Here is a 54,335-nt window from a genome sequence, read left to right on the forward strand (position 1 = left end):
TACCACCACCGACACACCCAACCGACCACCAGGTTCCACAACACCCTCTCAGGGAATCTGATTCCGTCAGGGTTCCCCTCACGACCCTCCACCAGCTGCGAGGGGGCTTCGCGTGCTTGCGCTCAGGGAGTCTTTTACGGACCACCGCCGCCTGTGCGGCTACTTGGCCGCCTTCGCGACCGGCAAGTCGATCCCGGCGCGGAAACGCGGGCACTCGTCCAGGGCGCCTTCGTGTCGGCACGTCATGAGGTGGTGCAGGTACGCCTGCGCGTCGAGCAGCCGCGTCACCTGCTCCTGGATCGCCTCGATCCGAGAGGCGACCGTGCTCCGCCAGTCGCCGGGCTGGCCGTGGGCCCCGAGCAGCGCCGCGATCTCGTCGAGGCTCAGGTGGCCGGTTTCGCGCCAGGTGCGGATCAGCGCGATCCGGTAGAGCTGGTCCCGGTCGTAGAACCGCCATCCGGAGCGGCGGTGCGGCTCGATCAGGCCGCAGTTCTCCCAGTAGTGCAGCGTCGACACCGGCACGTCGAAGCGCGCCGACACCTCGCCGATCGAGTACAGGTCCACGCCCCATTGCACCGCATCTCGGCCACCATAAGCAAGGTTAGCCTAACTAAACATACCGCTGGCGTACCAGTCGGCCTGGTCGCGGACGCCCGGCAGCGCGAAGAAGTAGCCGCCGCCGAACGGCTGGACGTAGTCCACCAGCGGTTCGCCGGCCAGCCGCTGCTGCACCGTCTCGAACTGCCGCCGCACGTCCTCCTGGTAGCAGACGAACACGTGCCCGGCCTGGAGTTCCCCGTTCGCGTCCACGCCGAGGTCGTAGTTGTAGGAGCGGCGGACCAGGCGCTGGTCGCCGGTGGCGGGCGTGCGCGGGTTGGCCTTGCGGATGTGCGCGGTCAGCGGGATCACCGCGCCCTTCGGGTCGGCGGCGTAGTCCGGGTTGTCGGTCTCGGCGTTGCCGTCGAGCGGGGCACCCGAATCGCGGCGGCGGCCGAACATCTTCTCCTGTTCGTTGATCGACACCCGGTCCCAGAACTCGACCAGCATCCGGATCAGCCGCACCACCTGGTAGCTGCCGCCGCGCGCCCACGCGGGCTCGGCCGGATCATCGACCCACACCAGCCCGCCCGCCTCGCCGCCGACCGGATTCGCCGTGCTGTCCTTGAACCCCAGCAGGTTCCGTCCCGCGCCGGACGGTCGCGGCGGCGGGTTGTAGCCGTGCATCTTCCACCGCAGCTGCATCGCGCCGCGGGTGTGCCGGGTGAGGTCGCGGAGCGCGTGGTGCACGGTGTCCGGGTTGTTGGCGCACAGCTGGATCAGCAGGTCCCCGTGCATCCAGGCGGCTTCCGGCGTGTCGTCCGGGAAGATCTTCATCGGGGTCAGCTTTTTCGGTTTCCGCGCAGCGAGGCCGACGCGATCGAAGAGGCTCGCGCCGAACGAAACCGTGACAGTGAGGCCGACCGCCAGGAACGCGGTGAGCGCAAGCGCACCCGCGCCGATCGCCACCGCGCGTTCGACCTCGCCGCGCAATTGCGCGGAAAGCCCCATCGCGGTCCGCCGCATCCAAAACACCATGCCGGTGACGAGGAATACCGCGAGCACGCTCAACGAGCCGCCGACGATCTGCTGTGCCCGGGAAGAAAGGACATCGGTGGAAAAGGTGAGAATTGCGGCTAAACTGCCCGCCACGGTCACTGCGCCCAGCCATACCGGAGCGGTGGAAACCGCTTCTGCCGCACTGTCTTGGGGTCGCCGCATCTTGCGCAGCGCGGCCAGCAGGATGCTCACCACGAGGCCTGCTTCCAGCCCTTCGCGCAAGCCGATCATCAGGTTCGGAACCGCGTCTGCCCACTGCACGCAGATTACGATAGGCAAACCTAAATTGCCGGTCGGGAGCGGGCCGGGAACCGGTTCCCTTTCTCCCGGATAGCCCCTATTCGGGGCCGATGATCCGTTCGACCGCCTCGGTGATCAATTGCTCCCGTTCCGCTTCGGAGAAAACGTCCGGCAATGTCAGCTGTTCGACGATCAACCAGTTCAACGCGAGAATCAGCAGCTTGACCGCGGTGGCGTCGCCGGGAAGCCCGGACGCCACGTGGTAGGCGACGTTCCCCTCGACATCGGCCCGGACCCGCTCCGTCAGCACCCTCCGCAGCTCCGGCCGCCGAGTGGCCTCGAGCCTGAGCTCCAGCAACGCCAGATATCCGGTGCGAAACGCCGCGATCCGGCTGACCAGCTCGCGCATCAGCCGCGCATACGACTTCCGGTCCCCGAGCCCAGGCGGCAGCGAGTCGTCCTCCGGCTGCAGCCGCTCATACACCCGAGCCCCGGCCTGCGTGAACAGCTCGTCGCGGTTGGCGAAGTAGTTCGACGCGGTACCCGCGGGCACGCCGGCCTCCCCGTCGACCGCCCGGAATGTCAGGCCGCGCGCACCCTCGCGCGCCAGAACCTCGATCGCCGCGTCGACGAGCGCAGCCCGCCGCTGGTCGTTCCTCCGCACCATTTGACACCACTCCAGTTGTAGTTGTACGGTTCAAACCACTTCATTCATAGTACTACAAACGGAGTTACCAGATGCGAAAGCTCGTGTACTACATCGCAGTCACCCTCGACGGCCGCATCGCCGGCCCCGCGGGCGAGTTCGACTTCTTCCCGCAGGGCGACGCCCAGCAGACCGCCGCCTATATGGGATTCATGAGCACGCTGTACCCGGAAACCGTCCCGACCGCCTTCCGCGCCGTCGCCGGTGTCGAGGACGCCCCGAACCGCCGGTTCGACACCGTCCTGATGGGCCGCGCGACCCATCAACTCGATCCGAGCGTCCCCAGTCCCTATGCGCACCTGCGCCAGTACGTCGTGTCGAGCACCCTGAAACCGGACCTCGACCCGGCGGTGACCGTCGTCCCCGGCGATCCGGTCGGCCTGGTGAGAGAGCTGAAGAAGGAGGAAACCGGAAAGGACGTCTGGCTGTGCGGCGGCGGCACACTGGCCGGGGCGCTGCTGCCGGAGATCGACGAGATCGTGCTGAAGAGCTATCCGGTGATGGCCGGTGCGGGCATCCCGATGGTGGACGGCGGGTTCGACCCGGCGGTGTTTTCGGTGGCGGAACGGACGGCATTTCCGAACGGGGTCACGGCGACCCGGCTTGTGCGGAACTAGGCGGACTGGCGGTGGCCGCGGCTTTCCGGGGCGGATCGGCCAGGCCGGCCCGCGCTCGGCCGACACAGCGGCCAGGTCCAGCTGCCGCACATCTCCGCCTCGACCGACACAGCGACCACACCCACCTGCCCCGCATCTCCACCTCGGCCGACACGGCGGCCCAGGCCCAGCTGCCGCACATCTCCACCTCGGCCGACACAGCGACCACACCCAACTGCCCCGCATCTCCACCTCAGCCTGGACCGAGCCGCGCCCGGAGGGTCAATCGCCGCATCGAGTGCCTGGCGTGCATCTGATGCGGCGTCGAGGAAGCGGTTTTCCGTTGCCTCGCGGCGATCCGTCAGGTGAACTGATCCGGGTCCGGCCCGGTGCGCAGGCCGCGGTCGGCGGCGGCGATGGCGGCGAGGTCGCTGTCGGTGAGTTCGAAGTCGAAGACGTCGAGGTTCTGCCGGATCCGGGCGGGCGTCACGGACTTCGGGATCACGATGTTGCCCAGCTGCAGGTGCCAGCGCAGCACCACCTGCGCGGCGGATTTCCCGGTGCGCACGGCGATTTCGGTGATCGCCGGGTCGGTCAGGACCGCGCCCTGGGCGAGCGGGCTCCACGCTTCGGTCGCGATGCCGTGCTCGGCGTGGAAAGCGCGCAGTTCGGCCTGCTGCAGACCGGGGTGCAGCTCGATCTGGTTGACCGCGGGCACGAGGCCGCTGTCGTCGAGCAGGCGGCGCAGGTGGGCGGGCTGGAAGTTGGACACGCCCGCGGCGCGGATGCGGCCGTTCTTGGCGAGGTGTTCCAGGGCGCGCCAGGTGTCGAGGTAGCGGTCGCGGGCGGGTGCCGGCCAGTGGATCAGGTAGAGGTCGACGTAGTCGAGACCGAGTTTCGCGAGGCTGGCGTCGAAGGCGCGCAGGGTGGAGTCGTAGCCCTGGTCTTCGTTCCACAGCTTGGTGGTGACGAAGAGGTCGTCGCGCGAGATCCCGGACTCGGCGATGGCGCGGCCGACTCCTGCCTCGTTGCCGTAGATCGCGGCGGTGTCGATGCTGCGGTAGCCGGCCTCAAGCGCGCTGGCCACCGCGGCGGTGGTCTCGTCGTCCGGGACTTGGAAGACGCCGAAGCCGAGCTGCGGGATTTCGACGCCGTTGTTGAGGCGGATCTTCATGGGAGTTGCCTTTCTCAGTGCTGGACGAGGGGTTCGGTCGCCGCGACGCGCGGACGGCGTTCGAGAGCGGCCGACAGGAAGGCGAGGCCGAGCGCGGAACCGGCGAGCGCGACCCCGACCCAGTTCGGTGCGGTGTAGCCGAATCCGGCGGAAATCACGACGCCGCCGAGCCACGCGGACAGCGCGTTGCCGAGGTTGAACGCGCCGATGTTGACGACGGACGCCAGCGTCGGCGCGCCGTGTGCCTGGTCGAGAACGCGCTTCTGCAGCGGCGGCACAGTGGCGAAGCCGAGCGCACCGATCAGCAGAATCGTTGCCGCGGCGAGGATTTTGCTGTGCGCGGTGACGGTGAACAGAGCCAGGACGATCGCGAGCCCGCCGAGGCTGACGTAGAGCATCGGCATGAGCTTGCGGTCGGCGAACCGGCCGCCGGTCAGGTTGCCGAGGAACATGCCGATGCCGAACAGCACCAGCAGCCAGGTCACCGCGCCCGCCGAGTATCCGGCGATCTCGGTCATCATCGGGGCGATGTAGGTGATCGCGGCGAAGACCCCGCCGAAGCCGAGGACCGTCATGGCCATCGCGAGCACCACCTGGACGTTCCGGAACGCGGCCAGTTCCTTGCGCAAATGCGCCCCTTCGGGCCGGGGAAGGTCCGGCACCAGCTTCGCGACCCCGGCGAGCCCGACGACGCCGAGCGCCGCCACGATCCCGAAGGTGACCCGCCACCCAACCGCCTGCCCGACGAACGTGCCGAGCGGCACGCCGACGATGTTGGCGACCGTGAGCCCGGTGAACATGATCGCGATCGCCCCGGCCCGCTTGTCCGGCGCGACGAGCTCCGCCGCGACGACCGAGCCGATCCCGAAAAACGCCCCGTGCGCAAGCGAGGCGACAATCCGCCCGGCGAGCATGACCCCGAACACGGGCGCGACCGCCGACAGCAGGTTCCCGGCGATGAACAGGCCCATGAGCAGCATGAGCATGGTCTTGCGATTGATCTTCGTGCCGAGCATGGTCATCACCGGCGCTCCGGCGACGACTCCGAGCGCGTACCCGGTCACCAGAAGCCCCGCGGCCGGGATGGACACTCCGAAGTCGGCGGCGATCTCGGGGAGAAGGCCCATGATCACGAATTCGGTGGTGCCGATCCCGAACGCCCCGATGGCCAGCGCTACCAGTGCCAGTGGCATGAGCCCGCGTCTCCTTGGTCTACGTGTTGGTGCCGCTTGTCGGCCTTGGCAATAGTTGCATACGCGGCATGTTGTTGGCGCTTGTTGTTGATGAGAGTCACAGTTGCTGGCGGCCCGGGGAGGCACGAGGAGAGGACGCGGCCCGGGCGGCGAACTCAGGGCAACGGAGACTCCTACGGCGCAAGCCGCAGCGGCGACAGAATCGGAGCAGTTCTCGGCGCGAATCTCCGGCACACCCATCCAGCGGCATAACCCGCGGCCGCGCCGGCCAGACCGAACGGCAGGCCGTAGCTCACACCGTATTCCAGAGCGTTCATGCCGAGACCGCGTTCGGCGATCCCGGGCACGTGCGGAGTCCTGAGCAGCTGTGGGATGAGCACGGAACTGTTGGCGGTGGTGACGAAAATGGCGGTGCCCGACACAAGCAGCAGTACCACCGAAAGCGCCACTGCGTAACCGAGATACGCCTTCTCGACCAGGCCGAGCACGAGCACTGCCATCCCGCCGCCGAGCAGCGGACCGCCGAACGCGACGACGAAAGCGGACTGGAGCACACGTCCGGTAAGGAAAAGCCAGTACCCCGGGCCAGCGAGCCGGCGAGTTTCCCGGCGATCGGGAGGAACACGAGCGACGCGACGAGGACGACGGTCATCACCAGCGCCACCTGGCCGGTCCCGAAGGCGGCGGCGATGTCGGGCAGGCCCACCCGGACGAAAGAAGTTGGCGTTCTCGGTCAGGAGCGCGATCGCCACGACGATCGCGACGTAATACCCCCTCGACCGCTCTGCGACCGAGGTAACCGGCGGTCCGTCCGGATCGAGCGGGTCAGTCCCGCTGTCCGGGACTCACTCCGCCAACCGGTCCAGCGCTTGCTTGAGCTGCGGAATCCAGGCCTCGTGCTCGGGTTTCATCAGCACCGAGCGGAGAATGGTGACGGTCTCGGCGTCCCGTTCGACGTCCGGATGCAGCGCGGCGAACGCATCCGCGTCAACGCGCAAAGTGGACAGGTACAGCGGGTTGTCCTTGTCCGCCATGCCGTTCCGCAGGATGGCGTTGGCGGCTTCGGTGATCTCGCTCATCCGGGCCCGGCGCGGCCAGTAGGCGACGATGTCCAAGCTGGGCTCAAGGTGCAACGCGAAACGGTCGGATTCCCTGAGCAGTCCGGCGAAGTCGCTCGCCGCTCGGCGGCAAGCGGCCAGCAACCGGCCGAGGCCATGGTCGCGTTCCAGTGGGAAGGCTTGCAGGGTAAGCCAAAGTGCGCCCGCGGCAGCGCCCGCACGGGAGCATTCCAGGGAGATCTCCCCGAGGTGCAACTCGTCGGAAGTGAAGTAGGTATAAGGAGAATCGTGTTGGTAGAACCGGCCGACCGCCGGGTCGGCGAACAACACCGCCCCGCATCCGTACGGCTGAAGCCCATGCTTGTGCGGGTCGACGACGACGGAATCGCACGAGCCGATCGCACGGTAGGCCTCGTACTCGCCCAGCAAGGTGTAGAACCCGCCGTACGCGCCGTCGACATGCAGGCGGACTCCGTACTGTTCCTTCAGCGCAAGGGCCTGCTGGATGTCGTCGACCGCCCCGAGCCCGGTCGTTCCCGGGGTCAGCACCACCGTGCCGACCCCGCCGCCGCGGACCTCCGCTTCGACGGCGGACAGATCAACGCGCCCGTCGGGAAGCGCTGGCACCGCTCGGGATTCCACGCCGAGCACCTGGCACATGCGGCCGTGCGTGTAGTGCGCGTCCCGCGAGTGGACGACTGCCTTGCCGGGAGCCAGTTCCCGGGCGACCCAAAGGGCTTCGAGGTTCGCGATCGTCCCGCTGGAGGTGAGGTGGCCGAGCGACGGCTGCGCGAACCCGAACATCCGGGCCAGGTCCGCGATCACCTCGACCTCCATCGGCGAGGTGGCCTGCGAGGCGTCGAGCGCGTGGTTGTTCGGGTTGACCACCATCGCGGCGAGATAGGCGGCGACCGCGACCGGATGCGGCGGTTTGAGCATCTGGCCCGCGTAACGGGGGTGGAAGAAGGGGAAGGACGCGTCCATCCGGGCGGCGTAGTCGTCGAGCAGCGCGGGGAGATCGACGTCCGGTTCGCTCGCCGGGGACAGGGTGAACGGACCCCACTTGCGTTCCCATGCCTCGACCCCGCGGAGAGCCTGGTCGATCAGTTCGCGCCGGTCCATGCGTCACCTCGTCGGTCGCGGGTCGCTTCCTCGGGCACCCTACCGACTGACGGGAAGCGGATTGGGCTTCGCGCGCCCGCGCTCTAAGGTGTGACGACGTTTCTTTCGCGCGGTGAGGAGCTTTCCGATGCCTGACGAACCCCGTCCGCAGGGAATGCCGCCGGCCGGACCCGCACACCCACCGGCGCAGTGGACCGGGCAGCCGCAGCCATGGCCGGTTCAGCCGAACGCCCAGCAGTACCCCGGCTACTCCCCCTATCCGCCTGCCCTGCCCGCTCCGGCGAACGGTGTCTGGCTGGGCGTGCTGTCGCTGGTGCTGGGCGTCCTCGGCTGCGTGGTCCCGCTGCTGCCGATCGACCTGACCGGCGTCCGGGCGTACCTCGCGCTCCCGTTCGGGCTGGCCGGGCTGGCCTGCGGACTCGCCGGCGTCGTCGGACGGCGCACGGGCAAGCCGGTGTCGGGAGTGGGCATCGGGGTGTCGGCGATCGCGCTGGTGCTCGGCGTGATCATGCTCGGCAATCAAGTCGCGGGCTGACGTTCTGCCCAGAGCGGAACCGCTGTCGCCGAAGGCCGCGCGGATGCCAGGCTGGGCCTATGGCGGACATCCTTCCTTTCCACCAGCGCCGCGCCCCCGCCCGGGACGACGAGGCGGAACCCCTGTGGCGCGAGGTGCTCGGCCGCAGTCTCCGCGCCGCTCGGGAAAACCAGGGCGAGCGGCTCGTCGACGTCGCCGAGCGCGCCGGGATCTCGCCGCAGTACCTGTCCGAGATCGAACGCGGCCGGAAGGAACCGTCGAGCGAGATGATCGCCGCGGTGACCGGTGCGCTCGGGGTCGGCCTGGCCGGTCTGCTGAGCGGGATCGCCGGAGACCTGCGGCGGATCAGCGTGGCCGGACCGCGGCCTGCGCGACGTCCGGCCGGGCCGGTGCTCATGGCCGCCTGAGCCGACCCGCCACCGGGCCAGTGCCCACGACGGCCGGAGCCGAGGCGTGAAGCCACGGGCCGGACCCCCAGACCGGCCCGCGCCCCGCCTCACGGACGAGCTTCGATCACCTGGTCCGCCAGCCCGTACTCCACTGCCCCGGCCGCGTCGAACACACGGTCGCGGTCGGTGTCGTGCCGGAGTTCCGCCACGTCGTGGCCGGTGTGCCGGGACGTGATCTCCTCCAGCTGCGTCCGGACCCGGATCACCTCGTCCGCTTGCAGGATCAGGTCCGGGATCGTCCCGCGCCCCTGTGCGGCGGGCTGGTGCAGCACCACCCGAGCGTGCGGCAGCACCGATCGGCGGCCGGCGGCGCCGGCGGCCAGCAGTACCGCGCCCGTCGCCACTGCCTGGCCGACGCAGGTCGTCGCCACCGGGGCCTTGATGAAGCGCATCGTGTCGTACAGCGCCAGCATCGCGGCGGGGTCGCCGCCCTCGGAGTTGATGTACAGGTTGATTTCCTGCTCCGGGTTGTCCGACTCCAGGAACAGCAGCTGCGCGATCAGCGCGTTCGCGACGCCGGAGTCGATCGCCGTGCCCAGGTACACGATCCGTTCCGACAGCAGGTGCGAGTAGACGTCCATGATCCGCTCGCCACCGGGGCTGCGGGTCACGACGTTCGGGATGGTGTAGGTGCTCATGCGCGTACCCCCAGGCCCATCGCGTGCGTGCGCACCGGCACGACCTGCTCCAGGCGGTCGACGATCTGGTCGATGAAGCCGTAGTCCCGCGCCTCCGCGGCGGTGTACCACCGGTCGTGCAGGGAATCGGCGAAGATGCGGTCGAACGGCTGTCCGGTGTCCTGTGCGGTGAGGCCGAGCACGGTGTCCCGCGTGTAGCGCAGGTCGTCGGCCTGTACCTCGACCTCCACGGCCGAGCCGCCGATTCCCGCCGATCCCTGGTGCATCAGGATTCGCGCGTGCGGCAGGGCGAAGCGCTTCCCGGGAGTGCCCGCGGACAGCAGGAACTGCCCGGCGCTGCACGCCAATCCGAGTGCGAGCGTCGAAACGTCGCACGGCACCAGCCGCATCACGTCGCGGATCGCGAGCATCGACGGGACCGAACCGCCGGGCGAGTGGATCCACAGCGCGATGTCCTTGACCGGGTCTTCGCCTGCCAGGGACAGCATCTGGGTCGCGAGGACCGTCCCGTTGTCGTCGTCGAGCACGCCGTCCAGTACGAGGACCCGCTGGCTCAGGAATCGTTCCCGGAGCCGCTGGTCGAACATCGGCGGAGTCGATTCGTTGGTCATGCCTCGACCTTGCCGCCGCGGCGCCCGTCGCGTCCGCTTTCTCTGCCGACGGCAGATCTGCTGTGAGCAGCGCGGAAAGTCAGGCGGTTTTGCGCACCAGGTTCGTGTACCCGGCCAGCGCCAGCGTCGCCAGTCCCCACACCGCGACCTGCACTCCCCAGATCGCCGCGGTGAACACCTGCCCGGCGGCGCTGGCCGTGTCGAGGTCGCAGCGGCTCCGCAAGCCGGTCGGCGCGATCGGCAAGCCTCGGTCGAGCCCCAGCCCGATCAGCTCCACCGGGGAACACGCCGCACCGGTCGCGACCCGTTGCGCCGCATGATGTCCAGGCTGGGTTTCGGTCGCCCCAGCCCACAGTCCGAGCGCTCCGGCCGCGACGAGCGCGAGCAGCAACGCCGCCGCCGTGCGCCGGGCGCGGTAGCCGTATCCGGCCAGCGCACCCCAGATCCAGTGGAACAGCCGCGACATCCGTCCGCCGAGCGCTTCCGGCGAACGGCGGCGCAGGTCGTCCTGCTGCGCGATCAGGATGGTGCGCGCGTTGCCGTCGTGGCCCGCGGTCCGTTCGACGGCTGCCAGCTTCTGGTAACCGGTGGCGTCGTAGTACTCGGTGTGACAGCGAAGCAGGTGCAGCCACCGCCGCCAGCCGAACGACGGATCGATGGCGGCGTAGGTGAACCCGTCCAGCCAGGCCAGCTCGGAATGGCCGCATTCGGCGCTCGTGCTGCCGTCGGGGCACACGAGTTCGTCCGGCATGAACACCGTGGTCGCTTTCGCGTCGGAGAGCCCGAGCAGCCGTCCTTCCGGCGACGTGACGCGCGTGGTCGCGGAAAACTCGAGCTGCCCGCCGATCTGCGCGCCCTGCAACCGCACCGCGCCGATCTCGCCCTTGCCGCTCAGCTCCGAATCGCGGATCAGCATGCTGCGGCCGACTGTCAGGGTGTCCGCCTCGACGGCCGGTCCGAGGTCGTTGGAAACCTTGATGCTCTGACACTCCAGCGGACCGCCGACGCACGCGCCGTTGAGGTGGATCGCGCCGTCGGCCGACGAGCCGGTGATCCGGGTTCCCCGGTGCAGATACAGCCCGCTGCCCAGCTCCGCCGAACTCGCCTCCAGCGCCAGCCCGGCCGGGTTCGTGATGTCGGCGTCCCGGCACAGCAGGCTCCCGCCGATGTGCGCGCCGATCAGCCGGATCGCCCCGTCCGTACTGTCCCCGGTGATCCGCACGCCGTCGGACAGGTGCAGGTCCCCCTCGATCCGCACCCGCGACGCGTGCAGGCCCGGCATCCGCCCGCCGATCAGGTACAGGTGCGGCAGCCTCGCCTGGCGCGCGAGCACTGGCTGGTCGAACACGCAGGCGAGCAGCATCAGCCCGGCGGCCGCGGTGACGCCGTCGAGGTTGAGCAGCCCGGTGATGCGGGCCCTGGCCAGCATGATCCCGCGCGGATCGAGGTCGCCGTGCCTGCCGAGCAGCAGGTCGCGGAGGACCTGCGCCCGCAGGATATGGTCCGGGTTTTCGGTTTCGGCGAGGTCGGCGACGTCGATCTGGGCGGCGCCGAGCAGTTCGCCTTCGCGAGCCGATTCGACCAGACGTTGTTCGAAGTCGCTGAGCTCGGTCGTCCGGGGCGCGGTCACGCCTCAGATCATGCCCGGTCCGGGGCTCAGTCGCGACCGTGTTCGAGCTGATCGGCGAGGTCCGCGAGTCCGCAGGCGTGGAAGTCGAACCGATCGGCCGGCCCCGGCGGGTCGCCGACCGGGCGGCTGACGTACGCGGTCCGGAACCCGGCTTCCCGCGCCCCGCGCAGGTCCCAAGCGTGCGCCGCGACCATCAGCAACCGCTCGGGCGCGCGGCCGGCGACGTCAATGGCGAGGCGATAGACGTCCGGAGCGGGCTTGTAGGTGCGGGCGTCCTCGGCGGACAGCACGGTGTGCCACCGCAGTCCGGCGTTCGCGCACAGATCGAGCAGTACGGTCCGGCTCGCGTTGGACAGCCCGGCCAGCGGGAATCGTTCGCCAAGACGGGCGAGGCCATCCACCGTGTCCGGCCACGGCGGCAGCCGCCGGGCCGCCAGCGCCAATTCGGCGGCGTCCCCAGTACCGGCTGCGTCGGCGACGGCCTGCGCGGCTTCCCGGTCGATGACATCACTCGCGACGTACGGCCGTTCCCCGGCGACAATGCGGACCTGCTCCTGCTCGACGTGCTTCTGCCACACCGAAAGCAGCTCTTCGACCTCCGCGGCGGCGAGCGACGGCGCGAACTTCCGGATCCCCGCGCGGATTCCGGCCGGTTCGTCGACGAGCGTGCCGAGCACGTCGAACACGAGCACCTCGATATCCATGATCGCAACCTATCCGGACGTTCCGCACCGGGCAACCAGCGCCCGTGTTCCGCCGCGGCCCAACCGTGGACCCGACGCGGCTGCGCCATCCTGTCCACGGTGTTCGCGAGCTGTTCAATGTCCACAGTGGACATGAGCAGGCCAGCGCGTCCGCGCGAGCCGGTCTGGCCCAGCCCGCGTCAGTCCACCGTGGAGGTTCTCCGCAGCGTGAAGAACGCCGCGACCACCACCGCGAGCCCGATCACGTACGCGAGCACCAGCAACCCGACGCGTCCGCTGAAGTTGCCGCCCACCGGCGGAAGCACGACGGAAAACACCGCGACGAGTGTGCTCACCACGGACCGCACGCGGCCGGCGGGCAGCGACGCGGCCAGTGGGATGACCGCCCACAGCAGATACCACGGCTGGACAACCGGCCCGAAGATCACGACCGCGCTCAGCATCAGCCCGAGCGAGCGGACCGCGTCGATCCGGCCGGTCCACTGCCGCCGCAGCGCCACGACGATCCCGGCCGCGGTGAGCACGTACCCGATGATCTTGCCGACACCGATCATCGTCTGCGTGATGTGCGCGCCGAACAGCGAACCGACGCCGCCGACGAGGAAGCCGAACCAGTTCGTCGGCGCCATCCAGCTGTTGACCTCCCCCGAGGTCGTCAGCGCCGGCACCCAGCTGAACCCGATCCCCGACGCCAGCGAAACCGCCGCGGACACCGCCGCGAAGACGAGGACCATCGCCGCGCCGGCGAGCAGGAATTCGCCGATCCGCCCGCGGCGGCGGGCAATCGCCGTTCCGACCGCGGCCAGTGCGACCAGCGCGGGCACCTTCACCTCCGCGCCGAGCGCGATGAGCAGCACCCCGCCCGCGAGCGGCCACCAGCGAATCCGATCGCCCAGCGCTTCCAGCGCGACCGCCACGCCCGCGACCATCAGGCCGAGCATCAGCGAGTCGTTGTGCGTCCCGGCGACCAGGTGCCACAGAACCAGCGGGTTCAGCACGCCCAGCCACAACGCGACTCGCGGTGCCGCTCCCGCCGCGGCCGCCAGCCGCGGCACCGCCCAGGCGATCAGGACGAGCCCAGCCACCTCGATCAGCCGATGCAGTGCGACGCCGACGATCGGATTCCCGCCGGACGCCTGCGCGATGACCCGCTCGACCGCACCGAACAACGGCCCGTACGGCGACGGTGTCTCGCGCCAGTAAACGCTGACCCGGCCGACGATGTCCGACGCTGAGCCCAGTGCTTGCCGCGGCCCGACGACGTTGAGATCGAACCCGTGCGCGGCCACCGCACCCTGCGCGAGATAGCTGAAGACGTCCCCGCTGAACAGCGGCGGCACGACGAGCAACGGCCCGCACCACAACGCGAGCGTCCACTTCAGCCAGCCCGCGCCGGGGAGGTCCGAGGCAAGGACACGCCCGCCGAGCAATGCCCACGCGAGCACCACCAGCCCGACGCCGGCGATCCCGCCCGCGAACGGCAGGACCCCGGACATCCCGGCGGCCCCGGCGTACACCGCGACGGCCAGCAGCAGCACCCCGCCGAAGCCAGTCCAGCGCAGACTCGCCGCGGACGCGAAACTGAAGAACCGCACGGGCCGCGAGAGCGTGACCGCCTTACTAGACATGCGTCGATCGTAGTAGCCGCCGCCTCCGCGACCCCGGCTACCGGTCGGTGAAGGCTCCTTGCGGGAATCTGATTCCCGCAAGGAGCCTTCACCGACCACCCTGAGCTTAAGTCCACAAAGGACTAACTTAGTTCTGGTCGCGGGTGATCACACCGCAGGCGAACCGGGAGCCCGCGTCGCCGGTCGCCGTGGTTTTCTCGTCCGGCACCGGCGCGTTGGGGTCGCCCCGGACGCTGTAGCGGTCGGCGGGAATGTTCGCGAAATTGTCGGGCTTCGAGTGCACGATGATCGCGGTCCCGGCAGGACCGAAGAGCTGATCCAGGGTGAAGGTGTCCAGCACGAACTTGATATACCCGCGGCCGTTCGACCGCACCTGGACCGGCGGCAGCTGCCCGATCGGCAGTCCGGTGTGGTGGTCCATCGGCATCAGGTGCCCGCCCGCCGCGGTGAACGGGTTCGTCGGATCGCCGACGGTGCAGTTTCCCTTTTCGTGAACGTGCATGCCATGGAACCCGGGCGGGAAATGACCGGTGAGGTACACCTCGACCCAGACGGAGTGCGCACGGCTGTCGGTGGTGAACCACGCGGAGCCGACCTCGTTGCCCTTGGCGTCCTTCAGCGTGGCGGAGGCGGCATCGCCGCCTCGGTAAGCCGCCCCGGCGGGCTGCCGGGCGGTGTCGGGCAACTGCTCGCCGACGTAACCGCTGGCCGCTGGCGCCACGCCCATGACCAGTGCGCAGGCACCCAACGCGCCTGCCACAAACTTCTTTCTGCGCACGGTATCTCCCTGAAGGCACTGGTGATCTCTGACCGATCCAGAATCGGGCCTCGCCTTCCCCGTGGCCAGGGGCCAGATGGCACTAACCGGGTCCTGCGCGCGGCGGAATGTCCATCTTTCGCGAATCTCCGGTCAGGAAGAATATTCGGCGATCAGCCGCTTCACCGTCTCGTACACCGGTTTCGCGGAATAGTCGTCCCGCAGCAGCCCGAACCGGTTTTCCCGTGGACCGCCCGACAATCCGTCGCGCAGCCCGAAAATCTCGTACGTGGTCACGCCGACCTCGGAAGCCAGCCCGAACACTGTGCGCGCCACGGATTCCATCACGCGAACCTGTTGCTCCTCCGAATTCTCCGGTCCCGTCGGCCACCCGGTCTCGGTGATATGAATCGGCACACTCGCCGGGATTCCGATCGCCGACGCGGATTCCCGGAACGACCGCACGACGTGGGTCACCGCACCGGCCAACGCGTCGGCAGGCACCGGGCGGAAGACGTCCGGGAAGAAGTCCAGGCCAAGGAAATCGACCCGAGCCAGCACCTGCGGAGCCACCGCCGAGCGGACCGCGGCCCAGAACGGATCACCGGGCAGTGCGACCGCGGCGTTGAATCCGATCGCCACGTCGACCCCCAACCGCGCCCGCTCGTCCAGCGCCGCCGCGAGCCCGGCACCGAGCGCTTCGTAGCAACCAGGACTGCCGCCGTCCAGCGGCGCGGCCACGTTGACCTCCTCGCAGACCTGCAGTTTCCCGCCGCCCAACTCGGCGACCTCGCGAACCGCGGCACGCACCGCGGCGGCGAACCCGGCCGGATCGGCCTCCGAACTGCCGTAGCCGAGCACGTAGTCGACCGCCCGCCCGTCGCCGAGATACGGCACCGGGTTGGGCGGCGTCGGCCCGTGCGGCCCCCGGTAGTTGCGGTAGCACCGCACATAGAACCGTTCCGTGCCCTTCGCGAGGTCCCGCAACGCTTCCGCGGTCCGTTCGACGTCCTCCGGCGGCGCGTCGATGAAGGTTTCCAGCCGCACCAGATCGGTGCTGACCACGCCGGGCCACACGCCAAAAGCGATCATGAACATCTCCTCCAGTAGTCGTATACGAGCAACATACTCGTATACGACCAAGGTGCGCTACCCTGGACCGGTGCCGACGAACGCTCTCGACAACCCGCTCGTGCTGCCGATGCTGGGCTTGCTCGTGGAAACCCCGCGCCACCAGTACGCGCTCCTGCGCGAGCTCCGCACGCGCTATCCGTTCCTGAACCCGAAGACGTCGACCGTGTACACGCTGGTCGGCACGCTGACCAGGAACGGGCTTGTCGAACCGGACGGCGAGGGCGATCCGCGACCGGTCCGGCTGACCGAGGCGGGCCTCGCCGATTTCCGCGAACGGATCGAACGGCAGCTGCGCGACGCCGACCCGAACCTCGATTCCCGGTTCCTGATCGCGCTGGCCTACCTCGGCGCGCTGCCGCCCGCCCGCGCGGTGACCCTGCTGCGCGACCGGGCGGAGCGAGTCGGCGGCCAGCGGCGAGAACTGTCCGCGACGCTCGATAACGCCGATTTGCCGGAGATGCAGATGATCGAGGCGCATTTCCTCGTTTCCCGGCTCCGGCACGACGCTGACTGGCTCGCCCGCACCGCGGCCCGGATCGAGCGCGGAGACCTCGTCCCGCCCCGGTGATCACAGCTTTCATCGTGATTTCATCGCCGCCCCTTACTGTGCGCGAGTGCCTGGCGACAGCCGGCCGGGCAGAGGCGAAGGTGGGGGTATGACCGGCGAATCCGGATCTGTGGCCGACGCCGCGTCGGCCGGGGTGGAGAACCTGGCGGACTCGGCGCTCGCGGGACTCGGCAAGGCGGGGCCGGTCGGCGACCTGGCCAAACCGGTGGTGTCCGCGCTGCGCAACGTGTGGGAGGGTTACTTCGGGGCCCCGGTCCCGCCCGGCAGCACCAACTGGAACGCCTACACGCACCAGCAGCTGTACCAGATGCTGTGGGAGAAGGCCGACGTCGGCGACGTCAGCACGGTCGCCGCGGAGTGGCAGCGGCACGGTTCGGAAATGCGCTCGCACGCCGATTCGCTCAAGTCGCAGCAGGGGACGCTGCACGAGAACTGGAGCGGACAGGCCGCCGAACGCGCTTCCGGACGGCTGGGTTCGCTCGGCGAGCGCGCGTCCGGGATCGGCGACCGCGCCGGGACCGTCGGCAGCGCGGCCCAGAACGCGGGCGATTCGCTCGCCGTCGCGCGCAACACCATGCCGAAGCCGCCGGGCGACCCGACTGGGGGCGCAGTCGCCGCCGCGGCGGCCGGAGCGGGTGCGGGCGCGGTCATCGGCGGGATCCTCGGCGCCGGAGCGGGCGGGATCGGCGCCGGTCCGGGTGCGTTGATGGGCGCGGCGATCGGCGCGGTCGCGGGCGGCGGGGCCAGCCTGTTCGCCGCGAATGTCGCGGCGGCCGAGCAGAAAGCCGAAGCGGTGCACGTGATGCAGCGCTACGAAGCCAGCCTGCACAAGAGCTCGCGCGCCATCAATCCGCCTCCCGCCGGGTCGACGACAGCGGATTCCTACGGCGCGGACGAGTCGACCAGTGCGTCGAGCTACGCCGGTCCGCTCGGCGGAGCCGGGACCGGCGCGGGCAGCGGCATGCCGTGGGGCGCGCTGACCGCCGCGGCCCCGGTCGAATCGGGGCTGTCCGCCGGTATTCGCTCCGCGCTCGGCATGGAGGGCGCGCTGCTCGCCCGCAACGCCGCGATGGCGGAGATGGCCGCCGCGCGCGCGGCCAACGGCAACGGCATGATGCCCGGACGCGGCGCGGGAGCCGCGCAGGAGGAGGAAGAGGAGCACAAGAACAAGATGCCGGTGCTCGACCAGCCGCTCCTGCACCCCGAGGACAAGACCATCAGCCCGGTGATCGGGCTGTGAAAGACAGGAGCTTGCGATGACCGGCCACGAGGTCGTCCCGAACGCACTGGACCGGCAGGTCGCCGCGCTCGGCAGACTCGGCGAGCAGACCGGGGAACTCGTCGGTTCGGCGGGGCGGCTCGCCGACCGGCTCCCGCAGCTCGGCACCGCGCCGCCCGCACTGCACCTGGCACAGCGGCTGCGCGAGGCCGCCGGGCACGCCGGGCACGCCGGGCTCGCCGGCGAACTGGGTGCGGCGGACACCGAGCTGACCGGGTTCCACGAGGCACTGCGGGCGGGTATCCGGCGCTACCAGGACCACGAATCCGGCGTGCGGGAAGCGTTCCAGCGACTCGAACGGCAAGCCGAATGACCGCCGTGGCGCCGCGCACCGGCGACGAGACCGTCCACATCGGACTTGTCGAGGCCGGCCTGCTGGCCGCGCACGCCGGGGCGAGCTGGCCGTTTCCGTTGCAGGTGCCGTCTTACGGGCGGATCGAGGGCGAGCGCGAGATTCTGTTCGCCACCGCGGGACAGGCACTGCGAGCGCGCGGTCTCGCGGACGAATCCGGGCCGGACGGCCTCGCCGCGGAAGCCGTGGCCGCGCTGCGCGAACGCCGCGGCATCGTCGATTTGGTGGTGGCGGACGCCGAGGGGGCGACCGCCGTCACCGCACTCGTCTATCGGTCCTCAGCGCTGATCTGCCGTCAGCGGCTCGCGGCCGGCACGCTGTCGGTGCGCCGGGTGGAGGAGACCGCGCTGGTGGACGCCGTGCTCGCGGAGATCCCGAAGGTCGAGGCGGCCCGCACGATGCCGGTCACGCTGCCCGCGCACGCGGTCAAGGAGGCGATGGCACTCACCGACGACGAGGACGACGCCTCCCGCGCGCACCGGCTGCGCGACCTCGTCCACGACAGCGGCGGAGACCCGACGACGCTGGACAGTCTCGTCGGCCTGGTCGTCCCGCTGACCGGCCGCGGCCAGCTCGGCGCGACCCGCGACGGGCGCACCAGGGCAGGCCGCGAACTGTCCTGGATGGACGGACCGCGCGGCCGCGTCCGGATCAACCCCGCGCGCGACGGCTGGCTCAGCGTGAACTCGCTGCGCCGGGCCGACCTGCGCTTCGCCCTCGGCGAGCTGGCCACCGCCGCGCGGCGGCCGTGATGACCGCACCGAAACCGACCGGAGGATCTTCCGTGCCGATCCAAGACTCGGCGGCCTGGCTCGCCGACTACGAGAAAAACCTGTCCCGGATGCGGGCCGGCGCCGAGGCCGCGAGCGCGAGCCTCAGCCGCGTCGCCGGCCGGGCCGCGTCCCCACGCGGCGAGGTCGAGGTCGAAGTGGGCCCGAGCGGCGCACTGACCGACCTGCGGCTGAGCCCCGCCGCCCGCGCGCTGGAAGCCGACGCGCTCGCCCGGCTCATCCTGGCGACCGTGCACGACGCGCACCGCCAGGCCGGGGCGCGAGTCGTGGACATCATGACCGACTACGTCGGCGACGGCCCCGCACTCCAGCTCGTCCGCGACAACCTGCCGGTCGAGGCCGCTCCCGCCGCTCCGCGCGAGGACGACTACTTCGCGAACCCGGGGATCATCTCGTGACCGCCGGCTTCGAGGTCGACCCCGCGCAACTGCGCCGGCACGCGGCCGCCGTCGGCGACCTGGCCGACCGGCTCGGCAATGTCGCCCGCAGCGCCCCGTCCGGGCTCGGCGACCAGACGCTCGGCGTCTTCGTGCAGTTCCTCACCGCGGGCCTGCAGTCAGCGGCCGGCCAGACCAACGACGCCGTCGCGCATGCATCGTCCACTGTGCACAAAGTGAGCGCGAACCTCACGCAAGCCGCGGAAAGCTACGAGCGTCGCGACCAGGGCAACGCGGCCTCGCTGCCCGGAAAGGACCTGCCGTGACCGACTCCGGCCAGCTCCTGGCAGACCTNCCTCGCTGCCCGGAAAGGCCCTGCCGTGACCGACTCCGGCCAGCTCCTGGCAGACCTGAAGACCACCACGCAGGCGGTCGAGAACCACGATTGGGTCTCCGCCGGACTCGGCGGCGCGACCACCGCGCTCGACCTGCTCGGCGCGTCGCAGGACCCGCTCGCCGCGTTGACTTCCGCAGGCTTCGGCATGATCACCGAACTGGTGCGGTTCCTGGAAGAACCGCTGAAACAGTTGCAGGGCAACCCGGATTCGGTGTCGTCGCACTCGCAGGGCATGGAGGGCGGCGGCCAGCAGGTGTCGTCTGTCGCGGATGACTACCGGCAGTCGAGCGGTCCGGAAACGTCGGGGTGGAGCGGTTCTTCGGCTTCGAGCTACCGCGACAACAGCTCGCAGCACGCGGACTGCGTCGAGGCCGTCGGCCAGGCAGGCATCGCGATGGCCAAGGCGGCTACCGGGGCGGGGAAGGTCGTCGCGAAGGCGCAGCAGGAGGTCGGCGGGCTCATTTCGGAGGCTGCCGGGCAGATCATCCAGCTGATGACGCAGGCCTTCGCCGCCGCGCAGGCGACCTTCGGCGCGAGCATCGCGGCGGCGATCCCGCAGGCAGTGGCGATCGCGACGCAGTACGGCGGGCAGATCGCGCAGAAGCTCGGGGTTTTGCTGTCGGATTCGGACAATCTGCTGCAGCTGATCACTTCGGTGACCCAGGGGCTGGAGGCCGCCACGCAGCTCATGACGAAGCTCAGCGAGGCTTCGAAGAGCAGCTCCGGGGAGGAGCCGGGGACGGGTTCTTCTTCGGATTCGCAGTATCCGGCGTCGCGGTATCCGGCGGATTCGCGCTACTCGGACGACTCGGCCGATTCCCAGTACTCAGATCAGCACCGCCCGCGCACTCCGGTCAGCTCGGCCCGGCAGAGCTGACGAGTTCGACCTCGAAGCCGTCGTCGTTCTGCAGGCAGGCGGCATAGTGCTCGGCGCCGCCGGCATGGGGATGTTTCTCCGGAAACATCAGCTGCCACCCGTGCCGGGCGGCGTCGGCGGTCAACCGCTCGACCGTCGCCGCGTCCTCGACGTGAAACGCCAGGTGGTTCAGCCCCGGCCGGCAGCGGTCGTGCCGGTCCGCGGTCAGCGCCGGGGATTGCTCGACCACGAGATACGTCGGCCCGAGCCGCCAGCTGCGCCCGGCGTCCCAGTCCTGGAACCGCCGATATCCCAGCTCTTCCAGCAGCCATCCCAGCGACGCGACCGCGCGGCCGAGGTCCGGCACCCACAACTCGACATGGTGCAGGGTCCCGTGCGCGCTCACGCGGGACCCCGATCCGAGCTGAGCACCACTCGCAGTTCCCGGTCCAGCTCCGCCCCCGGTTCGACCTCCAGGTCCGCCCGCAGCCGTTCCCGCATCCGCCGGTGCACCGCCAACGCGTCCGCCCGCCGTCCGCCGCCGTGGAGCGCCCGCATCAGCAGCACCGCCAGCGGTTCCCGATGCGGATACACCGCCAGCAACGCCGACAGCTCGTGCACCACGTCGTCGGTTCGCCCCAGTTTCAGCTGCAGCACGGCCTTCTCCTGCACCAATGTCAGCCGCCGCTCGGTCAGGCGTACGCGTTCCCCCTCGACGAACGGGCCGGGCAACCCGGCCAGCGGCTCGCCGTGGAACAGGGCCAACGCGCCGTCGTAGGCGTCGACCGCGGCTGCCGGGTCGCTGCCGCGGGCGGCGATCGCGGCTTCCGCGATCCGGTCGGTCAGCTCGGTGACGTCCAGTCGTGCTCGCTCCCCGGCGAAGCGGTATCCGCCGCGGTCGCTGCCGATGACCGAGTCTTCCCTTCGTTCGCCAGCCCCGCGCAGGCATTTCCGCAGGCGATGCACGTAGACCGGGACCACCCGGCCACCGGTGCCGGGCGGCTCCAGGCCCCACACGCCGTCGAGCAACTCCCCTGGACTGACTGTCTCGCCGGCGCGCAGGACCAGCGCCGCGAGCAGCGCTTGTTGCCGCACCGGGCCCAGGTCCAGCAGGTTCGGTCCCCGCCAAGCCCGCAACGGGCCGAGCACGCTGAAGCGCAACGAGTCCGGGCCGATCGGAGCGGGGGCGGTGCCGGGGGCGACCAGGCCGTGGTCGAAGGCGTAGACGATGGCCGCCGCCCGGTCGCGGAGGCGGAGTTTCGCACACACCCGCTCGAAATGCGCCTCGACCGTGCTCGCGGAAATCCCCAGCGTTCCGGCGATTTCCGCGTCCGTCAAGCCGCGCGCCACCGCCGTCAGCACGTCCATTTCGCGCGGCGTCAGCACTCCGGAAGGCAGCGCCGGGCGATCGGCGGCCGCCTCGCGGTAGGTCGTGAGCACGCGGCCGGTGACCGCCGGATCGAGCCACGCCTCGCCCATCGCGACCGCTCGCACCGCGCGGATCAGGTCCTCCGCGGGGGAATCCTTCAGCACGTATCCGACCGCGCCCGCGCGCAGCACCCCGGCGAGCAGTTCGTCGTCGTCGAACGTGGTCAGCGCGAGCACTGGCGGGCGCGGGCCGGACGCGCGCAGCCGTCGCGTCGCTTCGATGCCGTCGACGCGCTTCATCCGCAGGTCCATCACCACGACATCGACCCCGCCGGCCGCTTCGAGCGCGGCCGGGACCTCGTCGCCGTCCGAGCACTCGCCTACCACGAAGAACCCGTCCCGACGCCGAAGGATCAACCGCAACCCGGACCGCACCAGCTCCTGATCGTCGACGAGCAAGACCCGCATCTCATCCAACGCAACGGTCACGACGCGGCCCCGCGCGCCAACGGCACCGTCACCTCGACGACCCACTCGCCGCCCTCAGCTCCGGCAGCCAGCCGCGCGCCGAGCTGATCCGCACGCGCCGTCATGCCCGCCAACCCCGAGCCGCCCTGGTCGCGGGCCGCGCCGTTGTGTCCATTGCGGACTGTCAACCGCGCGTCCGCCGCAGCAATCTCCAGCCGTACCAACGCCTTCTCCCCCGGCGCGTGTTTGACCGCGTTCGCCAGCGACTCCTGGACGATCCGGTAGAGCCCCAGCCCCACCGTGCTGTCGACCGCGGTCACGTCGCCCTCCAGTTCGTAGTCCGCGACCAGCCCGGCCGCGCACGTTTCGGCCACCAGGTCCGCGATGTCGCCCGCACCGGGCAACGGCCGCGTCCCCGCCGGCTCCCGCGCGAGCAATCCAACCGTGCGGCGGATATCGGCCATCGCCGCCCGCCCGATCCGCTCCGCCTCGGCAAGCGCCGCGACGGTTTCGTCGATGTCGCGATCCGTGCGCAACCCATGCCGCGCGCCCGTGACGTGCAGCAACGTGATGCTCAGCGAATGCGCGACGACGTCGTGCACCTCGCGCGCGATCCGCTGCCGTTCGCCGAGCATCGCCTGTTCGCGCACGGCTTCCTGTTTGCCGCGCTCGGCGTCCAGCGCGCGCACGTACCACCGCAACATGAACCCGGCGGCCATCCCGACCACCACCGCGAGCAGGTACACCGGAAACCCGACCAGCCCGACGGTCGACGCGGCCGCCCCGAGCACCGCGATCGCCCCGCCGGTCGCCGCGAACGCGACCCGCGCCGAAGCGATGGACCCCAGTTCGCCGGCGAGCACGATCAACGGCATCGGCGCGAAGTCCGGCACCACCGGATACGTCAGCAGCAGCCCGATCCCGGCGAGCATCCCGAGCGCCTTCATCCACGACGGCGCGAGCCGCCCGGTGCACACCCACAGCAGCGTCGACGCCGTGGCCAGCAGAAACCCCGCGATCGCGACCGGAAGCGCGGTCCCGGCCCGCTGCCCGACCGCGACCACCAGCCCGATCACCGTGAAGGCGGTCGTCCCCATCGGAACCCACCAGGGCAGCGTGAGCCCGGACCGGGCCAAGCCGTCGGCCAGCCTGCCCCGCAACCGGTCCCGCGCTGTCTCCCACACGAGGTCCAGCCTAGAAAACCGCGTCGGAAGCCGCCCGGTGTACCGGCGATACCATGCCGCGTGCGCCTCGCCCGTCTCTTCCTCCTGCTGGCCCTGCTCCCCCTCGCCGCGTGCGCGACCGGGAAGGACGCGGTCAGCCAATCAGACACCTTCGAATTCGTCTCGCCGGACGGGCAGACGACCATCCACTATCCCGTGGAGCAACGCAAAAAGGTAGCGAACCTCAAGGGCCAGAGCCTGCGCGAACCCGGCCGGGACCTCTCGCTGGCCGATTACTCCGGCAAAGTCGTCCTGCTCAACCTCTGGGGCGCCTGGTGCGGGCCGTGCCGCGCCGAAGCGCGTACTCTTCAGGCCATCGTCGGCTCCGGGCGCAGCCGCGGGATCCGGGTGCTCGGCATCAACGTCCGCGACAACCCGAAGTACGCCGCGGACTTCGTCAAGGATCTCGGACTGGACTACGAATCGATCTTCGATCCGTCCGGCCGGGTCGCGCTGCAATTGCGCGGCCTCCCGCTGAGCGCGGTGCCGATCTCGCTGATCGTTGACAAACGGCAGCGGGTCGCGGCCGTCTACCTCGGCGCGGTCCTGCGAACCGACGTCCAGCCCACCCTGGACAGCGTGCTCGCCGAGTAGGCCGGCCAAGGTCCAGACCGTTCGGGCGGCGTGCGCCTACCATGGGCGGATGACCGCGAGTGGCTACAACCGCCGGGAACGTCCCGCCAAGCCCGCGCTGAGCCGCGAAGGCATCGTCGCGGCCGCTCTCGACGTCGTGCGCCGCGAAGGGGCCGAGCGCGTCACCATGCGGCGGCTCGCGAAGGAACTGGACACCGGCCCGGCCTCGCTCTACGTCTACGTCCGCGACACCGACGAACTCCACGCCGCGGTGCTGGACGAACTCCTCGGCGAAGTCCCCACCACCGCCAGCGCCGCCGAAGGAGACTGGCGGAGTCGTTTGTGGACAGTCATGTCCACCTACCGCGACGTCCTGTACGCCCACCCTGGCCTCGCCCGCGTCGCGCTCGTGACCCCGTTGAACGGGCCGAACTACCTCGCCGTTGTCGACACCGTGCTCGGCTTGCTCGCCGAGGCCGGGGTTCCGTCCGGCCCGGCCGCGTGGACGGTCGACCTGCTGCTGCTCGTCGCCACCGCCAGCGCGGTCGAGCACAGCACCCGCAAGGACCGCCCGGACGCGCAACGGCAGCACGACGCGCTCGCCGAAACCGTCCGCGGACTCTCGCCCGAAACGTATCCGAACATCGCCGCGGCGAGCGAGAACCTGTTCTCCGGCAACGCGGACACGCGTTCCCGGTGGGCGATCGACGCCCTGCTCAACGGCGCGCGCACGACCCCGCTGCCCGACTGAGTGGTCCGTGAGGGGAACCCTGCGGGAATCAGATTCCCGCAGGGTTCCCCTCACGAACGTCCGCGGCAGCGGAGAACCCGGCTGAATGGTTCAAACCACTGCCGGGGCAAGGGTGTGCCCCGAGTCCATCATGGACCGGTACGCCGGAATAGCGGCGATAACGGGTGAAATGTCCGCTTGATCGATCCGCTTCAATTCGACAGTTGATGCGATCCCTCCTTTCGTAGGTTCCCGGAAAATTTCCGACGATCTACCTTTGCTGTGTTCGGATCCACTATCCCCACCCTTTCCGATTTCTTTTTCTGCATGCCCACAAGGAGTCTGAGAATGCAGATCAGAAAAACGTCCGCACTCGTTTCCCTGCTCGCCGCGGCCGGTCTGGCCGCGACGATGGGCGCGACCCCTGCCACCGCGGCCGCCGCCCAGCACCACCCCGCGCACCAGAAGCACGGCCTCGGGCTGAACATCGCCGGACTGAAAGCCGCGAAGGCGGCCAAGCACGCCCACGCGAACTCCGCGCTGCCGGTGCACCCGCTCGGCACGGCCAAGGCCCCCTCCAGCGGCGACCTCACCCAGTACGCCAACACCCCCGGCGACCAGGGCCAGGTCGGCTCGTGCGTCACCTGGGCCACCGGCTACACCGGCTACGGCGTGCTGATGAACGAGCAGGGCATCGACGGCGGACCGATGGCACCGATGTTCATCTACAGCCAGATCGCCAAGGGCAACGACCAGGGCACCTGGGCGAGCGTCGCGCTGCCGATGGAACAGAAGCAAGGCATCGACACCAAGTCCGACTACTGGCAGGGCGATTTCGACTACACGACTCAGCCCGACCAGAACGAAAAGGCGAATGCGGCGCACTACAAGCTGTCCGGCTACACCGAATTGTCGACCAGCGGCAACGCGGCGAAAACCGACATCGAGAACGCCATTTCCCAGGGCGAGCCGGTCGCGATCGGATTCACCGTGCACCAGAGCTTCATGGATCTGAACTCCTCGACCGCGAGCGACTACTCGTACCTGCCCGGCGACTCGAACAGCGACCCGGTCGTCGGCGGGCACGAGGTCACCATCGTGGCCTACAACGAGCAGGGCGTGAAGATCGAGAACAGCTGGGGATCCAGCTGGGGTGACAGCGGTTTCGTGACCGTGCCGTGGTCGTTCTTCAACACCGGCGACGTCGACGAGGTCAACGCGATGGGCAAGCTCGTCCAGAGCTGACCCCCGCACCCGCCCGAAAAGCCGGGAAGGGCCCCTTGAGGGAATCAGATTCCCTCAAGGGGCCCTTCCCGGACCTAGGCGTTCAGGCGGAACTCAGACCAGGTCGTACCGGTCGTTGTTCATCACCTTGTGCCACGCGGCGACGAAGTCGCGGACGAACTTCTCCTTGGCGTCGTCGCTGCCGTAGACCTCGGCGACGGCGCGCAGCTCGGAGTTCGAACCGAACACCAGGTCGTTGCGGGTGCCGGTCCACTTGACCTCGCCGGTGGCGAGATCGCGGGCCTCGAAGGACTCCGCGTGCGGGCCCTCGCCGTCGGCGGGCTTCCACTCGGCGCCCATGTCGAGCAGGTTGACGAAGAAGTCGTTCGTCAGCGTGCCCGGCCGGTCGGTCAGCACGCCTGCCGCCGAGTTCTGGTAGTTCGCGCCCAGCACTCGCAGGCCGCCGACCAGCACGGCCATCTCCGGCGCGCTCAAGTTGAGCAGGTTCGCCTTGTCCACCAGCAGGTACTCCGACGGCAGCGGGTTGGCCTTGCCGCGGTAGTTGCGGAACCCGTCGGCCTTCGGCTCAAGCGGCGCGAACGAGTCCGCGTCGGTCTGCTCCTGCGTCGCGTCGGTGCGGCCCGGCGTGAACGGAACGGTGAGGTCGACCCCGCCGTCCTTCGCCGCCTTCTCCACGCCCGCCGCGCCGGCCAGCACGATCAGGTCGGCGAGCGAGATCTTCTTCCCGCCGGTCTGCGCGCTGTTGAACGCTTCCTGGACGCCCTCAAGCGTGCGCAGCACCTGAGCCAGCTCGTCGGGCTCGTTGACCTCCCAGCCGCGCTGCGGTTCGAGGCGGATGCGGGCGCCGTTCGCGCCGCCGCGCTTGTCGCTGTGCCGGTAGGTCGAGGCCGACGCCCACGCGGTGGACACCAGCTGCGAGACCGACAGGCCGGACTCGAGGATCTTCGCCTTCAGGTCCGCGACGTCCGCTTCGCTGACCAGCTCGTGGTCGACGGCCGGGACCGGGTCCTGCCAGATCAGCTCTTCCCGCGGCACCAGCGGGCCGAGGTAGCGCTGGATCGGGCCCATGTCGCGGTGGGTGAGCTTGTACCAGGCGCGGGCGAAGGCGTCCGCGAACTCCTCCGGGTTCTCGTAGAACCGGCGCGAAATCGGCTCGTAGATCGGGTCGAAGCGCAGCGCCAGGTCCGAGGTCAGCATGCTCGGCGCGCGGTTGAGTTCACCGGTCTCCGGGTCCGGCACGGTGCCCTGCGCGGCGTTGTTCTTCGGCTTCCACTGGTGCGCGCCGGCGGGGCTCTTGGTCAGCTCCCACTCGTAGGTGAACAGGTTGTGGAAGAACCAGTTGCTCCACCGGGTCGGGGTCGGGGTCCAGGTGACCTCGAGCCCGCTGCCGATCTGGTCGCGGCCCTTGCCGCTGCCGAAGCTGTTCTTCCAGCCGAGGCCCATCTGCTCGATCGGCGCGGCCTCGGGCACCGGGCCGACGTTCGCGTCCGCGTCGCCCGCGCCGTGCGTCTTGCCGAAGGTGTGGCCGCCGGCGATGAGGGCGACGGTCTCCTCGTCGTTCATCGCCATCCGGGCGAACGTCTCGCGGATGTCGCGCGCCGAGGCGATCGGGTCCGGGTTGCCGTTCGGGCCTTCCGGGTTCACGTAGATGAGGCCCATCTGGACCGCGGCGAGCGGGTTGTCCAGCTCGCGGTCGCCCCGGTAGCGCTCGTCGCCGAGCCAGGTGCGCTCCGGGCCCCAGTAGATGTCCTCGTCCGGCTCCCACACGTCGGCGCGGCCGCCGGCGAAGCCGAAGGTCTTGAAGCCCATGGTTTCAAGCGCGCGGTTGCCCGCGAAGACCATCAGGTCCGCCCACGAGATCTTCTTGCCGTACTTCTTCTTGACCGGCCACAGCAGACGGCGCGCCTTGTCCAGGCCGACGTTGTCCGGCCAGCTGTTCAGCGGCGCGAACCGCTGCTGGCCGCCGCCCGCCCCGCCGCGGCCGTCGTCGATCCGGTAGGTGCCGGCGCTGTGCCAGGCCATCCGGATGAACAGCGGGCCGTAGTTGCCGAAGTCGGCAGGCCAGAACTCCTGCGAAGTGGTGAGCAGCGCGTCGACGTCGCGGGCAAGCGCGTCGAGGTCGAGGCTCTTGAATTCCTTGGCGTAGTCGAACTCCCCGCCCATCGGGTCCGCCGCGGGAGCGTGCTTCCGGAGGATCTTCAGGTTGAGCTGGTTCGGCCACCAGTCACGGTTCGCGGCACCTTCGGTCGGGTAGCCCATGCGCCCGGTGACCGGGCACCCCGCCGTGTGGTCGTCGGCAACGGAGTCAAGCGATTCGGACAACTGAAATCCTTCCGGGAATCTTGGTCTTGCTCAGGAACTCAAAGCGGCGGAGCAGTCGGGGCAGCGGCCCCAGTAGACGACCTCGGCCTCTTCGATGACGAAGCCGTGCGTCTGCGAAGCGGTCAGGCAGGGCGCCTCTCCGACCGCGCAGTCGACGTCTTCGATGGCACCGCACGAGCGGCACACGACGTGGTGGTGGTTGTCCCCTACCCGGGCCTCGTACCGTGCGACCGAACCGGGCGGCTGAATGCGCCGCAGCAGCCCCGCGTCGGTCAGCGCGCGCAGCACGTCGTAAACGGCCTGGTGGGAAACCTCGCCGAGATCCGCGCGCACCATGCCGATGACGGACTCGGTGTCCGCGTGCGCGTTGGCGTGCACGGCGGAGAGCACGGCCAGCCGAGGGCGCGTGATCCGCAACTGCACTCCGCGCAGCAGCTGCTCGAAGTCCGTGGTCGTCGGCATGCCCCGGAGTCTGCCGCATTTTCTGGAATGAATCAAGAATCTGTCACCCGCTCCGGCAGTCCTCCTCCTGGCGGTCGCTTGACAGCCCGGGAGGTCTACGGTGAGTAGGCCAAAGAGACGTCCGACACATCCGAGGTGACGCCAGAAATGACCGAGGCCGTCGAATCGCCCAGTTCGCACCCGGTCGGGGTCGATATCACGCGAGCGAGCATTGCCCGGGTGTACGACGCCGCGCTGAACGGCACGAACAACTACGAGATCGACCGCAGGGTGCTCGACCAGGTGCGGACCGTGGCCCCGGAGGTCAACGACCTCGCCTGGGCCAACCGCAACTTCCTCATCCGCGCCTGCCGGTTCCTCGCCACCCAGGGCAGGGTCGCCCAGTACCTCGACTGCGGTTCCGGCCTGCCCACCGCGGAAAACACGCACCAGGTCGTGCAGCGGATCATCCCGGACGCCCGCGTCCTGTACGTGGACAACGACCCGGTGGTTCTCGCGCACGGGCGCGCGCTGCTCGAAGAGAACGACAACACCCGGTTCGTCGAAGCGGACATCTTCAAGCCCGAGCAGATCCTGCGGAACGAGACCGCGCGCGAGTTCCTCGACTGGACGAAGCCGATCGCGTTGCTGCACAACGGAACCCTGCACCACTACCTCGGCGACGACTACGAGGAGATGATGCGGACCTACGTGGACGCGCTGCCGTCCGGGTCGTTCGTGGTGGTCGCGCACTTCCTCGACCCGCAGACGCCCGAGCACAGCGAGATCGCCCGGCGGATGGAGGAGAAGTTCACGCACAGCCCGATGGGCAGCGGCCTCTTCCGCACGTGGGACGAGATCGGCCGGATGTTCGGCGGCACCGAACTGGTCGACCCGGGCCTGGTGCTGTGCGAGGACTGGTGGCCGGACGGCCCGCGGTACCAGCCGCTGAACCAGGTCCAGGAGTGCATCGCGGGCGGAGTCGGCCGGAAGGCCTGACGCTCGCGCCCCGCTGAACGTCGGTGAAGGGCCCCTTGCGGGAATCTGATTCCCGCGAGGGGCCCTTCACGGGCGTTCGAGGACGCGATAGTCCAGATCGGACAGCGGCGAATCCGGGTTGAGGACGACGCCGACCGTGCGCAGCGTGTCGTCGAGGATCGACCAGACCCAGCGGGCGAGCAGCTGGCGCAGATCGTCGCGGTCGATGCCGCGCGGGGTGTCCAGCCAGTGCGCCGTACTGGACTCGACCAACCCCACCAGCCCGTACGCGATCGTCTCGCCGACGCGCTGGTCCGCGCCGAAGAGGCCGAGGTAGTACTCGAACAGCACAGTCAACTGGCGGGCGATCGCGGTTTTCACGTCCGCGACGACGTCGCGCGGCCCGGTCACCGACTGCCGCATCAGGTACTGATACAGCGCGCGATGCTCGGAAAGCCATTCGATGTGCGCGCCGATCGTCGCGTGCACCATTTCGCGCGGAGTACCGGAAACTCCCCACAGCGGAGAGAATTGCGCGCCGATCATTTCCGCCGCGCGCAACGCGATAGCACGCTGCAGATCCGCGGTGTCGGCGAAATGCTTGTAAATGCGCGTGCGAGCGACGCCGGCCTCGTCGGCGATCTGCTCGGTGGACACCTCCGGCCCGAACCGGGCGATCGCGCGCATTCCGGCCTCCACGAATTCCCGGCGCCGGCGTTCGCGCTGCCCTGCCCACCGGGTGGCCCGCCCGTCGGGCGGAGTACCTGAGGACGTCATCCGCGCGAGTGTATCGCCGGGTCACATACCAGATACGGTGCTGTACCTGTTACTTTTTGTACCGAGGGATAACGGTCTGTGGTCGGGTTGCCTCGATGTGGCCCAGATCATGGGCCGGGAGTGCGTCATCGGCACGCGGGGAGCGAGTCGCGTCGATGAAGCGAGCGTCGCCCGCCTGGGCGACGTGCAGGGAGGAACACATGGACGGCGAACAGCACCGGCCCGAACTGTCCACCGGCCACCGGGTCACCTACCTGGTCGGCCAGCGCACCGGCAGGCGCCAGCTGTGCCGGCGCGGGGTGGTCACCGGAACCCCGGTCACCGACGACGCCACCGCGGTCACCTGGGTCCCGGTCCAGGTCGACGGCCAGGCGAGAGACGCGGATCCGCAGTGGATCGCGGCCGACGCGATCATCGACGTGGTGAGCGCGTCGTGAGCGCCGAGCAGGCCGTGGCCACCCCGATTTTCGACGGCGTGGTCGCCGAGGCCGGGCTCGACTGGTCCGAAGAGGACGTGCCCAAGGGCGCGGCGGACGAGAAGCCCGGCTCGGGCACGTAGCTCGTCCCGGCTGACAGCAGCACCGGTCCCGCTCCGGTGCGGTCTTCGCACGTCCGCACCCGGGTGGGCTCAGACCAGTTCGGGGTCACCGGTTTGTGCCGTCGAGACTGCACTCGTCCGGGTGAACTGCGCCTGGCCGAATGCCGGTGAACGCTGCCCGCTTCGCCCTCGCCGGAAGACCGGCAGCACCTTGCCGTCAAGCCTTCACCGATTCATCCAGGAGCACGCAAAGGATCAACGACGGGCTTCTTCCACATAACGCAGCACCGCGGTAACCTGCCGATCCGCGCTGTCATCCGGCGCTAACTCCAGTTTTGCGAAAAATGCTGCGAATATGTTTGTGCACCGCGCCGTCCGTTACCATGAGTCGTTCGGCGATGGCACCATTCCCCCATCCTTCCGCCATCAACGCCAGCACATCCCGTTCGCGCGGGCTGAGCCGTTCCAGCCCGGAATCCGCACGCGTCCGGGTCAGCAACTGCGCCACCACTTCCGGATCGATCGCCGTCCCGCCGTCGGCCGTCCGATTCGGCGCCGCCATGAACTCGGTGACCCGCCCGACGCGTTCCTTCAGCAGATACCCGAGCCGCGCGCTGCCCAGCAGATCAGTCGCGAATGCCTGCTCGACATACGCCGACAGCACCAGCACCGGCAAGCCCCGGACGTCGTCGACGATGCCCTCATCGGTGTGCGTCGGCGGCATCCGGACGTCCACGATCGCTTGTGTTTGTCCACTGCAGCAAGGAAATCGGCCGGGTTGCCGGTGGTCGCGACGACGTCGAGGCCCCTCGGCGCGCACAACAGCAGCGCGAGTCCTTCGCTCAGCAACGGGTCGTCCTCGGCGATCACAATCCGCATGGCAGGCTCACCGTCAGAGTGGGCGGTCCGTCGGCGGAACTCGCCAGCGCGAAGGCTCCGTCGAGCGCCTCGATCCGGCGGCGCATCCCGCCGAGTCCCGAGCCGCCGGACCCGAAACTCGCCGAGCACCTGCCGCTGATCGTGCTCGCCTGGACCAAGGGCCGCCTCGGCTATCCGATCTCGGAACGACGGCGCGAACTCCAGGTCGTTCAGTAGTAAATCTGCCCCGGAACGCCACCGCCGGCCGCGATGGCGTCTCCGTTGATCGCCGCGCTGCGCGGAGACGCGAGGAACGCCACCACGTCCGCCACCTCGGCCGCCGTCACCAGCCGCCCGATGCTCACCCCGGCCGCGATGCTGTTTTCCAGCTCTGCCACGGAAATCCCCCGCGCCGCGGCGATCTCGGCGAACTTCTCCGGCGTCCGCTCGGTCACCGTGTAGCCCGGATGCACGACCGTCACGGCGATTCCCCGCGGCCCCAGCTCGTCGGCGAGATTCTTGGTCATCGCCGCGACCGCGACATTGCGAATCGACCCGAACGTCGAACTGGCCAGCCGCGCGTTGAGCCCGCTGACGTTCACGATCCGGCCCCAGCCGCGCTCCCGCATCCCCGGCGCGAGCGCACGAGCGCACCGCAGGTAGCCGAGCACCTTGGTCTCGATCTCGAGGCGGAGGTCTTCGTCCCGCAGATCGTCGAGCGGCGTGCGAACCCCGCTGGAGGCCGGAGCCGCACAGTTGACCAGGACGTCCGCCGCCCCGAACTCCGCCTTGACCCGCTCCGCCATCGCCGCGACCGCAGCGTCGTCGGTGGTGTCCGCCGGAACCGCGATGACCTTCGTGCCGTGCCTGCCGAGGCTTTCCCTCGCAGCGGCAAGCGCTTCGCCGTCCCGGGCGACAAGCGCGAGGTCAGCCCCCTCCGCCGCGAGCACCTCGGCAACCGCCAGCCCGATCCCGCGGTTAGCCCCCGTGACGACCGCGCACTTGCCCTTCAACCCGAGATCCACGACTGCCCCCTGAGCGTCAACGCCGACGGCGAGGCTTACCGCGCCCGCCAGACTTGGGCACGCTCCGGCGACGGTCCGGTTCGCGCTGCTTTTTCTTGGCCGGTGCCGCCTTGCCCGTCTTCGCCCGCGTTTCCTGCTGTCCGCGAGTGCTGTTCACCGTGCGCCCGCGAACGATGCCGATGAACTGCTCCACGAGATCGCTGGTCTCGCCCTCCGGCCAGGACAACGCGACGCGCGACTGCGGTGCGTCCTCGACCGGCCGGTAGGTGAGATCACGCCGATGGTGCAACCGGGCAAGCGACTGCGGCACCATCAGCACGCCGACGCCCGCCGCCACCAGCTCGATCGCGTCGCCAGTCGTCTCCGGCCGCTCCAGCGCGGGCTTGCCCGGCAGTTCGTCCCACCCGAGCGAGTCGTCGAGCGGATGCAGCACGAGCTCGTCCGCGAGGTCCGCAATGGACACCTCGTCGGCCGCCGCGACCAGGTGGTCCCTGGGCACGACGACCACAGTGGTCTCGGTGTAGAGCGGAATCGCGTGCAGCCCGTCGCGGTCCTCGGACAGCCGCAGCAGCGCCGCGTCCACCCCGCCCTCGCGAACGGCGCCTGCGGCCTCGGCAGCAGCGACCGCGACCAGGTCAAGCGGCACTTCGGGATTGCGTTCGCCCCAGATCCGGACCCACTTCGCGGGGGTCGCACCCGGAACGTAGGCGAGCCGGAACGCCGAGGCCTGGTCGGCTCCTGTCACGTGGCAAGGCTACCGGCGCGGGGTCGCCGGTTACGCTGGTGGGCATGACGGCGCAGAAGACCCCCCAGACCATGAAGCCGGCGACGGCAGCGAAGAAGCTGGGCGTCTACCTCGAAGCGACCCCCGTAGAGTTCCGCGCGGGCGCCGTCTCGCGCGAGGAGCTGAACGCCCTGCAGACCGACCCGCCGGAATGGCTCCGCGACCTGCGCCGCAACGGCCCGCACCCGCGCCCGGTGGTAGCGGCGAAACTCGGAGTCTCCATCGGCGGCCTGGCCAGGGGCGGCGTCACCGAAGCCCTGACGACGGACCAGATCGAGACCCTGAAGTCCGACAACCCCACCTGGCTGCAACGCGAACGCGAAACCCAAGCCGAAGTCCGCCGCGAAGCCGCCCGGCTGAACGCGGAGAAGAACGACTAGTCCGTCCACTTCGGACCTTCCGGCGCGCCGCACGAGTCGGTGAGGGTTCCCCTCACGACCACCCCACCGCCCCGACGCACCCAGTGCGGCATCGGGGCGCTATCCCGGCACCCGCGAACCCCACCGCGACCAGGTACCCCACACCCGCTACAAACCCGCCGCGCGCGACGAACTCACCAAGCGCCCAACCCGCGGCCAGCGCACCCCACGAACGAGGCATCCACACCATCCCGCACCCCGATACGAAGCCCACCTGCACAATCAAGCTTCGGGGCACCCCGCCGCAACCCCAAAGCAATGTCGCCCCCAGGCGACGAGCCGTCACAACCACCCCCGCTCCTCAGCAACCCGAACCGCCCCCATCCGATTCCGGGCCCCGGTCTTGGCAATAGCCCCAGACAAATAATTCCGGACCGTCCCCTCAGACAAATACAAACTCCCGGCAATCTCCGCCACCGACCCCCCGCCCCGAGCCGCGATCAACACATCCCTCTCCCGGGCAGTCAACGGCGATTCCCCCGCGGCCAAGGTAGCCACCGCCAATGCCGGATCCACCACCCGCTCCCCTCGCATCACCCGCCGAATGGCATCCCCCAATGCCTCGGCAGGCGCATCCTTGACCACAAAACCGACCGCCCCAGCCTCCATAGCCCGCCGCAAATACCCGGCCCGCCCGAACGTCGTCAGAACAACCACCCGGCACGCAGGCGCCTGTTCAGCCAAAACCGCGGCCGCGGCCAACCCGTCCAACCCCGGCATCTCGATATCCAGCAACGCAACATCCGGTCGGTGCTCAAGCGCGGCCCCCGCCACCTCATCCCCCCGCCCCACCTGCGCAACCACCACAAAATCGTCCTCAAGATCAAGCAAGGTCCCCAACGCCTGCCGCACCAAGGCCTGATCGTCGGCGAGCAACAACCGGATAGTCACGCCACAGTCACCCGCAACCGCCACCCCCGAGGCCGAATCGGCCCCGCCTCCATCCGCCCGCCGGCCGCCACGACCCGATCCCGCAATCCGGACAACCCATTCCCCGAATCCGCGGAAGCGCCGGCACCGTCGTCACGGATCTCCACGGAAGAACCCGAAACAGTCACCGCACAAGCGGTAGCCCGAGAATGCCGGACCACGTTAGTCAACCCCTCCCGAACCACCCACCCGAACAACTCCTGATGCGGCCCGTCGACAGCGGCGGGAAGATCCGCACTAATCCCCGCGGCCCGCAACAATTCCCGTCCCCGCGCGAGCTCCCCGGCCAGCGTCACATCCCGGTACCCGGAAACTGCCGCCCGAACATCCGCCAGCGCCTGCCGGGACAACTGCTCAACCTCGCCGATCTCCTCGACCACCCGCTCGTCCCCCTTCTCCGCGAGCCGCCGGGCAAGATTGCTCTTCACGGTGATCGCGGTAAGCGAATGTCCCAAGAGATCATGCAAATCCCGCGAGATCCGCGACCGTTCCGCATCCGCGGCCAACCGCTGCACCTCCGCCCGCGCCTGCACTAACGCCCGGTTCGCCCGCAACGCCTCCGCGAACGCGACGACCACCAACACGGTGAACACCAACGCCGCGGCCTGCGCCCACCCCGGGTCCGCACGCCAAACCGCCCACGGCACCACCACAGTCGCTGCCGCCGCGACCGGCACGATGACCGCACCCCAGCGCGGCAACCGCGGAACCGCGAGCGAAACCACCACGGCAAGCAGGTAAAAGGCATTCGCCCGGGCGATCGGCAGCACGACGGCGAACAGCACCGTCAACACCCCGGTCAGGATCCAGAAAAGCCGGCTCCGGAACCGGTAAGCGGCGACGGCCGCCCCGATGTAGCACACGCAGAACGCCAGCAGCGCCACCACCGCCGCCGGCCGCTCTCCCGTCTGGGCGAGGACGATCAGCGGGTACACCAGGAGGCCGGCGTCCAGCACGAGCCGACGCCAGCCCAGTACCCAGCGTTGCGCGTCGGAATCGGGGCCGCGGTCCACGTCCGGCACGCTACTCGGAGACCAGCGAACGCACGTGCCCTCCGTTGACCAGGACGACCACCGCCAGCAGCAGCACCCCGCAGACGCCCTGCTCAAGCCGGACCCACAGCGGCAGGAAGCCCGGAATCGACACGATGACGACGATCGCGACCGTCATCACCGCTGACACGATCCGGAGCCGCAGCAGCCCTCGTTTCGACCCGCGAGCCGCGCTTCTCGCGAACAGGAACGTCAGCAGCGCGCTCGCCGCCACAATCGTGGCCCGGACCCAGACGACGTCGGTGACCATCGACGGGTCGTCGCGGAGGAGGAAGATCGCGCCGAGGGTGAGCACGCTCAGCGCCAGGTAGGCCCCGGTGAGGACGCGGACCGCCCTGATCCGGGGATGTTCGGAAACCGTTGCGGGGCGGGAGGTCATGACTGTCCTTTCCAGACCGTGAATCGGCCCGGAGGTCCGGCGCCGCGTGCCCGTCCCATGGTGGTGCGGACGGGCAAGCGAGCCGTAGTGTCACCGCGCACCGGTGCGCGATGACATTTGTCAGAACCCGGTCATCCGCGACGTCAGCGGGCAGCCGTGAGCTTCGGCCCGATCGCCGCGCCGACGATCACGAGCACCCCGCCGAGGAGGAGCAGATACGCGCCGAGCCCGATCTTCGACAGATCCTCGTAGAACATCGCGATGATCCCCGCGATGTGGAAGAGCAGCATGACCGTCGCCCGCCCCGCGAAGACGGTGCGGTACCACCAGAAGTTCGGCGGAGTGAGTTCCCGGCGGCGGATCCCGCTGAACCAGTACGCGGACCTCTTCGTGCGCAACGCGCCGAGCGTCCACGGGAGAGTGGACAACAACGTCCCGGCGATCAGGATGAAGGCGAGGAACCGCACGTACATCGCGGCGAAGCTGTCCATGCCGGACGTCATCTTGCTGAAGGCGTCGAGGAAGGTGACCGAGGCGGTTTGGGAGCCCAGGGTGAACGTGACCCAGGGGATGAAGAGGGCGACGACCTCGAGGATGCCGCCGAGCGCCACCGGAATCGCGCCGAGCCCCGCGGTGGTGAGCGGCTGGTTTTGGGGCAGGAAGCCCTGGCCGGGTTGCGGTGCGTAGCCGGTGCCCGGCTGCTGGGGCGGGTAGCCCGGCTGTTGTGCTGGATAACCCGGCTGGCCGGGGTAGGCAGCTTGGCCAGGGTAGGGCTGGCCCGGCTGGAACTGACCGGGTTGCGGCTGGCCCGGTTGCCCGGGGTGCTGTCCCGGCTGCGGTTGCCCAGCCTGCCCCGGCTGCGGTTGCCCGGCCTGCCCCGGCTGCGGTTGCCCAGCCTGCCCAGCCTGCCCCGGCTGCGGCTGCCCAGCCTGCCCCGGCTGCGGCTGCCCAGCCTGCCCCGGCTGCGGCTGCCCAGGCTGCCCCGGCTGCGGTTGCCCGGCCTGGCCCGGGTAGGACCCCGGCGCGGGCTGGCCCGGGTACTGCTGCGCGGGCTGCCCGTACTGCGGAGGCTGCCCAGGCTGCTGCGGATAACCCGGCTGAACTCCGGGCTGCTGCGGATAACCGGCGCCCGGCGGAGGCGGCTGCCATCCCGGCGGGACCGCGCCCGGCTCCTGCGGCGTGCCCGGCTGCTCCTGTGGACCCCCTGAGGTACTCATGGCCGCCGATGGTAACTGCCGCGCCGACGCGGCGATCGGCGAAAGTCCGGCTCGGCCATGACGAGTCCGCACAACGGGACCGATCGGCTCCCCGAACGCCGCACAACGGGCCCGATGAGCAGGCCCATCGCCGAAACCACGCCCGGAGAGCCACCCACCGGAACCACTGAGCCAGCCGCCTGGCCGAGTGCTTCCCAGCCCGGCCAGCGCCGCGCATCCAGGCGCGGCGCGGACCGGTCTCACCCGGCAAAGTCACCGGGCAGCGCGCAGGATCAGTTCCGCCACCGCCTCCGGCCGCGAAACCAGCACCGCGTGCGAAGCGCCCTCCACCTCGACGACCTCCGCCTCCGCGCGTTCCGCCATGAAACGCTGCGCCGCGGCCGGGATGTTCTTGTCCGCGGTCGGGATCAGGCTGTACACCGGCAAGTCCTTCCACGCCGGTGCGGGCGAGGCCTCGTCAAGGGCCGCCGCGGCGATCGGGCGTTGGCCTGCTGCCATCTGGCTGGCCGGTGCGGCCGGGAACTGCTGGCGGGAACAGGTCCTGCCGGACATAAAGGTCTACGCCGTTCGACAGGGCGACCTGCTCCAACGTCTCTCCGAGGGTGCCGCCGGGGAACTTTCCGGCCAGTTCGCCCGCGCTTTCGCCCTCGTCCGGGAGGAATCCCGCGATGGAGACCAGCGCCCGCACCCCGTCGCGGCGGCCGAGATCACCGAGCCGCCGTAAGAGTGGCCGGCCAGGACGATCGGGCCCTCGATGCGGTCCAGCAAAGACCGCACGTAGGCGGCGTCCTCGGCGACTCCGCGCAGCGGGTTCGCTGCCGCGATCACCCGATGCCCGGCGGCTCGCAACCGCTCGATCTCCCCGTTCCAGCTGGACGAATCCGCAAACGCGCCGTGCACCAGAACGACAGTGGCAGTCAGGAGGTCCTCCGCGGAGAAAGTTCCGAACGGGACCAACAGTACAACTAAGTTGTGCACAATCACGTTGCACTCAATGAGACCTGGGTCACGGCTCCCGGTAGGCGCGCGGCGGGGTGCCGAGCAGGCGGCTGAACATCGTCGTGAAGGCGGCCGGGCTTTCGTATCCGAGGGTGACCGCGACGTCGGCGACCGGAAGGTCCGCGGCCAGCAGCGGGAGCGCGTACAGCACACAGGCCCGCTCGCGCCAGCGCGCGAAGCTCAGGCCCGTTTCGGCGCGGAACAACCGGTGCAGCGTCCGTTCGCTGACGTGCAGTGCCTCCGCCCAGCGAGACGGCGGATCGTGCACATCGGGAGCGTCCGAAAAGGACCGGCACAGTGCGCGCAAGCCCTCGTGCCGCGGCCACGGGAGTTCCAGCGGCAACGGAACACAGCGGGAAATTTCTTGCAGCAGAAGGGAAATCAGCGTGGCATCGCGACCGCGGCGAGGGTACTCCGGTGCGACGTCCACGGCTTCCCGGAGCAATTCCCGCAGCAAGGGCGAGACGTCGACGGCCTGGCAGCGGCGCGGGAACCACGGCACCGCGGAGGGTTCCAGATACAGGCTGCGCGTGGTCACGTTCATCATCACGACGCTGTGGTCGGTTTCCGGCGGGATCAGCACCGCGCGCCGCGTCGGGACGGTCCAGGTTCCGTCGGCCGTTCCGACCCGCATGGCGCCGGTGGCTCCGTAGAGGAACTGCGCGCGGCGATGGCGGTGCGGCGGCAGGAAGTGGTCCGGCGGATAGTCCGTGCTGATCGCGAGCACGGCCCGCGGCAGGGCGTCGACCTCGGACAACGGAACGTTGCGCATGCCTACAGAGTAGGTGTCCGATCCTCGAAAGAATCTGGCGAATCTTCGGATGCGCGCCGCACCCGGCACGGCCTACCTTGAAGCCAGTGTCGACCTCGATCCTGATTCTTCTGCTCTTCGGCTGCCTCAGCGGCGTCACAACCGTGCTGTTCGGTTTCGGCGGCGGATTCGTCACCGTGCCGGTGGTCGCGGCGGTCACGAGCCGCGGCGACGCGATGCATGTCGCAGTCGCCACGTCTACCGCGGTGATGGTGGTGAACGCGGTCAGCGCGACCGTCGTGCAAGCCCGGGCCGGACGTCTCCGTCGCGACTACATCTGGCCGCTCGCCGCGTTCGTCGCGATCGGCGCCGGCATAGGTTCGGTGGCCGCCACCTACGCGGGGGACGGACTGTTGCGCGTCCTGTTCATCGGCTACCTGGCAGTGACCATTGTGGACAGCCTGGCGCGCGGCGGATTCCTTAAACCGCAAGGGGAACCTAAGCCGCTGAGCACCTTCACGACTACCGCGGGCGGGGTCGGCATCGGTGCGGTGGCGAGTTTTCTCGGGGTGGGCGGCAGCGTCATGACGGTGCCGTTGCTGCGCCGCAAGGGACTGCCGATGGCGGACGCGGCGGCGATGGCGAACCCGCTCAGCGTGCCGGTCGCGGTGGTGGCGACCGCGGTTTACGCGACAGCGGGCAGCGGGCCGTCGGGGTACCTCGATCCGATCTCGGGTGCGGCGCTGCTGGCCGGTTCACTGCCGACGATCGCGCTCGTCCGCCGGGTCGCCGACCGGTTGCCGGACAAGGTGCACGCCGTCGCCTACGTGGTGCTGCTGGCGGCGGCGCTGATCGCGGTCGCGGTCAGCTGAGCACCGACCGGACGGTGTCCTCGTCGCGCGCGACGACCGTGGTGCCGTCGTCGGCGGTGATGATCGGACGCTGGATCAGCTCCGGGTGCCCGGCGAGCGCGGCGATCCACCGTGGACGGTCCCGCGGGGTCCGGGACCAGGATTTCAGCTCGAGTTCGCCGGCGATTTTCTCGCCGGTGCGGGTGATGTCCCACGGGTCGAGGCCGAGCCGGTCGAGCACCGCGACGAGTTCCGCCTCGGTCGGCGGGTCCTCCAGGTAGCGGCGCACGGTGTACTCCGCGCCCGCCTCGTCGAGCAGCGACACCGCCGAGCGGCACTTGGCGCACCGCGGGTTCACCCAGATCTCCACCCGCGCAGTTTACCCCGCGTGGTGTTGCGGGCGGAGTCCTTGGCAGGCAAGAGTTCTTCGGTGCGTCCTGGATCACTTGCCCGGACCGGGTGGAACGGGCGTACCGTTCGTACATGACCCTGCCGATTACCACCGACCGTCTCGTGATCCGGGACTGGACGACTGAGGACGCCGAAGCCGCGTATCAGATCTACGGCTCTTCCGACGTGACGCATTGGCTCACTCCCGCGATGGACCGGGTGTCCGATGCCGCCGCGATGCGGTCGGTGTTGCAGGCCTGGCAGGAGGCACAGCCCAATCTGATTCCGCCTCGGGGGCGGTGGGCGGTGGAGCTGCGTTCCGACGGCCGGGTCATCGGGGGGCTGGGGATTCGGTTGCTGCCTCCCTATCGGGAGGATTTGGAGTTGAGCTGGCAGTTGCGGCCCGAGGAGTGGGGGCACGGGTACGCGACCGAGGCCGGGCGGGCGTTGGTGGAGTGGGCGTTTTCCCAGGACGGGACGGATGAGTTGTTCGCGGTTGCCCGGCCTAGCAATTCGCGGGCGATCGCCACTGCGGAGCGGATCGGGATGCAGTGGGTGGGGGAGACCACCAAGTACTACGAGTTGAGGTTGCAGGTTTACCGGGTTCGGCGGGGGGATGTTGTCTGAGGCCTCGCGGGGGTTGCCTCGGTTGCGGTGTCGTGAGGGGAACCCTGGGGGAATCTGAGTCTCTGCGGGTTCCCCTCACGACCGGCTCGCTGCCTCCGGGAGGGCGTTGGATCGTCAGCGGGTGGCGGCGGCGGGAGTCCAGAGGGCGTCGATTTCTCGTTCCGCGGCGGCGAGGCTTTCTTCGGCATGCTGGCGGAATTCCGCCAGCGCCGGGTTGACGCCTGCCATGGTGAATTCCGCGGTGATGAAGCGCGGTTCCAGACCGGTCAAGGAAAGACCGTGGGGCAGCCAGCCTTCTGCGTGGTCCCAGCCGTGGCGAGGGGCGCCTTCACCGTAGCCGCCGCCGCGGCTTGCCAGTACCAGGAGTTCCCGGCCGGAGCCCAGGACGGACGGGTCGTCGCCCGCGGCGGCGATCAGACGGTCCACCCAGGCTTTCACCGAACTGGGGGCGCCGTAGTTGTAGAGCGGCAGTCCTAGCAGCACGGTGTCCGCGGCCAGCACTTCCGCGGCCAGTTCTTCGCCGATTCGGGCGGCTTCGCGGTGGTCTTCGGTGTGCTCGGACGCGGGCGTGATGCGGGCTTCCCAGGCCAGGGGGTCCAGGTGCGGGATGGGGTTCGCGCCCAGATCTCGGTAGGTCACCGTCCCGTCCGGATGAGCCGCGAGCCAGGCTTGTGCGGCGCGAGCGCTGAGTTTGCGGCTCACCGAGCGGTCGCCGTTGATGCTGGAGTCAAGGTGCAGCAGGTGTGCCATGTCGATGACCGTCCGTAGATAGTTTGCGTAAGACAAACCATTTATAGCACGGCAGCCACCCGGACTGTCTCGTAGACTGGACACATGGTTCCGCTGCCGCTCGTCGCCCAGGCTCCGCGCAGGTCTGGTGCGTTGCTCGAGCACTTCGCGCGCCGGATCCGGCTGCGCGCGGAGAGCGTGCTCGCCCCGTTCGGGCTGCGGCCCCGGCATCTGATCGCCCTGACCGTCCTCCAGACCCGCGGTTCCAGCACCCAGCAGTCCCTCGCGCAGATCCTCGAGATGGACAGCACCAACGTCGTCGGCCTGCTCAACGATCTCGAAGCCGACCAGCTGATCGAGCGGCGCCGTTCGCCGGAGGACCGCAGGCGGCACGTCGTCGTGCTGACCGAGCGTGGCGCGAAGGAGCTGGCCCGGGCCGAGGCGGCGCTCGCGGCGGTCGAGGACGAGGTCTTCGCGGCGCTCGATCCGGATCAGCGCGAGCAGCTCTACAACTTGCTGTTGCAAGCGGCTTCCGGAACGGTCGACAGCAGCTCCTGCACCGAGGAGCCTCCGCCGACCCGCTGACGGGAGGGGCAGCGCATGGACGGTGCCGCCGAGCGGCTGGCGAAGTACCGCGCCATGCGCAACTTCGCGAAGACCGACGAGCCCTCTGGTGCGAATACCCCGAAGGAACCTGGTTACCGGTTCGTCGTGCAGCGGCATCGGGCGCGGCGGAAGCATTACGATTTCCGGCTCGAACTGGGTGGCGTGCTGGTCAGCTGGGCGGTGCCGAAGGGGCCGACACTCGATCCGAAGGCGCGGCGGATGGCCGTGCACGTCGAGGACCATCCGCTGGAGTACGCCGATTTCGAGGGTGTCATCCCGCGCGGCGAGTACGGCGGCGGCGACGTGATCGTGTGGGATCGCGGACGCTGGGAGCCGGTCGGCACCGACGATCCCGAGCAGGCGCTCGCGGACGGGAACCTGCACTTCGACCTCTACGGCGAGAAGCTGGCCGGGCGCTTCGTGCTGATCCGCCCCCAGAAGGACGATGACGGAAAGCAGTGGTTTCTGCTGCACAAGCGGGATGACCACGCCACCTCGGGCTGGGACGCCGAGGATCATCCGAAGTCGGTGAAAAGCGGGCTCACCAATGACGAGATCGCGGCCGCTCCGCCTGCGTTGTGGCGGAGCGATCTGCCCGCGACCGAGGCGGAAGTACCGTTGCACGCGGTGTTCGAGCCAGCGTCGGAGGACGAACTCAAAGCGCTGAGCGAACTGGGCAAGCAAGGCACGTGGACGGTCGCCGGGCGGCAGTTGAAGCTCACCAATCTCGACAAGACGTTGATCCCCGGCCGCGACGGCGAAGCGCCGATCACCAAACGGGAACTGATCGAGTACTACACCCGGATCGCGCCGACGATGCTCCCCTACCTCGCCGGCCGCGCGCTCAACACCAACCGGTTCCCCGGCGGTGCCGGCAGACCCGGGTTCTGGCACAAGGAGGTCCCCGGCCACGCGCCGGAGTGGCTGCACCGGTGGCATTACGAGGCAGCCGGCCCCGGCGACGTGCAGCAGTACCTCGTGCCCTCCGGCGTCGCGGATCTGGCCTGGCTGGCCAATTTCGCCGCGCTGGAACTGCACGCCTGGACGTCGCGCACGTCCGACGTGGAGCATCCGACCTGGCTGCTGTTCGACATCGACCCCGGTTCGGAAACTTCGTTCGACGACGTGCTCGCGCTCGCCCGGCTGCACCGCACCGCGCTCGATCACTTCGGGCTCATCGGGCGGCCGAAGACGACCGGGCAACGCGGGATCCAGATCTGGGTGCCGATCGAGCCGCGGTACACCTACGCCGAGACCCGGGCATGGGCGGAAACCGTGTCGAAATCGATCGGCAGAACCGTGCCGGACCTGGTGAGCTGGGCGTGGCAGAAGGACCGTCGCGGCGGGCTGGCGCGGCTCGACTACACGCAGAACGTGCTGAACAAAACCCTCGTCGCGCCGTACAGCGTGCGGCCGAAGCCGGGGGCGCCGGTGTCCGTCCCGCTGGAGTGGGACGAACTCGACGACCCCGGCCTCACTCCGGATCGGTGGACGATCCAGACGGTGCTCGATCGCGTGGCGAAGGCGGGAGATCCGTTCGCGCAGCTGCTTGACGTGCGCCAACGCCTGCCGCGGCTGTCGTGAAAATCCCCGCCGCGGCCACGACTGCGAAGCCGATCAGCAGATAGCGCGCGGACGTCACCATCGACGGTGCGCCCAAGTTCACCAGCAGACCGGCGATCGAGGCACCGAACGCCGTCGCCATCGTCAGCACGGTCGCGATCGCGGCGGCCGCTTGCTGACCGCTGGCCATCGCGGCGACCGACAGGTGCGGCATGGCGATGCCGATCCCCGTGCCCCCGGCGAGAAGGACGACCAGCCACGCCAGTACCGAGGCGTTTTCCTTCTGCAGCAAGGCAAGTACGACGAACGCGGCCGCCAGCAGCGTCGGTCCGGCCAGGCAGAGCAGCCGGACGCGGCGAGCCGAGGAGTTGACGATCTGGCCGGCGGACCAGCCGAAGGACAACGCGGCGGAGAAGAAACCCGCTGCGGCAGGCGGCAATCCGCCGAGATGCTGACCGAACAGCGGCAGGAACGCCTCGACCGAGACTCCCGCGGCGAGGCACATGATGGTCAGGTAGATCCACCGCAGCGGCGAGCCCGGCTCGTAGGCCTCAGCGGGCAGGACCCGCACCGCGGCCCGCTTCTCGACGAGCAGAAAAGCCGCGACGAAACCGAATCCCAGCACGATGCACGCGGCCATCGCGACGACGTTGGCCAAGATTCCGGCGATGCTCACCGCTCCGACCGCGCCCACGACGGCCACCAGCGCGAACGTCGGCACCGGGGTCGGCTCGCCGCTTCGCGCACTGCGCGGGAGCGCCCGCGGCACCAGCGCCGCAATCACGACCGCTGCGCCAGCCAGCACGACGAACGCCGCCCGCCACGAACCGAATTGCGCGAACAACCCGCCGAGCGCCGGGCCGACGAGGTTGCCGACGCCGAACATCGCCGAGATCAACGCACTCCCCCGCGTCCACAGATGCCGCGGCAGCGCCGAATGGATCACCGCGAACCCAAGTCCGGTCAGCAATCCGGCGCCCAAGCCTTGCACTCCGCGACCGGCCAGCAGCACCGGCATCGCCGGGCTCACCGCGCACACCACCGAGCCCGCCGCGAAAACGCCGAACCCGAGGTAGTACGCCGCCGCGTTGCCGAGGCGGGCGAGCGCCCGGCTGACGAACATCGTCGCGACGACCTGCGCGACCAGGAACGCTGTCATGTTCCACGCGTAGAGCCGCTCCCCTCCGATGTCGGCGACCGCGGTCGGCAAAAGGCTGGCCGCCACATAAATGTTGACCGCGCCGACCAGTACACCGCCGGCCAGCACGGCCGCGGTGCTGAAATGCGCTCCCAATTCGCGCCACGAACCCACTTGTTTCTCCTCCCGGATGCTTCCGCGGTCGCATCATGTCCGGGCGGGAGACCCCGGTAATCAGACAAATCAGGCGTGAACTGGGTCACATTTTGGTGAGTACCACCAGATAGCGGCACGCCTCGGCACCGGGATTCTCGTACGCGCAGTCGGCCGGGCGGCCCAGCTGGAGGCAGTCGCCCTCGCCGAGTTCGTGCACGACTTCGCCTTCGTGGAACCGCAACTGGCCGGACAGCACCCAGACCTGGTGATCGGCGAAGGCATAGGAACTGGCCGGAAACCCGGCTTTCGCACCGGGCGGCAGGTCGACCTCCACCAGCTCGGTAGCCCCGTGCCCGGGCGGCGAAACCGCGCGGCGCACGTAACCGGTGACCGGATCCTGCCAGGTCGGCTGGTCTTCGCGCCGAACAAACCTGCGGTCGTCGCCCTCCGCGCGAGCGATGAGTTCGGACAGCGTGAGCCCGAGCGCGGTGGCGAGGCGGCTCAGCAGCACGGCCGTCGGCTGCGCTTCGCCGCGCTCGATTTTCCCGATCATGGCGCGGGAAACCCCGGAACGTTCGGCGAGGACGCCAGCGGACAGCGCGCGGTCCTGCCGGGCTTCGCGCACCGCCGCGGCGAGCGAGGCGGAGAGGGGATCGGTCACAGTGGTCGACTATAGCAGCGGATCGTGTCTACTATCAGGGACATGTTGATCCGACCTGCCGAAGAACGGGACGCTGCGGCGTGCGCGGCGATCTACGCGCCGTACGTCCGGGACACCACGATCAGCTTCGAGACCGAACCGCCGACGCCGGCGGAAATGGCCGCCCGCATCGCGAAGGCGACGAAGTCGTACGCGTGGCTGGTGCTGGAAATCGACGGCGAGGTCGTCGGATACGCGTACGGAAGTCCGCACAAGGAGCGTGCCGCCTACCGTTGGTCGTGCGAGGTGAGTGTGTACCTGGCACAGGACCGTCGACGCGCGGGTGGCGGGAAAGCCTTGTACGAAGCCCTCTTTGCCCGGCTTGCCGAGCGCGGCCTCCGGATGGCGGTGGCTGGGATGACGCAGCCGAACGAAGCCAGCGTGGGGCTGCACAAGGCGATGGGCTTCGAGGTGATCGGGACTTATCGGCGGATCGGGTGGAAGCATGGTGCGTGGCGTGACGTGACGTGGATGCAGCGCGAACTGACCTCGTGAGTGGCGATCCCGGGGAGAACCGGGATCGCCACTCACGAGCCCAAGTCCAGTTCCTCGATGTCGTGCTCCAGACGGGCCCGCCAGGACCACTTCGGTTCCGTCCAGTCGGTGTCCGAGGGCGGCGGTTCCCCCAGCGGCAGCGCGGGATCGACCACGCCGTGCGTCACCCGGTAGGCCAGCGCGGAAGTCGCTGCGCGGATCCACTTGTCCCCCGCCGCACCAGAGGGCGGCGCGACTCCGAACGCGTGCGTGAACCACACCGGCAGCAACGCGCTCGATCCGATCGCGTCGGTGATCCGCTCGCGCAGCCGGGAATGCAGCTCTTCCCAATCCCGTTCGCACTTCTCGATCTGCGGCAGCACCCGGGTCCGCGTCACCTCGTCGGCCGCCAGAACCTGTTGCGCCGCTTCGGCATCCTGCTGCGCGGCGGGCAGCTGGCGATCCAGCACACCGCGCCGCCGGGCGATCACTTCGGACAGTCGCGACTCCGCGTCGTCGCGTTCCGGTGTGCCACGCTCGGCTTTCGCCAGCACCTCCAGCACGGCGATCAGCGCTTCTTCGCTCTGCCCCAACACTTCCCGTGCCTGCGGCAGCCGCGCGACATCCTCTTCGTACGGTCGGCGCTGACTCGGCGTGAGCAACTGCGCGGCCAGGCTGTGCCGCCGTTCCGCCTCCGCGGCGAGCTGCCGCAGCCGCGGGCCGACGTCGTCCAGGTCGACCACCGGCACCTTCTCCGACACCCGAACCGCGCGTTCGAGCACCAGCAACCGCTGCCGGAGCCGTTCGAGCTGCCGTGCGGTGTGGTCCAGCCGGGTTTCGTGCCGGGAATGGGTTTCGGCGAACGACTCGACCGTCTCGCGCAGTTCGGAAAGCTCGCGGACGGTGCGGTTTTCCAGATCGTCGACGGTCTCTTGCATACCGCCGACGGTGTCGGTGAGGGCGAGCAGTTCCGGATCGGCCTCCGGCCCCTCCTCGGCCGGGTAGTACTCGGTGTCGCGGTAGTACTCGGAGTAGGTCACCGCGCCTCCCGCACCAGGAACGCCACGGTCGCCACCGTGGTGAGCGCGGCCAGGATGACCACGATCAGCTGGGCGGCCGGCCCGGTCCCGATGAGCGCGACCGCGGTGAAGACCGCGGCCAGCACTCCGCTCCAGGCGGCACGCTGCCGCCGGTTGACCATCATCGGTGCCGGCCCGAGCGGCCCGAACGCGATCCGCAGTCCGGCTCCCAGCAGCGGCAACGCGAGCAGCAGCCAGACCGCGTTGAGCGCGCCGAACAGCATCATCGCCCCGCTCACCATCCCGACCGCGACCGGCGCGACCGCCAGGTACAGCGTCGTCCGCTGCACCTTCCCGCGCTTCGCCGCCAACCGGGCGAGCCGCACCTGTTCGACGGCGGCGTCGACCTCCTTCTCGGCGCTCAGCAGCGCCTCCGCCCGCTCGGCCAAGGCGTCGAGCGTCTGCGTGCGTTCGTCTTCCGCCTGGTCCGGCAGCTGCGCCAGACCCGCGCGAAGCTCACGGCGGAGCGCGGACGCGCGCGCCATCACGTGGTCGCGCTGGTCCTCTGCAGGCGTAGTCACCTGGCCACTGTAGGTACGAAGGGTGCCGAACCCGGGGAACGACGCGACTTCGGCCCGATCCGGTCAGAGGCGCAGCAGGTCTTTCCCGACGACCACCTCACCGTCGAACCCGGCCGCGGCGTGCTCGCGCCACACCTCGTCGGCGATATCCGCGTCAGCCGGGACGAAATGCGACAGCACGAGAGTCCCCACCCCCGCTTCCTTGGCCAATGCACCGACCCGCTCGACACTCGTGTGGCTCGCCAGCAGGTGATCCCGCAACGTCGTGCCGTTGTACCGGCTCACCATGGCATCGACCGCAGGCACATACATGACCTCATGCACCAGCACATCCGCACCAGCAGCCAACCGCACCAGGTTCTCGCACGGCGCGGTGTCGCCGGAGATCACGATCGACCGGTCCGCAGTGTCCACTCGGTAGGCGAACGCGTCCACGATCGGCGGGTGGTCCACGCGGGCCGCGGTGATCCGCGCGTTCTCGTCCTCGAAGACCACGCCGTCCGCCGCTACCTCGTGCGGGTCGAGCAGTTCGTCCAGCGGAGGCAGACCCTCGTCGCCGACCCGGGTGTCGATGTCGAAGCGGTTCATCGCCAGGAAATGCCGGGTCATGTCCGCGAGCGGCGGCGGGCCGAACGCGGGGACCTGTCGTTCCAGGTTGGCGGCCCAGGCCAGCAGGTAGAGGTTGCCGTAGTCGGCGTTGTGGTCGGAATGGTGATGGGTGATGCCGACCGCGCGCAACGAGTCGAGCGGGATGCCCGCGTGCACCAGCTGCCGGGCGACGCCGTTGCCGCAGTCGATCACATAGGTGGCTCCGTTGACGACGATCGCCTGTGCCGGAGCGCTCCGGGTGCGTTTCGGTGCGGGACCGCCCGCCGTGCCGAGGAGGATGAGCTGCGTGGTCATGCGTACTCGCTTTCGAGCTTGACGGAAGCAGAACGGCGGGCCAGCCACACGACGAGACCCAGCACGCTCCAGGCTGCCAGCGCGAGCAGCGCCGGCAGGGTGATCTGCTTGAGCAGCAACCAAGTCTGCACCGCGAGAATCGCGACGCCGAGCACGGACAGCGCGGCGTGCGACGTCCGGCGCATCCGGAACGGGGCCGCCGCGTGCAGTTCCGGACACTGCCGGCGAACCCGCCACGACGCGATGATCAGCAAAGTGAGCAACGGCCCGGTCACGATCGACGTCATGGCTGCGATGTTCGCGACGCTGAAGCCGGCGAGCACCGGCACCACGCCGATCAGGTAGAGGATCGTCAGCAGCCAGTGCGGGGTGCCGAACCGGCGGTTCACCGCGCCGAGCCCGGCGGGCAGCCAGCCGTCGCCGGTCGCGGCCAGCACGGGTTTCGTCGCGGCCAGCAGCAGCGAATTGATGTGGCCGATCACCGACGCCATCGCGCCGCCGAGGATGAAGAACGCGAAACCGCCCGGGGAAAGGAGGTGCCGGGCGACGTCCGACATCGGCTTGCCCGCGGACGCCGCTGCCCCGAGCACGCCCACCGACGGGATCGCCACGACCACGTAGATCACCGCCGCGACGAGAGTGCCGCCGACAACGGACAGCGGGATGTCGCGTCCCGGCCGCTTCATCTCCCCGCCGATGTCGGCGATGAGGAAGGCACCGGTGGTGGCGAAGGTGAGCATGGCCGCCGCGTTGAGCAAGCCGCCGATGCCGTGCGGGGTCAGGTTCCCGAACTCGCTCCACCGCACCTGCCCGGCACCCGCGATCCCGTACAGCAGGAAGGCGGCGAGCATGACGACCGCGAGCACGATGCCGACGCGGCTGGAGAACGTCGCGCCCGCCAGGTTCGTCAGGAAGAACACCGTGATCAGAGCGATTGCCAGCGGCCGGACCGGAACGCCCGGCATGAGCGCGCTGACGTAGTTCGCCCCGGCCAGCGCCATCAGGCTGAGCTGGATGACCGACACGGCGGACAGCCACATCGACGCGAATCCGGCGGCAGGCGAGACCAGCCGCGCGGCATAGGTGTAGCGGCCGCCGGTGACCGGCATCGCGCTGCCGAGCGACGCGATCGGCAGCGAATAGACGATCACCGCGAGCGCTGCGATGGCGAAGGCGATCGGCGCGCCGGCCCCGGTCAGCGCGATGGCGGTGCCCATCAACGCGACGACCCCGCCGCCGACTACCTGATGGAACGAAACTCCGACGGCTTGGAAAAGGGAGATGCTTCGCTTGAGGTTCGCGTCTGCTTCGGTCGGCATCCTGATCACTGCCTTCTGCTGGCCGTTGTCGATCGGCACAGCGTGACCCAATCCGCGACGCTTCGGAAATACCGAATGCCCGCCCTGGCATAGCCGTTCGGGAATACCGCGGGATAGCCGGGCGGGCATGGGAGCGAGCGAATCAGGCATTGGACGGGCATGACGCCCGGCAAGAACGATGAGAAGCCCGCGTTCCTTCTCCGACCTTGTGGAGTTCCCATGACCGTGGCCCTCGCCGAAGCGGCCGCCCGCGATCTCGACGCCCAGGACCCGTTGCCGACGTTGCGGGCGCGGTTCCACCTCCCGCCCGCGACCGGCGGCGGCTACCCCGAGGCGGCCTACTTCGCCGGGAACTCCCTCGGCCTGCAGCCGGCCGCGACCCGCGCCGCGCTGGACGCGGAACTCGCCGACTGGGCCCGGCTGGGCGTCGAAGGCCACGTCGCAGCAGCGCGTCCGTGGGTCTCCTACCACCAGCAGCTACGCGATCCGGCCGCCCGGCTCGTCGGCGCGCGCCCGGCCGAGGTCGTGCTGATGAACTCGCTGACGGTCAACCTGCACCTGATGATGGTCAGCTTCTACCGGCCGACCCCGCGACGGCAGGCGATCGTCATCGAGGACACCGCGTTCCCGTCCGACAGCTACGCGGTGCGCAGCCAGGTCGCGTTCCACGGCTACGACCCGGACGAAGCCGTCATCCGGCTTTCGCCCCGTCCCGGGGAATCGACGTTGCGCAGCGAGGACATCGCCAGCTGGCTTGCCGAACACGGGCATCGGGTCGCGCTCGTCCTGCTGGGCGGAGTCAATTACTACAGCGGAGAACTGCTCGACATCCCGGCGATCACCCGCGCCGGGCAGGCCGCCGGAGCGATCGTGGGGTGGGATCTCGCGCACGCGGCGGGCAATGTGCCGCTGCGGCTGCACGACTGGGGCGTCGACTGGGCTGCTTGGTGCACCTACAAATATCTCAACAGCGGACCGGGCGCGATCGCGGGCGCGTTCGTGCACGAGCGGCATCTCGCGGACCGTTCGCTGCCGAAGCTGGCAGGCTGGTGGAGCACCGACCCGGACGTGCGGTTCCGGATGCGGCCGACGGTGACCCCGGTCGACACCGCCGACTCGTGGCAGCTGTCGAACCCGCCGATCCTCGCGATGGCCCCGGTGCGAGCCTCGCTGGAGATGTTCGACGCGGTGGGCATGGACGCCTTGCGCGCCAAGAGCATCCGGCTGACCGCGTACCTGGAAACGCTGCTCGGCGAGATCTGCGCGGAAGGTCCGATGGAGGTGCTCACGCCGCGCGCCCCAGACCGTCGGGGCGCACAGCTTTCCGTCCGCCTGCACGGTTTGGCCGCCGACGAGGTCAGCGCCGCGTTGCGGATCCGGCACGGCGTTGTCGCGGACGCACGCCGCCCGGACGTCATCCGCCTCGCGCCGGTGCCGATGTACTCCACCTTCCACGACTGCTGGCGCGCGGCGACCGCGCTGGCGGAGGTCGCTAGCGGTTCTTGCGCCGGATCTTGATCGTCCGCAGGTCGGTGACCGCGTAGTTCAGGTCCCGGTACGGCAGGCCATGCGCGGCCAACGCGGCGGTCGCGCCGTCTTTGGCCGCGCGTTCGTCGTCGTCCGGACCGGCCGGGACCTGGCAGCGGAAGGTGAACGCCGTCGCGTTGACGTCGTGGGTGAAGGTGCCTTCCTCGGTGAAGGCGACGTCGGTCTCGGCCTCCAGCAAAGCACGGGCGGCCTCGTCGAGAGCGTCGAATTTGCCGCGGATGATCACGCGGAACGCGTCCATGTCAAGTGTCCTTCCGGATCGCATAAGTCAGTACTTGCTCGCCGAGCAGGCCTTCCACCGCGTCGAGGAGCGTCAGTGCCGCCTCCGCGATGTCGTCCGGTCGCTCGCCGGCGACGGTGCGTTTGCCGATCTCGCCGTACAGCAGGTTGTGCACCCACCCGATCTGCGCGGCGACCAGCCCGGGCACCGGATCTCCCCGCGCCGCGCCGGTTTCCGCGGCCAGCAGGTCGGCGAGTTCGGCGACCATCTGCTCGCCGAGATCCCGCAGCCGGGCGGCGAGCGTGGGCGCGGCCAGCATCATCGGCAGCACCCGGCCGAACCCCGGACTGAGCCCGATCGTCCGCGAGCGCCGCTGGATCTCGCCGCGCAGGTGGTCCAGCACCGCGCGCGCCGCGGACACTCCCGGCCCGCGCGCCTGCACGATCCCGGCCAGCCGTCCCGCCGACGCCTCCGACGGCGGCAGCACCAGGTCTTCCTTGACGCGGAAGTGGTTGTAGACGGTGTTGACCGCGACGTCGGCGGCCTCGGCCACCTCGGCGATCGTCACCGCCTCGAATCCGCGGTCGACGAACATCCGCAGCGCGGTTTCCGCGATGCGCTGCACCGTCTCCTGCTTCTTCCGTTCTCGAAGTCCCACGCCGGATAGTGAAGCAGACTGCAAACTTGGTGTCGACTCTATTTTTTCCCAGCCTCGGGACATCGCATCTGAGGAGAAGCGCGCCGTGCTGCTTCGCGAGGGGGCGACCTGTGGCGCGGATCCGGCCCCCGAACTGTCCGCTGCGCACACCGAAATCCTCCGTGAGACGGTCGCCGACGAGGATGTCGCGCGGACAAATCCGCGAGCCGGAACACCGAGGTCGCGCGCTGCGCCATCGGACGCCCGGCCGCGTGGACGTCCCGACAGCCCCGGCCACCGACTCGAAGCCTGCACCCCGTGCGACGCCGCTTCCCGGGACGCACTGCGGCTGCTCGCTTCGCGCTAACCGCCGCCGAAACCGCCCTGCCCGCAGCACCTGGTATGGCATCATCCGCCGGTGACCGGAGAGCGAAGCGACCCACATTCCATCGAGGAGGAGGACCTCGATGATTTCGACTCCTGGACCGCCCAAGCCGCGCTGGCCTCCTTGATCGACGAAACGCTCAGCTCGCCCGAAGTCACCCGGCTGCTCGCGCGCGAATCGCTGCGCACCGAAGTCGTCCGCGAGGAACTGTTCGCGAACGAGACGCTGCTCGCGAAGATCCGGACGCTGCAGGATCAGGTCATGGCCGAAGGCGACCGCGGGTTCCGGCCGCGAAACCGGGCGGTGTCGCCAGGCGAGGTGATCTGGCTGCTCGTCGCGGTGCTGCTCGGGCTCTGCTACCTCAGCCTGATGAGCGCCGCGTGGACCCAGCTTCCGCTGTTCTTCCGGGTTTTCGCCGGAATGATGATGCCGTGCGTCCTGTTCGCCACCGGCGCGCTCGCGGTCCGCAAGGTCGCCGCGCTGCACGAGTGGATCAATCCGGACTCCATGCAGTTCCACGAGGAGCAATTCGGCCTTGGACCGCGGCGTTCGTTCGCCGCGCGCGAGATCGTGCTGCCCGAGGTCCGCGACGTCATTTCCGCGCACCGGCGGCTGCATTTCGGCACGACGCTGGTTTTCGACCAGCAACACGACCTCGGCGAGGAGGACAGCAGCCGGATCGTGCCGACCGCAGCGGCGAAACGGATCCGGCGTGTCCTCGAACGCGCGGGGTCCGGCGCGGTGGCGCTCGGCGGGCAACGCGGGTCCGGCAAAACCACCGCGATCCGTTCCCTGCAGCGAGGTCTGCTGCACGGCAGCGAAAACCCCGCGCCACTGGTCGTCGTCGCCTCCGCCCCGGCCACCTACGACGCCCGCGATTTCGTGCTGCACCTGCACAAACTGCTGTGCCAAGCCGTCCTCGCCCGGATCCGGCGGGCACTGGGCCCGGAACTCGGCTGGCGCTGGTGGGCCCGCCGGTTCTGGCGCGGGTCGGCCGGCCTCGTCCTCTCGGCCGCGTTCG

64 protein-coding genes and 1 pseudogene (1 of these 65 running past the window's edge) are annotated in these 54,335 nt (G+C 69.6%); 26 read left to right on the top strand and 39 right to left on the bottom strand.

All coding sequences use genetic code 11. The features are described 5' to 3' along the window. Positions 1 to 159: 159 nt before the first annotated feature. The 3 genes from A4R44_RS36965 to A4R44_RS36975 all read right to left on the bottom strand — a co-directional run bounded on the left by A4R44_RS36965 (position 160) and on the right by A4R44_RS36975 (position 2,503). A complete protein-coding gene (locus A4R44_RS36965; RefSeq protein WP_232791947.1) occupies positions 160 to 576 on the bottom strand; it encodes a MerR family transcriptional regulator in 417 nt (138 codons plus the stop codon). 30 nt (positions 577 to 606) lie between these two features. Then, the gene (locus A4R44_RS36970; protein WP_157905085.1) at positions 607 to 1,857 is read right to left on the bottom strand and encodes a Dyp-type peroxidase; all 1,251 of its coding nucleotides are present in this window, start codon (positions 1,855 to 1,857) and stop codon (positions 607 to 609) included. A gap of 76 nt (positions 1,858 to 1,933) precedes the next feature. Next, positions 1,934 to 2,503: a TetR/AcrR family transcriptional regulator gene (locus tag A4R44_RS36975; RefSeq protein WP_067591515.1), complete on the bottom strand. Its 570-nt coding sequence runs from the start codon at positions 2,501 to 2,503 to the stop codon at positions 1,934 to 1,936. 71 nt (positions 2,504 to 2,574) lie between these two features. Between A4R44_RS36975 and A4R44_RS36980 the strand changes: the two genes are divergently transcribed. Then, positions 2,575 to 3,159 (top strand): dihydrofolate reductase family protein, encoded by a 585-nt coding sequence (locus tag A4R44_RS36980; RefSeq protein ID WP_067591518.1) that lies wholly within the window; start codon positions 2,575 to 2,577, stop codon positions 3,157 to 3,159. Between the two features lie 340 nt (positions 3,160 to 3,499). Here A4R44_RS36980 and A4R44_RS36985 read toward each other — a convergent pair whose 3' ends face one another. The 4 genes from A4R44_RS36985 to A4R44_RS37000 form a co-directional block, all read right to left on the bottom strand. Then, positions 3,500 to 4,312 carry an aldo/keto reductase gene (locus A4R44_RS36985; RefSeq protein ID WP_067591521.1) on the bottom strand — a complete coding sequence of 271 codons (813 nt, stop codon included), beginning with the start codon at positions 4,310 to 4,312 and terminating at the stop codon, positions 3,500 to 3,502. Between the two features lie 14 nt (positions 4,313 to 4,326). Next, on the bottom strand, positions 4,327 to 5,505 hold the full coding sequence (locus tag A4R44_RS36990) for an MFS transporter (RefSeq protein WP_067591524.1): 1,179 nt from the start codon (positions 5,503 to 5,505) through the stop codon (positions 4,327 to 4,329). A gap of 173 nt (positions 5,506 to 5,678) precedes the next feature. Next, positions 5,679 to 6,059, bottom strand: coding sequence for a hypothetical protein (locus A4R44_RS36995; protein ID WP_067591527.1), 381 nt, complete (start codon positions 6,057 to 6,059; stop codon positions 5,679 to 5,681). Between the two features lie 291 nt (positions 6,060 to 6,350). Continuing rightward, positions 6,351 to 7,685 carry an aminotransferase class V-fold PLP-dependent enzyme gene (locus A4R44_RS37000; RefSeq protein WP_067591530.1) on the bottom strand — a complete coding sequence of 445 codons (1,335 nt, stop codon included), beginning with the start codon at positions 7,683 to 7,685 and terminating at the stop codon, positions 6,351 to 6,353. A gap of 127 nt (positions 7,686 to 7,812) precedes the next feature. Between A4R44_RS37000 and A4R44_RS37005 the strand changes: the two genes are divergently transcribed. Together A4R44_RS37005 and A4R44_RS37010 are read left to right on the top strand one after the other, a co-directional pair. Beyond that, positions 7,813 to 8,220: a hypothetical protein gene (locus A4R44_RS37005; RefSeq protein WP_157905086.1), complete on the top strand. Its 408-nt coding sequence runs from the start codon at positions 7,813 to 7,815 to the stop codon at positions 8,218 to 8,220. A gap of 59 nt (positions 8,221 to 8,279) precedes the next feature. After that, the gene (locus A4R44_RS37010) at positions 8,280 to 8,627 is read left to right on the top strand and encodes a helix-turn-helix domain-containing protein (RefSeq protein ID WP_067591536.1); all 348 of its coding nucleotides are present in this window, start codon (positions 8,280 to 8,282) and stop codon (positions 8,625 to 8,627) included. 89 nt (positions 8,628 to 8,716) lie between these two features. Here the strand turns inward: A4R44_RS37010 and A4R44_RS37015 are convergent, their stop codons facing one another. The 7 genes from A4R44_RS37015 to A4R44_RS37045 all read right to left on the bottom strand — a co-directional run bounded on the left by A4R44_RS37015 (position 8,717) and on the right by A4R44_RS37045 (position 15,729). Further along, positions 8,717 to 9,307, bottom strand: a complete 591-nt coding sequence (locus A4R44_RS37015; RefSeq protein WP_009073577.1) for a ClpP family protease — start codon at positions 9,305 to 9,307, stop codon at positions 8,717 to 8,719. Beyond that, positions 9,304 to 9,918: a ClpP family protease gene (locus A4R44_RS37020; protein WP_067591539.1), complete on the bottom strand. Its 615-nt coding sequence runs from the start codon at positions 9,916 to 9,918 to the stop codon at positions 9,304 to 9,306. Before A4R44_RS37020 ends, A4R44_RS37015 begins: the two co-directional genes overlap by 4 nt. Positions 9,919 to 9,997: 79 nt before the next feature. After that, entirely contained in the window at positions 9,998 to 11,548 is a 1,551-nt protein-coding gene (locus tag A4R44_RS37025; RefSeq protein WP_067591542.1) for a hypothetical protein, read from the bottom strand. A gap of 26 nt (positions 11,549 to 11,574) precedes the next feature. Next, on the bottom strand, positions 11,575 to 12,252 hold the full coding sequence (locus tag A4R44_RS37030; RefSeq protein ID WP_067591545.1) for a haloacid dehalogenase type II: 678 nt from the start codon (positions 12,250 to 12,252) through the stop codon (positions 11,575 to 11,577). Positions 12,253 to 12,431: 179 nt separating this feature from the next. Beyond that, entirely contained in the window at positions 12,432 to 13,880 is a 1,449-nt protein-coding gene (gene mptB, locus A4R44_RS37035) for a polyprenol phosphomannose-dependent alpha 1,6 mannosyltransferase MptB (RefSeq protein ID WP_067591548.1), read from the bottom strand. 127 nt (positions 13,881 to 14,007) lie between these two features. Next, the gene (locus A4R44_RS37040) at positions 14,008 to 14,658 is read right to left on the bottom strand and encodes a superoxide dismutase family protein (RefSeq protein WP_157905087.1); all 651 of its coding nucleotides are present in this window, start codon (positions 14,656 to 14,658) and stop codon (positions 14,008 to 14,010) included. 132 nt (positions 14,659 to 14,790) lie between these two features. Beyond that, positions 14,791 to 15,729, bottom strand: a complete 939-nt coding sequence (locus A4R44_RS37045; protein ID WP_067591799.1) for a hypothetical protein — start codon at positions 15,727 to 15,729, stop codon at positions 14,791 to 14,793. Between the two features lie 70 nt (positions 15,730 to 15,799). On the opposite strand from A4R44_RS37045, the gene A4R44_RS37050 reads away from it, so the two are divergent. From A4R44_RS37050 to A4R44_RS37080, 7 genes are all read left to right on the top strand, one after another. After that, a complete protein-coding gene (locus tag A4R44_RS37050; protein ID WP_198545581.1) occupies positions 15,800 to 16,339 on the top strand; it encodes a PadR family transcriptional regulator in 540 nt (179 codons plus the stop codon). Between the two features lie 88 nt (positions 16,340 to 16,427). After that, complete coding sequence (locus tag A4R44_RS37055) at positions 16,428 to 17,579, top strand: WXG100 family type VII secretion target (RefSeq protein WP_067591557.1); 1,152 nt, start codon at positions 16,428 to 16,430, stop codon at positions 17,577 to 17,579. Positions 17,580 to 17,595: 16 nt separating this feature from the next. Then, positions 17,596 to 17,931, top strand: coding sequence for a hypothetical protein (locus A4R44_RS37060; protein WP_067591560.1), 336 nt, complete (start codon positions 17,596 to 17,598; stop codon positions 17,929 to 17,931). Beyond that, positions 17,928 to 18,722 (top strand): ESX secretion-associated protein EspG, encoded by a 795-nt coding sequence (locus tag A4R44_RS37065; RefSeq protein ID WP_067591563.1) that lies wholly within the window; start codon positions 17,928 to 17,930, stop codon positions 18,720 to 18,722. The genes A4R44_RS37060 and A4R44_RS37065 overlap by 4 nt, the downstream gene beginning before the upstream one ends. Before the next feature lie 32 nt (positions 18,723 to 18,754). Continuing rightward, entirely contained in the window at positions 18,755 to 19,159 is a 405-nt protein-coding gene (locus A4R44_RS37070; protein ID WP_369806016.1) for a YbaB/EbfC family nucleoid-associated protein, read from the top strand. Next, positions 19,156 to 19,464: a type VII secretion target gene (locus A4R44_RS37075; protein ID WP_067591569.1), complete on the top strand. Its 309-nt coding sequence runs from the start codon at positions 19,156 to 19,158 to the stop codon at positions 19,462 to 19,464. The genes A4R44_RS37070 and A4R44_RS37075 overlap by 4 nt, the downstream gene beginning before the upstream one ends. Positions 19,465 to 19,518: 54 nt before the next feature. Next, positions 19,519 to 20,412, top strand: coding sequence for a hypothetical protein (locus tag A4R44_RS37080; RefSeq protein WP_067591572.1), 894 nt, complete (start codon positions 19,519 to 19,521; stop codon positions 20,410 to 20,412). On the opposite strand, the gene A4R44_RS37085 is transcribed toward A4R44_RS37080, so the two are convergent. From A4R44_RS37085 to A4R44_RS37095, 3 genes are read right to left on the bottom strand one after another with little or no spacing between them, the layout of a single operon-like run. Beyond that, positions 20,390 to 20,797 carry a VOC family protein gene (locus A4R44_RS37085; RefSeq protein WP_067591575.1) on the bottom strand — a complete coding sequence of 136 codons (408 nt, stop codon included), beginning with the start codon at positions 20,795 to 20,797 and terminating at the stop codon, positions 20,390 to 20,392. The two genes, A4R44_RS37080 and A4R44_RS37085, sit on opposite strands and share 23 nt — an antisense overlap. Then, complete coding sequence (locus A4R44_RS37090) at positions 20,794 to 22,227, bottom strand: BTAD domain-containing putative transcriptional regulator (RefSeq protein WP_198545582.1); 1,434 nt, start codon at positions 22,225 to 22,227, stop codon at positions 20,794 to 20,796. Before A4R44_RS37090 ends, A4R44_RS37085 begins: the two co-directional genes overlap by 4 nt. A gap of 17 nt (positions 22,228 to 22,244) precedes the next feature. Then, on the bottom strand, positions 22,245 to 23,411 hold the full coding sequence (locus tag A4R44_RS37095) for a sensor histidine kinase (protein WP_067591578.1): 1,167 nt from the start codon (positions 23,409 to 23,411) through the stop codon (positions 22,245 to 22,247). A gap of 60 nt (positions 23,412 to 23,471) precedes the next feature. On the opposite strand from A4R44_RS37095, the gene A4R44_RS37100 reads away from it, so the two are divergent. From A4R44_RS37100 to A4R44_RS37110, 3 genes are all read left to right on the top strand, one after another. Then, positions 23,472 to 24,044 carry a TlpA disulfide reductase family protein gene (locus A4R44_RS37100; RefSeq protein ID WP_067591581.1) on the top strand — a complete coding sequence of 191 codons (573 nt, stop codon included), beginning with the start codon at positions 23,472 to 23,474 and terminating at the stop codon, positions 24,042 to 24,044. Between the two features lie 49 nt (positions 24,045 to 24,093). Further along, positions 24,094 to 24,774 (top strand): TetR/AcrR family transcriptional regulator, encoded by a 681-nt coding sequence (locus A4R44_RS37105; protein WP_067591584.1) that lies wholly within the window; start codon positions 24,094 to 24,096, stop codon positions 24,772 to 24,774. A 327-nt stretch (positions 24,775 to 25,101) separates the two neighbouring features. Beyond that, on the top strand, positions 25,102 to 25,998 hold the full coding sequence (locus A4R44_RS37110; protein WP_067591587.1) for a C1 family peptidase: 897 nt from the start codon (positions 25,102 to 25,104) through the stop codon (positions 25,996 to 25,998). A 93-nt stretch (positions 25,999 to 26,091) separates the two neighbouring features. On the opposite strand, the gene katG is transcribed toward A4R44_RS37110, so the two are convergent. Next, positions 26,092 to 28,320, bottom strand: coding sequence for a catalase/peroxidase HPI (katG, locus tag A4R44_RS37115; RefSeq protein ID WP_067591590.1), 2,229 nt, complete (start codon positions 28,318 to 28,320; stop codon positions 26,092 to 26,094). A gap of 30 nt (positions 28,321 to 28,350) precedes the next feature. Then, complete coding sequence (locus A4R44_RS37120) at positions 28,351 to 28,782, bottom strand: Fur family transcriptional regulator (RefSeq protein WP_067591593.1); 432 nt, start codon at positions 28,780 to 28,782, stop codon at positions 28,351 to 28,353. Positions 28,783 to 28,929: 147 nt separating this feature from the next. Here A4R44_RS37120 and A4R44_RS37125 point away from each other — a divergent pair, with 147 nt between their 5' ends. Further along, complete coding sequence (locus A4R44_RS37125; protein ID WP_067591596.1) at positions 28,930 to 29,760, top strand: SAM-dependent methyltransferase; 831 nt, start codon at positions 28,930 to 28,932, stop codon at positions 29,758 to 29,760. 66 nt (positions 29,761 to 29,826) lie between these two features. Here A4R44_RS37125 and A4R44_RS37130 read toward each other — a convergent pair whose 3' ends face one another. After that, entirely contained in the window at positions 29,827 to 30,516 is a 690-nt protein-coding gene (locus A4R44_RS37130) for a TetR/AcrR family transcriptional regulator (protein WP_067591599.1), read from the bottom strand. 200 nt (positions 30,517 to 30,716) lie between these two features. On the opposite strand from A4R44_RS37130, the gene A4R44_RS37135 reads away from it, so the two are divergent. Together A4R44_RS37135 and A4R44_RS51950 are read left to right on the top strand one after the other, a co-directional pair. Then, a complete protein-coding gene (locus A4R44_RS37135; protein WP_198545583.1) occupies positions 30,717 to 30,953 on the top strand; it encodes a hypothetical protein in 237 nt (78 codons plus the stop codon). After that, on the top strand, positions 30,950 to 31,075 hold the full coding sequence (locus A4R44_RS51950; protein ID WP_255366211.1) for a hypothetical protein: 126 nt from the start codon (positions 30,950 to 30,952) through the stop codon (positions 31,073 to 31,075). Before A4R44_RS37135 ends, A4R44_RS51950 begins: the two co-directional genes overlap by 4 nt. Before the next feature lie 292 nt (positions 31,076 to 31,367). Here A4R44_RS51950 and A4R44_RS37140 read toward each other — a convergent pair whose 3' ends face one another. After that, positions 31,368 to 31,778: a LuxR C-terminal-related transcriptional regulator gene (locus A4R44_RS37140; RefSeq protein WP_369806018.1), complete on the bottom strand. Its 411-nt coding sequence runs from the start codon at positions 31,776 to 31,778 to the stop codon at positions 31,368 to 31,370. A gap of 20 nt (positions 31,779 to 31,798) precedes the next feature. Here A4R44_RS37140 and A4R44_RS49575 point away from each other — a divergent pair, with 20 nt between their 5' ends. After that, positions 31,799 to 32,149, top strand: a complete 351-nt coding sequence (locus A4R44_RS49575; RefSeq protein WP_198545584.1) for a hypothetical protein — start codon at positions 31,799 to 31,801, stop codon at positions 32,147 to 32,149. On the opposite strand, the gene A4R44_RS37150 is transcribed toward A4R44_RS49575, so the two are convergent. Continuing rightward, positions 32,143 to 32,937 carry an SDR family NAD(P)-dependent oxidoreductase gene (locus tag A4R44_RS37150; protein WP_067591608.1) on the bottom strand — a complete coding sequence of 265 codons (795 nt, stop codon included), beginning with the start codon at positions 32,935 to 32,937 and terminating at the stop codon, positions 32,143 to 32,145. The genes A4R44_RS49575 and A4R44_RS37150 overlap by 7 nt on opposite strands. Before the next feature lie 16 nt (positions 32,938 to 32,953). Then, positions 32,954 to 33,682 carry a LysR family substrate-binding domain-containing protein gene (locus A4R44_RS37155; RefSeq protein WP_067591611.1) on the bottom strand — a complete coding sequence of 243 codons (729 nt, stop codon included), beginning with the start codon at positions 33,680 to 33,682 and terminating at the stop codon, positions 32,954 to 32,956. Between the two features lie 44 nt (positions 33,683 to 33,726). Between A4R44_RS37155 and A4R44_RS37160 the strand changes: the two genes are divergently transcribed. Next, positions 33,727 to 34,101: a DUF5997 family protein gene (locus tag A4R44_RS37160; RefSeq protein WP_067591805.1), complete on the top strand. Its 375-nt coding sequence runs from the start codon at positions 33,727 to 33,729 to the stop codon at positions 34,099 to 34,101. 321 nt (positions 34,102 to 34,422) lie between these two features. Here the strand turns inward: A4R44_RS37160 and A4R44_RS37165 are convergent, their stop codons facing one another. The 4 genes from A4R44_RS37165 to A4R44_RS47555 all read right to left on the bottom strand — a co-directional run bounded on the left by A4R44_RS37165 (position 34,423) and on the right by A4R44_RS47555 (position 37,112). Continuing rightward, on the bottom strand, positions 34,423 to 35,031 hold the full coding sequence (locus A4R44_RS37165; RefSeq protein ID WP_067591808.1) for a response regulator: 609 nt from the start codon (positions 35,029 to 35,031) through the stop codon (positions 34,423 to 34,425). Further along, complete coding sequence (locus tag A4R44_RS37170) at positions 35,028 to 36,083, bottom strand: sensor histidine kinase (RefSeq protein WP_232791948.1); 1,056 nt, start codon at positions 36,081 to 36,083, stop codon at positions 35,028 to 35,030. The genes A4R44_RS37165 and A4R44_RS37170 overlap by 4 nt, the downstream gene beginning before the upstream one ends. A 10-nt stretch (positions 36,084 to 36,093) precedes the next feature. Next, positions 36,094 to 36,501 carry a hypothetical protein gene (locus tag A4R44_RS37175; RefSeq protein WP_067591617.1) on the bottom strand — a complete coding sequence of 136 codons (408 nt, stop codon included), beginning with the start codon at positions 36,499 to 36,501 and terminating at the stop codon, positions 36,094 to 36,096. Positions 36,502 to 36,644: 143 nt separating this feature from the next. Continuing rightward, positions 36,645 to 37,112: a hypothetical protein gene (locus A4R44_RS47555; protein ID WP_093574134.1), complete on the bottom strand. Its 468-nt coding sequence runs from the start codon at positions 37,110 to 37,112 to the stop codon at positions 36,645 to 36,647. Positions 37,113 to 37,151: 39 nt separating this feature from the next. On the opposite strand from A4R44_RS47555, the gene A4R44_RS47560 reads away from it, so the two are divergent. Further along, complete coding sequence (locus A4R44_RS47560) at positions 37,152 to 37,709, top strand: hypothetical protein (protein WP_107648940.1); 558 nt, start codon at positions 37,152 to 37,154, stop codon at positions 37,707 to 37,709. A 261-nt stretch (positions 37,710 to 37,970) separates the two neighbouring features. Here A4R44_RS47560 and A4R44_RS37185 read toward each other — a convergent pair. After that, positions 37,971 to 38,702, bottom strand: a pseudogene (locus A4R44_RS37185) (alpha/beta fold hydrolase). 22 nt (positions 38,703 to 38,724) lie between these two features. Further along, positions 38,725 to 39,489 (bottom strand): helix-turn-helix transcriptional regulator, encoded by a 765-nt coding sequence (locus A4R44_RS37190; RefSeq protein ID WP_067591620.1) that lies wholly within the window; start codon positions 39,487 to 39,489, stop codon positions 38,725 to 38,727. A gap of 86 nt (positions 39,490 to 39,575) precedes the next feature. Here A4R44_RS37190 and A4R44_RS37195 point away from each other — a divergent pair, with 86 nt between their 5' ends. Next, positions 39,576 to 40,340, top strand: coding sequence for a sulfite exporter TauE/SafE family protein (locus tag A4R44_RS37195; RefSeq protein ID WP_067591623.1), 765 nt, complete (start codon positions 39,576 to 39,578; stop codon positions 40,338 to 40,340). Here the strand turns inward: A4R44_RS37195 and A4R44_RS37200 are convergent. Continuing rightward, entirely contained in the window at positions 40,333 to 40,689 is a 357-nt protein-coding gene (locus A4R44_RS37200) for an ArsC/Spx/MgsR family protein (protein ID WP_067591626.1), read from the bottom strand. The two genes, A4R44_RS37195 and A4R44_RS37200, sit on opposite strands and share 8 nt — an antisense overlap. Before the next feature lie 113 nt (positions 40,690 to 40,802). Here A4R44_RS37200 and A4R44_RS37205 point away from each other — a divergent pair, with 113 nt between their 5' ends. Further along, the gene (locus tag A4R44_RS37205; RefSeq protein ID WP_067591629.1) at positions 40,803 to 41,336 is read left to right on the top strand and encodes a GNAT family N-acetyltransferase; all 534 of its coding nucleotides are present in this window, start codon (positions 40,803 to 40,805) and stop codon (positions 41,334 to 41,336) included. Between the two features lie 114 nt (positions 41,337 to 41,450). Here A4R44_RS37205 and A4R44_RS37210 read toward each other — a convergent pair whose 3' ends face one another. Continuing rightward, positions 41,451 to 42,086 (bottom strand): FMN-dependent NADH-azoreductase, encoded by a 636-nt coding sequence (locus A4R44_RS37210; RefSeq protein WP_067591633.1) that lies wholly within the window; start codon positions 42,084 to 42,086, stop codon positions 41,451 to 41,453. 84 nt (positions 42,087 to 42,170) lie between these two features. On the opposite strand from A4R44_RS37210, the gene A4R44_RS37215 reads away from it, so the two are divergent. Both A4R44_RS37215 and A4R44_RS37220 read left to right on the top strand, forming a co-directional pair. Then, positions 42,171 to 42,650: a MarR family winged helix-turn-helix transcriptional regulator gene (locus A4R44_RS37215; protein ID WP_067591636.1), complete on the top strand. Its 480-nt coding sequence runs from the start codon at positions 42,171 to 42,173 to the stop codon at positions 42,648 to 42,650. Positions 42,651 to 42,665: 15 nt separating this feature from the next. Next, positions 42,666 to 44,255: a DNA polymerase domain-containing protein gene (locus A4R44_RS37220; RefSeq protein ID WP_067591639.1), complete on the top strand. Its 1,590-nt coding sequence runs from the start codon at positions 42,666 to 42,668 to the stop codon at positions 44,253 to 44,255. Here A4R44_RS37220 and A4R44_RS37225 read toward each other — a convergent pair. Continuing rightward, on the bottom strand, positions 44,146 to 45,546 hold the full coding sequence (locus A4R44_RS37225; protein ID WP_067591642.1) for an MFS transporter: 1,401 nt from the start codon (positions 45,544 to 45,546) through the stop codon (positions 44,146 to 44,148). The genes A4R44_RS37220 and A4R44_RS37225 overlap by 110 nt on opposite strands. Positions 45,547 to 45,631: 85 nt before the next feature. Further along, positions 45,632 to 46,189, bottom strand: a complete 558-nt coding sequence (locus tag A4R44_RS37230) for a helix-turn-helix domain-containing protein (RefSeq protein WP_067591645.1) — start codon at positions 46,187 to 46,189, stop codon at positions 45,632 to 45,634. Positions 46,190 to 46,231: 42 nt separating this feature from the next. Here A4R44_RS37230 and A4R44_RS37235 point away from each other — a divergent pair, with 42 nt between their 5' ends. Continuing rightward, positions 46,232 to 46,723: an arsinothricin resistance N-acetyltransferase ArsN1 family B gene (locus A4R44_RS37235; protein ID WP_093574141.1), complete on the top strand. Its 492-nt coding sequence runs from the start codon at positions 46,232 to 46,234 to the stop codon at positions 46,721 to 46,723. Between the two features lie 32 nt (positions 46,724 to 46,755). Here A4R44_RS37235 and A4R44_RS46665 read toward each other — a convergent pair whose 3' ends face one another. The 4 genes from A4R44_RS46665 to A4R44_RS37255 form a co-directional block, all read right to left on the bottom strand. Further along, on the bottom strand, positions 46,756 to 47,742 hold the full coding sequence (locus A4R44_RS46665; protein WP_093574142.1) for a hypothetical protein: 987 nt from the start codon (positions 47,740 to 47,742) through the stop codon (positions 46,756 to 46,758). After that, complete coding sequence (locus A4R44_RS37245) at positions 47,739 to 48,302, bottom strand: hypothetical protein (RefSeq protein ID WP_067591648.1); 564 nt, start codon at positions 48,300 to 48,302, stop codon at positions 47,739 to 47,741. Before A4R44_RS37245 ends, A4R44_RS46665 begins: the two co-directional genes overlap by 4 nt. Before the next feature lie 63 nt (positions 48,303 to 48,365). Further along, positions 48,366 to 49,205, bottom strand: a complete 840-nt coding sequence (locus A4R44_RS37250; RefSeq protein WP_067591652.1) for an MBL fold metallo-hydrolase — start codon at positions 49,203 to 49,205, stop codon at positions 48,366 to 48,368. After that, a complete protein-coding gene (locus A4R44_RS37255) occupies positions 49,202 to 50,563 on the bottom strand; it encodes an APC family permease (protein WP_067591654.1) in 1,362 nt (453 codons plus the stop codon). Before A4R44_RS37255 ends, A4R44_RS37250 begins: the two co-directional genes overlap by 4 nt. 180 nt (positions 50,564 to 50,743) lie before the next feature. On the opposite strand from A4R44_RS37255, the gene kynU reads away from it, so the two are divergent. Continuing rightward, positions 50,744 to 52,042, top strand: coding sequence for a kynureninase (gene kynU / locus A4R44_RS37260; RefSeq protein WP_067591660.1), 1,299 nt, complete (start codon positions 50,744 to 50,746; stop codon positions 52,040 to 52,042). Here the strand turns inward: kynU and A4R44_RS37265 are convergent. Beyond that, positions 52,017 to 52,313, bottom strand: a complete 297-nt coding sequence (locus A4R44_RS37265) for a DUF6204 family protein (RefSeq protein WP_067591662.1) — start codon at positions 52,311 to 52,313, stop codon at positions 52,017 to 52,019. The genes kynU and A4R44_RS37265 overlap by 26 nt on opposite strands. A 1-nt stretch (position 52,314) precedes the next feature. Then, a complete protein-coding gene (locus A4R44_RS37270; RefSeq protein WP_067591664.1) occupies positions 52,315 to 52,950 on the bottom strand; it encodes a TetR/AcrR family transcriptional regulator in 636 nt (211 codons plus the stop codon). Positions 52,951 to 53,347: 397 nt separating this feature from the next. Between A4R44_RS37270 and A4R44_RS37275 the strand changes: the two genes are divergently transcribed. Next, positions 53,348 to 54,335, top strand: the 5' portion of a protein-coding gene (locus A4R44_RS37275; protein ID WP_067591667.1) for a hypothetical protein. It continues 1,274 nt past the right edge of the window; only the first 988 of its 2,262 coding nucleotides appear in the window; its start codon is at positions 53,348 to 53,350; its stop codon lies beyond the right edge, outside the window.

The organism is Amycolatopsis sp. M39 (genome assembly GCF_001651785.1).
In the GTDB taxonomy this organism is placed as follows: Bacteria; Actinomycetota; Actinomycetes; order Mycobacteriales; family Pseudonocardiaceae; genus Amycolatopsis; species Amycolatopsis rubida.

Bases quoted from the DNA above. Each gene is read 5' to 3' on its own strand.
- A4R44_RS37005 (WP_157905086.1), top strand. From the start codon at position 7,813: ATGCCTGACGAACCCCGTCCGCAGGGAATGCCGCCGGCCGGACCCGCA.
- A4R44_RS37060 (WP_067591560.1), top strand. From the start codon at position 17,596: ATGACCGGCCACGAGGTCGTCCCGAACGCACTGGACCGGCAGGTCGCC.
- A4R44_RS37160 (WP_067591805.1), top strand. From the start codon at position 33,727: ATGACGGCGCAGAAGACCCCCCAGACCATGAAGCCGGCGACGGCAGCG.
- A4R44_RS37010 (WP_067591536.1), top strand. From the start codon at position 8,280: ATGGCGGACATCCTTCCTTTCCACCAGCGCCGCGCCCCCGCCCGGGAC.
- mptB (WP_067591548.1), bottom strand. From the start codon at position 13,880: ATGTCTAGTAAGGCGGTCACGCTCTCGCGGCCCGTGCGGTTCTTCAGT.
- A4R44_RS37190 (WP_067591620.1), bottom strand. From the start codon at position 39,489: ATGCGCAACGTTCCGTTGTCCGAGGTCGACGCCCTGCCGCGGGCCGTG.
- A4R44_RS37215 (WP_067591636.1), top strand. From the start codon at position 42,171: ATGGTTCCGCTGCCGCTCGTCGCCCAGGCTCCGCGCAGGTCTGGTGCG.
- A4R44_RS37055 (WP_067591557.1), top strand. From the start codon at position 16,428: ATGACCGGCGAATCCGGATCTGTGGCCGACGCCGCGTCGGCCGGGGTG.
- A4R44_RS37105 (WP_067591584.1), top strand. From the start codon at position 24,094: ATGACCGCGAGTGGCTACAACCGCCGGGAACGTCCCGCCAAGCCCGCG.
- A4R44_RS37135 (WP_198545583.1), top strand. From the start codon at position 30,717: ATGGACGGCGAACAGCACCGGCCCGAACTGTCCACCGGCCACCGGGTC.
- A4R44_RS37030 (WP_067591545.1), bottom strand. From the start codon at position 12,252: ATGGATATCGAGGTGCTCGTGTTCGACGTGCTCGGCACGCTCGTCGAC.
- A4R44_RS37015 (WP_009073577.1), bottom strand. From the start codon at position 9,307: ATGAGCACCTACACCATCCCGAACGTCGTGACCCGCAGCCCCGGTGGC.
- A4R44_RS37120 (WP_067591593.1), bottom strand. From the start codon at position 28,782: ATGCCGACGACCACGGACTTCGAGCAGCTGCTGCGCGGAGTGCAGTTG.
- A4R44_RS37090 (WP_198545582.1), bottom strand. From the start codon at position 22,227: ATGCGGGTCTTGCTCGTCGACGATCAGGAGCTGGTGCGGTCCGGGTTG.
- A4R44_RS37250 (WP_067591652.1), bottom strand. From the start codon at position 49,205: ATGACCACGCAGCTCATCCTCCTCGGCACGGCGGGCGGTCCCGCACCG.
- A4R44_RS37110 (WP_067591587.1), top strand. From the start codon at position 25,102: ATGCAGATCAGAAAAACGTCCGCACTCGTTTCCCTGCTCGCCGCGGCC.
- A4R44_RS37140 (WP_369806018.1), bottom strand. From the start codon at position 31,778: ATGCCGCCGACGCACACCGATGAGGGCATCGTCGACGACGTCCGGGGC.
- A4R44_RS37235 (WP_093574141.1), top strand. From the start codon at position 46,232: ATGTTGATCCGACCTGCCGAAGAACGGGACGCTGCGGCGTGCGCGGCG.
- A4R44_RS37130 (WP_067591599.1), bottom strand. From the start codon at position 30,516: ATGACGTCCTCAGGTACTCCGCCCGACGGGCGGGCCACCCGGTGGGCA.
- A4R44_RS37065 (WP_067591563.1), top strand. From the start codon at position 17,928: ATGACCGCCGTGGCGCCGCGCACCGGCGACGAGACCGTCCACATCGGA.
- A4R44_RS37220 (WP_067591639.1), top strand. From the start codon at position 42,666: ATGGACGGTGCCGCCGAGCGGCTGGCGAAGTACCGCGCCATGCGCAAC.
- kynU (WP_067591660.1), top strand. From the start codon at position 50,744: ATGACCGTGGCCCTCGCCGAAGCGGCCGCCCGCGATCTCGACGCCCAG.
- A4R44_RS37000 (WP_067591530.1), bottom strand. From the start codon at position 7,685: ATGGACCGGCGCGAACTGATCGACCAGGCTCTCCGCGGGGTCGAGGCA.
- A4R44_RS36980 (WP_067591518.1), top strand. From the start codon at position 2,575: ATGCGAAAGCTCGTGTACTACATCGCAGTCACCCTCGACGGCCGCATC.
- A4R44_RS37175 (WP_067591617.1), bottom strand. From the start codon at position 36,501: ATGACCTCCCGCCCCGCAACGGTTTCCGAACATCCCCGGATCAGGGCG.
- A4R44_RS37125 (WP_067591596.1), top strand. From the start codon at position 28,930: ATGACCGAGGCCGTCGAATCGCCCAGTTCGCACCCGGTCGGGGTCGAT.
- A4R44_RS37210 (WP_067591633.1), bottom strand. From the start codon at position 42,086: ATGGCACACCTGCTGCACCTTGACTCCAGCATCAACGGCGACCGCTCG.
- A4R44_RS36985 (WP_067591521.1), bottom strand. From the start codon at position 4,312: ATGAAGATCCGCCTCAACAACGGCGTCGAAATCCCGCAGCTCGGCTTC.
- A4R44_RS37265 (WP_067591662.1), bottom strand. From the start codon at position 52,313: ATGGACGCGTTCCGCGTGATCATCCGCGGCAAATTCGACGCTCTCGAC.
- A4R44_RS36975 (WP_067591515.1), bottom strand. From the start codon at position 2,503: ATGGTGCGGAGGAACGACCAGCGGCGGGCTGCGCTCGTCGACGCGGCG.
- A4R44_RS36990 (WP_067591524.1), bottom strand. From the start codon at position 5,505: ATGCCACTGGCACTGGTAGCGCTGGCCATCGGGGCGTTCGGGATCGGC.
- A4R44_RS37045 (WP_067591799.1), bottom strand. From the start codon at position 15,729: ATGATCGCTTTTGGCGTGTGGCCCGGCGTGGTCAGCACCGATCTGGTG.
- A4R44_RS37205 (WP_067591629.1), top strand. From the start codon at position 40,803: ATGACCCTGCCGATTACCACCGACCGTCTCGTGATCCGGGACTGGACG.
- A4R44_RS37020 (WP_067591539.1), bottom strand. From the start codon at position 9,918: ATGACCAACGAATCGACTCCGCCGATGTTCGACCAGCGGCTCCGGGAA.